The organism is Bacillus coahuilensis m4-4 (genome assembly GCF_000171615.1).
Classification (GTDB): Bacteria; Bacillota; Bacilli; order Bacillales; family Bacillaceae_K; genus Bacillus_T; species Bacillus_T coahuilensis.
Window position 1 is genome coordinate 57,672 of sequence record NZ_ABFU01000037.3, and the last position, 53,479, is coordinate 111,150.

43 protein-coding genes and 25 pseudogenes (1 of these 68 running past the window's edge) are annotated in these 53,479 nt (G+C 36.2%); 62 read left to right on the forward strand and 6 right to left on the reverse strand.

The features are described 5' to 3' along the window. A pseudogene (rpsA, locus tag M44_RS22045) lies at nucleotides 1–349 on the forward strand (30S ribosomal protein S1) (it extends 787 nt beyond the left edge of the window). A gap of 58 nt (nucleotides 350–407) precedes the next feature. Next, on the forward strand, nucleotides 408–1,466 hold the full coding sequence (gene fni / locus M44_RS09670) for a type 2 isopentenyl-diphosphate Delta-isomerase (RefSeq protein WP_010173077.1): 1,059 nt from the start codon (nucleotides 408–410) through the stop codon (nucleotides 1,464–1,466). A 48-nt stretch (nucleotides 1,467–1,514) separates the two neighbouring features. On the opposite strand, the gene M44_RS26185 is transcribed toward fni, so the two are convergent. Beyond that, the gene (locus M44_RS26185; RefSeq protein ID WP_010173079.1) at nucleotides 1,515–1,643 is read right to left on the reverse strand and encodes a YpzI family protein; all 129 of its coding nucleotides are present in this window, start codon (nucleotides 1,641–1,643) and stop codon (nucleotides 1,515–1,517) included. A 102-nt stretch (nucleotides 1,644–1,745) separates the two neighbouring features. Here M44_RS26185 and M44_RS09680 point away from each other — a divergent pair, with 102 nt between their 5' ends. The 36 genes and pseudogenes from M44_RS09680 to M44_RS22130 all read left to right on the forward strand — a co-directional run bounded on the left by M44_RS09680 (nucleotide 1,746) and on the right by M44_RS22130 (nucleotide 30,299). After that, nucleotides 1,746–2,129, forward strand: coding sequence for a YphA family membrane protein (locus M44_RS09680; protein WP_010173081.1), 384 nt, complete (start codon nucleotides 1,746–1,748; stop codon nucleotides 2,127–2,129). Continuing rightward, on the forward strand, nucleotides 2,068–2,361 hold the full coding sequence (locus M44_RS29930; protein ID WP_420167106.1) for a YphA family membrane protein: 294 nt from the start codon (nucleotides 2,068–2,070) through the stop codon (nucleotides 2,359–2,361). Before M44_RS09680 ends, M44_RS29930 begins: the two co-directional genes overlap by 62 nt. Continuing rightward, nucleotides 2,354–3,249 (forward strand): annotated as a pseudogene (locus tag M44_RS22050) (YIEGIA family protein). Before M44_RS29930 ends, M44_RS22050 begins: the two are co-directional and overlap by 8 nt. Continuing rightward, nucleotides 3,246–3,431 carry a capping complex subunit for YIEGIA gene (locus M44_RS09695; RefSeq protein WP_010173086.1) on the forward strand — a complete coding sequence of 62 codons (186 nt, stop codon included), beginning with the start codon at nucleotides 3,246–3,248 and terminating at the stop codon, nucleotides 3,429–3,431. The pseudogene M44_RS22050 and the gene M44_RS09695 overlap by 4 nt, the downstream one beginning before the upstream one ends. Nucleotides 3,432–3,619: 188 nt before the next feature. Continuing rightward, nucleotides 3,620–4,929, forward strand: a pseudogene (gene der / locus M44_RS22055) (ribosome biogenesis GTPase Der). Nucleotides 4,930–4,949: 20 nt separating this feature from the next. Further along, nucleotides 4,950–5,998 (forward strand): annotated as a pseudogene (locus M44_RS22060) (NAD(P)H-dependent glycerol-3-phosphate dehydrogenase). A 921-nt stretch (nucleotides 5,999–6,919) separates the two neighbouring features. After that, on the forward strand, nucleotides 6,920–7,120 hold the full coding sequence (locus M44_RS09710; protein WP_010173092.1) for a DUF2768 domain-containing protein: 201 nt from the start codon (nucleotides 6,920–6,922) through the stop codon (nucleotides 7,118–7,120). 27 nt (nucleotides 7,121–7,147) lie between these two features. Beyond that, nucleotides 7,148–7,852, forward strand: a pseudogene (locus M44_RS22065) (hypothetical protein). A gap of 188 nt (nucleotides 7,853–8,040) precedes the next feature. Then, nucleotides 8,041–9,519 (forward strand): stage IV sporulation protein A, encoded by a 1,479-nt coding sequence (spoIVA, locus tag M44_RS09725; RefSeq protein WP_010173094.1) that lies wholly within the window; start codon nucleotides 8,041–8,043, stop codon nucleotides 9,517–9,519. 380 nt (nucleotides 9,520–9,899) lie between these two features. Next, nucleotides 9,900–10,172 (forward strand): HU family DNA-binding protein, encoded by a 273-nt coding sequence (locus M44_RS09730; RefSeq protein ID WP_010173096.1) that lies wholly within the window; start codon nucleotides 9,900–9,902, stop codon nucleotides 10,170–10,172. A gap of 335 nt (nucleotides 10,173–10,507) precedes the next feature. After that, nucleotides 10,508–11,072, forward strand: a pseudogene (folE, locus tag M44_RS22070) (GTP cyclohydrolase I FolE). Between the two features lie 156 nt (nucleotides 11,073–11,228). Continuing rightward, entirely contained in the window at nucleotides 11,229–11,462 is a 234-nt protein-coding gene (gene mtrB / locus M44_RS09740) for a trp RNA-binding attenuation protein MtrB (RefSeq protein WP_010173099.1), read from the forward strand. Between the two features lie 157 nt (nucleotides 11,463–11,619). Further along, nucleotides 11,620–11,973 (forward strand): heptaprenyl diphosphate synthase component 1, encoded by a 354-nt coding sequence (locus M44_RS28965; protein ID WP_010173101.1) that lies wholly within the window; start codon nucleotides 11,620–11,622, stop codon nucleotides 11,971–11,973. Next, nucleotides 11,921–12,400 carry a heptaprenyl diphosphate synthase component 1 gene (locus M44_RS28970; RefSeq protein ID WP_010173103.1) on the forward strand — a complete coding sequence of 160 codons (480 nt, stop codon included), beginning with the start codon at nucleotides 11,921–11,923 and terminating at the stop codon, nucleotides 12,398–12,400. The genes M44_RS28965 and M44_RS28970 overlap by 53 nt, the downstream gene beginning before the upstream one ends. A gap of 17 nt (nucleotides 12,401–12,417) precedes the next feature. Further along, nucleotides 12,418–13,110, forward strand: a pseudogene (locus M44_RS22080) (demethylmenaquinone methyltransferase); the annotation flags it as partial. 20 nt (nucleotides 13,111–13,130) lie between these two features. Further along, nucleotides 13,131–14,093, forward strand: coding sequence for a heptaprenyl diphosphate synthase component II (hepT, locus tag M44_RS09755; RefSeq protein ID WP_010173107.1), 963 nt, complete (start codon nucleotides 13,131–13,133; stop codon nucleotides 14,091–14,093). A 97-nt stretch (nucleotides 14,094–14,190) separates the two neighbouring features. Next, a pseudogene (ndk, locus tag M44_RS22085) lies at nucleotides 14,191–14,636 on the forward strand (nucleoside-diphosphate kinase). 134 nt (nucleotides 14,637–14,770) lie between these two features. Beyond that, nucleotides 14,771–15,235, forward strand: coding sequence for a nucleoside 2-deoxyribosyltransferase (locus M44_RS09765; RefSeq protein ID WP_010173108.1), 465 nt, complete (start codon nucleotides 14,771–14,773; stop codon nucleotides 15,233–15,235). Nucleotides 15,236–15,340: 105 nt separating this feature from the next. Then, nucleotides 15,341–16,116, forward strand: a pseudogene (locus tag M44_RS22090) (CheR family methyltransferase). A gap of 130 nt (nucleotides 16,117–16,246) precedes the next feature. Next, nucleotides 16,247–17,415: pseudogene (gene aroC / locus M44_RS22095) on the forward strand (chorismate synthase). 3 nt (nucleotides 17,416–17,418) lie between these two features. After that, nucleotides 17,419–18,508: pseudogene (gene aroB, locus M44_RS29935) on the forward strand (3-dehydroquinate synthase). After that, nucleotides 18,505–18,874, forward strand: a pseudogene (gene aroH / locus M44_RS09785) (chorismate mutase). Before aroB ends, aroH begins: the two co-directional pseudogenes overlap by 4 nt. 80 nt (nucleotides 18,875–18,954) lie before the next feature. Beyond that, nucleotides 18,955–20,042: pseudogene (hisC, locus tag M44_RS22105) on the forward strand (histidinol-phosphate transaminase). 13 nt (nucleotides 20,043–20,055) lie between these two features. Then, a pseudogene (locus M44_RS22110) lies at nucleotides 20,056–21,155 on the forward strand (prephenate dehydrogenase). Between the two features lie 11 nt (nucleotides 21,156–21,166). Next, nucleotides 21,167–22,459 (forward strand): 3-phosphoshikimate 1-carboxyvinyltransferase, encoded by a 1,293-nt coding sequence (gene aroA / locus M44_RS09800; protein ID WP_010173120.1) that lies wholly within the window; start codon nucleotides 21,167–21,169, stop codon nucleotides 22,457–22,459. Nucleotides 22,460–22,584: 125 nt separating this feature from the next. Further along, nucleotides 22,585–23,478 (forward strand): hypothetical protein, encoded by an 894-nt coding sequence (locus M44_RS09805; RefSeq protein ID WP_010173122.1) that lies wholly within the window; start codon nucleotides 22,585–22,587, stop codon nucleotides 23,476–23,478. A gap of 29 nt (nucleotides 23,479–23,507) precedes the next feature. Next, the gene (locus M44_RS28175; protein WP_237705256.1) at nucleotides 23,508–24,074 is read left to right on the forward strand and encodes a tetratricopeptide repeat protein; all 567 of its coding nucleotides are present in this window, start codon (nucleotides 23,508–23,510) and stop codon (nucleotides 24,072–24,074) included. Further along, nucleotides 23,992–24,765: a tetratricopeptide repeat protein gene (locus M44_RS28180; RefSeq protein ID WP_237705257.1), complete on the forward strand. Its 774-nt coding sequence runs from the start codon at nucleotides 23,992–23,994 to the stop codon at nucleotides 24,763–24,765. The genes M44_RS28175 and M44_RS28180 overlap by 83 nt, the downstream gene beginning before the upstream one ends. Nucleotides 24,766–24,793: 28 nt before the next feature. After that, on the forward strand, nucleotides 24,794–25,333 hold the full coding sequence (locus tag M44_RS09815; protein ID WP_010173124.1) for a ReoY family proteolytic degradation factor: 540 nt from the start codon (nucleotides 24,794–24,796) through the stop codon (nucleotides 25,331–25,333). A gap of 33 nt (nucleotides 25,334–25,366) precedes the next feature. Beyond that, the gene (locus M44_RS09820; protein ID WP_010173126.1) at nucleotides 25,367–25,891 is read left to right on the forward strand and encodes a YpiF family protein; all 525 of its coding nucleotides are present in this window, start codon (nucleotides 25,367–25,369) and stop codon (nucleotides 25,889–25,891) included. 132 nt (nucleotides 25,892–26,023) lie between these two features. Continuing rightward, complete coding sequence (locus tag M44_RS09825) at nucleotides 26,024–26,533, forward strand: QcrA and Rieske domain-containing protein (protein WP_010173127.1); 510 nt, start codon at nucleotides 26,024–26,026, stop codon at nucleotides 26,531–26,533. 13 nt (nucleotides 26,534–26,546) lie between these two features. Next, nucleotides 26,547–27,221, forward strand: coding sequence for a menaquinol-cytochrome c reductase cytochrome b subunit (gene qcrB, locus M44_RS09830; RefSeq protein ID WP_010173129.1), 675 nt, complete (start codon nucleotides 26,547–26,549; stop codon nucleotides 27,219–27,221). 45 nt (nucleotides 27,222–27,266) lie between these two features. Beyond that, nucleotides 27,267–28,038: pseudogene (locus tag M44_RS22120) on the forward strand (c-type cytochrome). A 40-nt stretch (nucleotides 28,039–28,078) separates the two neighbouring features. Next, nucleotides 28,079–28,705 (forward strand): annotated as a pseudogene (gene lhaT, locus M44_RS22125) (lipoprotein heptaprenylglyceryl N-acetyltransferase LhaT). Between the two features lie 63 nt (nucleotides 28,706–28,768). Continuing rightward, nucleotides 28,769–29,560, forward strand: a complete 792-nt coding sequence (gene ypjB / locus M44_RS09845) for a sporulation protein YpjB (protein WP_010173135.1) — start codon at nucleotides 28,769–28,771, stop codon at nucleotides 29,558–29,560. 57 nt (nucleotides 29,561–29,617) lie between these two features. Continuing rightward, nucleotides 29,618–30,299: pseudogene (locus tag M44_RS22130) on the forward strand (zinc metallopeptidase). 47 nt (nucleotides 30,300–30,346) lie between these two features. Here the strand turns inward: M44_RS22130 and M44_RS09855 are convergent. After that, a complete protein-coding gene (locus M44_RS09855; protein ID WP_010173137.1) occupies nucleotides 30,347–31,216 on the reverse strand; it encodes a YitT family protein in 870 nt (289 codons plus the stop codon). Between the two features lie 142 nt (nucleotides 31,217–31,358). Between M44_RS09855 and M44_RS22135 the strand changes: the two genes are divergently transcribed. The 23 genes and pseudogenes from M44_RS22135 (at nucleotide 31,359) to M44_RS22175 (ending at nucleotide 48,860) form a co-directional block, all read left to right on the forward strand. After that, nucleotides 31,359–31,688: a nucleotide pyrophosphohydrolase gene (locus M44_RS22135; protein WP_010173138.1), complete on the forward strand. Its 330-nt coding sequence runs from the start codon at nucleotides 31,359–31,361 to the stop codon at nucleotides 31,686–31,688. Between the two features lie 2 nt (nucleotides 31,689–31,690). Next, nucleotides 31,691–32,491 (forward strand): 4-hydroxy-tetrahydrodipicolinate reductase, encoded by an 801-nt coding sequence (dapB, locus tag M44_RS09865; RefSeq protein WP_010173139.1) that lies wholly within the window; start codon nucleotides 31,691–31,693, stop codon nucleotides 32,489–32,491. 13 nt (nucleotides 32,492–32,504) lie between these two features. Next, nucleotides 32,505–32,901: pseudogene (gene mgsA, locus M44_RS22140) on the forward strand (methylglyoxal synthase). A gap of 4 nt (nucleotides 32,902–32,905) precedes the next feature. After that, nucleotides 32,906–33,607: a bacillithiol biosynthesis deacetylase BshB1 gene (gene bshB1 / locus M44_RS09875; protein ID WP_010173141.1), complete on the forward strand. Its 702-nt coding sequence runs from the start codon at nucleotides 32,906–32,908 to the stop codon at nucleotides 33,605–33,607. Further along, the gene (gene bshA, locus M44_RS09880; RefSeq protein WP_010173144.1) at nucleotides 33,604–34,764 is read left to right on the forward strand and encodes an N-acetyl-alpha-D-glucosaminyl L-malate synthase BshA; all 1,161 of its coding nucleotides are present in this window, start codon (nucleotides 33,604–33,606) and stop codon (nucleotides 34,762–34,764) included. Before bshB1 ends, bshA begins: the two co-directional genes overlap by 4 nt. A gap of 108 nt (nucleotides 34,765–34,872) precedes the next feature. Continuing rightward, a complete protein-coding gene (locus tag M44_RS22145; RefSeq protein WP_237705261.1) occupies nucleotides 34,873–35,952 on the forward strand; it encodes a CCA tRNA nucleotidyltransferase in 1,080 nt (359 codons plus the stop codon). Then, nucleotides 35,925–36,904 (forward strand): annotated as a pseudogene (locus tag M44_RS22150) (biotin--[acetyl-CoA-carboxylase] ligase). Before M44_RS22145 ends, M44_RS22150 begins: the two are co-directional and overlap by 28 nt. Nucleotides 36,905–37,298: 394 nt before the next feature. Then, nucleotides 37,299–38,138, forward strand: a complete 840-nt coding sequence (gene panB, locus M44_RS09895; RefSeq protein ID WP_010173148.1) for a 3-methyl-2-oxobutanoate hydroxymethyltransferase — start codon at nucleotides 37,299–37,301, stop codon at nucleotides 38,136–38,138. Next, the gene (panC, locus tag M44_RS09900; RefSeq protein WP_010173150.1) at nucleotides 38,135–38,986 is read left to right on the forward strand and encodes a pantoate--beta-alanine ligase; all 852 of its coding nucleotides are present in this window, start codon (nucleotides 38,135–38,137) and stop codon (nucleotides 38,984–38,986) included. The genes panB and panC overlap by 4 nt, the downstream gene beginning before the upstream one ends. Before the next feature lie 12 nt (nucleotides 38,987–38,998). After that, nucleotides 38,999–39,364, forward strand: a pseudogene (gene panD, locus M44_RS22155) (aspartate 1-decarboxylase); the annotation flags it as partial. 340 nt (nucleotides 39,365–39,704) lie between these two features. Continuing rightward, nucleotides 39,705–40,289, forward strand: coding sequence for an exonuclease domain-containing protein (locus M44_RS25195; RefSeq protein ID WP_010173154.1), 585 nt, complete (start codon nucleotides 39,705–39,707; stop codon nucleotides 40,287–40,289). Nucleotides 40,290–40,447: 158 nt separating this feature from the next. Beyond that, nucleotides 40,448–41,365 carry a DEAD/DEAH box helicase gene (locus tag M44_RS25200; protein WP_010173156.1) on the forward strand — a complete coding sequence of 306 codons (918 nt, stop codon included), beginning with the start codon at nucleotides 40,448–40,450 and terminating at the stop codon, nucleotides 41,363–41,365. 23 nt (nucleotides 41,366–41,388) lie between these two features. Further along, complete coding sequence (locus M44_RS25205; protein WP_010173157.1) at nucleotides 41,389–42,114, forward strand: bifunctional ATP-dependent DNA helicase/DNA polymerase III subunit epsilon; 726 nt, start codon at nucleotides 41,389–41,391, stop codon at nucleotides 42,112–42,114. 47 nt (nucleotides 42,115–42,161) lie between these two features. Beyond that, a pseudogene (locus tag M44_RS28185) lies at nucleotides 42,162–42,490 on the forward strand (helicase C-terminal domain-containing protein). A gap of 71 nt (nucleotides 42,491–42,561) precedes the next feature. Continuing rightward, nucleotides 42,562–42,789, forward strand: a complete 228-nt coding sequence (locus tag M44_RS09930) for a hypothetical protein (protein ID WP_010173160.1) — start codon at nucleotides 42,562–42,564, stop codon at nucleotides 42,787–42,789. Between the two features lie 188 nt (nucleotides 42,790–42,977). Then, complete coding sequence (locus M44_RS09935) at nucleotides 42,978–43,400, forward strand: hypothetical protein (protein ID WP_237705258.1); 423 nt, start codon at nucleotides 42,978–42,980, stop codon at nucleotides 43,398–43,400. Nucleotides 43,401–43,589: 189 nt separating this feature from the next. Then, complete coding sequence (locus M44_RS26195; RefSeq protein WP_010173164.1) at nucleotides 43,590–43,760, forward strand: YpmA family protein; 171 nt, start codon at nucleotides 43,590–43,592, stop codon at nucleotides 43,758–43,760. A gap of 13 nt (nucleotides 43,761–43,773) precedes the next feature. Next, nucleotides 43,774–44,247, forward strand: a complete 474-nt coding sequence (locus M44_RS09945; protein ID WP_010173166.1) for a cell wall elongation regulator TseB-like domain-containing protein — start codon at nucleotides 43,774–43,776, stop codon at nucleotides 44,245–44,247. Nucleotides 44,248–44,263: 16 nt separating this feature from the next. Continuing rightward, the gene (locus M44_RS09950) at nucleotides 44,264–45,460 is read left to right on the forward strand and encodes a pyridoxal phosphate-dependent aminotransferase (protein ID WP_010173168.1); all 1,197 of its coding nucleotides are present in this window, start codon (nucleotides 44,264–44,266) and stop codon (nucleotides 45,458–45,460) included. A gap of 115 nt (nucleotides 45,461–45,575) precedes the next feature. Further along, nucleotides 45,576–46,867, forward strand: a pseudogene (gene asnS / locus M44_RS22165) (asparagine--tRNA ligase). Between the two features lie 159 nt (nucleotides 46,868–47,026). Further along, complete coding sequence (locus M44_RS09960; protein ID WP_010173170.1) at nucleotides 47,027–47,734, forward strand: DnaD domain-containing protein; 708 nt, start codon at nucleotides 47,027–47,029, stop codon at nucleotides 47,732–47,734. A gap of 20 nt (nucleotides 47,735–47,754) precedes the next feature. Further along, nucleotides 47,755–48,424 (forward strand): annotated as a pseudogene (nth, locus tag M44_RS22170) (endonuclease III). Continuing rightward, complete coding sequence (locus M44_RS22175; protein ID WP_010173177.1) at nucleotides 48,414–48,860, forward strand: YpoC family protein; 447 nt, start codon at nucleotides 48,414–48,416, stop codon at nucleotides 48,858–48,860. The pseudogene nth and the gene M44_RS22175 overlap by 11 nt, the downstream one beginning before the upstream one ends. A gap of 108 nt (nucleotides 48,861–48,968) precedes the next feature. Here M44_RS22175 and M44_RS25215 read toward each other — a convergent pair whose 3' ends face one another. The 4 genes and pseudogenes from M44_RS25215 to recU form a co-directional block, all read right to left on the reverse strand. Continuing rightward, nucleotides 48,969–49,190 (reverse strand): hypothetical protein, encoded by a 222-nt coding sequence (locus M44_RS25215; RefSeq protein WP_010173179.1) that lies wholly within the window; start codon nucleotides 49,188–49,190, stop codon nucleotides 48,969–48,971. A gap of 274 nt (nucleotides 49,191–49,464) precedes the next feature. After that, nucleotides 49,465–50,565 (reverse strand): penicillin-binding transpeptidase domain-containing protein, encoded by a 1,101-nt coding sequence (locus M44_RS25220; RefSeq protein WP_010173181.1) that lies wholly within the window; start codon nucleotides 50,563–50,565, stop codon nucleotides 49,465–49,467. A 161-nt stretch (nucleotides 50,566–50,726) separates the two neighbouring features. Further along, on the reverse strand, nucleotides 50,727–51,584 hold the full coding sequence (locus M44_RS25225) for a transglycosylase domain-containing protein (RefSeq protein WP_010173183.1): 858 nt from the start codon (nucleotides 51,582–51,584) through the stop codon (nucleotides 50,727–50,729). A 39-nt stretch (nucleotides 51,585–51,623) separates the two neighbouring features. Continuing rightward, nucleotides 51,624–52,234: pseudogene (gene recU / locus M44_RS09985) on the reverse strand (Holliday junction resolvase RecU). Between the two features lie 200 nt (nucleotides 52,235–52,434). Here recU and M44_RS22185 point away from each other — a divergent pair. Further along, nucleotides 52,435–53,330, forward strand: a pseudogene (locus M44_RS22185) (DUF2515 family protein). The last annotated feature ends 149 nt before the right edge of the window (nucleotides 53,331–53,479 follow it).

Sequence of the window (53,479 nt, forward strand, 5' to 3'; positions counted from 1 at the left end):
GAGTGAAATTGCTAATCGTGCTTCAAAAGGCTCTGTTCTAGAAGGAGAAGTTAAACGAATTGTATCATATGGTGCATTTATTGAACTTTTCCCAGGAGTTGAAGGGTTAGTTCATATTTCTCAATTATCCCATAAGCACGTTGGTACACCTCATGAGGTGTTACAAGAAGGTCAAAGCGTTAAGGTAAAAGTTCTTGATGTAAACGAAGATGACCAACGCCTATCATTAAGTATTAAAGAATTAGAAGAAAAACCAGTTCAAGAAGTAGAAAAATATGAATTACCAGAGGAAAACAGTGGTTTTCAACTTGGTGAAATGATTGGTGACAAATTAAAAGATTTAAAATAATCACTTTGTTAATAGCTATATGTTTAACAGACTCAAAATGATAAAGATGGTGATTTAGTTGTCGAGAGCACAGAGGAAAAAAGATCATATTGAACATGCGCTAAACATAGGTCAATCTGGTTTAACAGGTTTTTCTGATATTTCCTTTGTTCACCAAAGCTTACCGAATACATCACTTGATGACATTAATATTCATACAAAAATAGGCGAACTTTTTATAAGTTCGCCTATTTACATCAATGCAATGACTGGTGGCGGAGGGGAACATACACTTCAAATTAATAGAAATCTGACAGAGGTTGCAAAACATGCTGGTATACCTATCGCTGTTGGCTCCCAGATGGCAGCAATAAAAGATGCGGAGGAAAAGAAAACCTTTGAGATTGTTAGAAAGTATAATCCTAATGGGATTGTTTTTGGTAATCTAGGCAGTGAAGCTACGGTTGATCAGGCAAAAGCCGCTGTCGATATGATTGAAGCCGATGCATTACAAATACATCTGAATGTATTACAGGAATTAACAATGCCAGAAGGGGATCGATCATTTGTCGGGGCTCTACATAGAATTGAAAACATTGTACAATCTATTGACGTACCTGTTATAGTGAAAGAAACAGGATATGGTATTAGTAAAGAAACAGCGGAATTATTGAGAGGTACAGGTATAAGCGCAATTGATGTTGGAGGTTTTGGTGGTACAAACTTTTCATCAATTGAAAATGCTAGAAGGAATAGAAGTCTTCCTTTCTTTGAGAACTGGGGGATTCCAACCGCTGCTTCGATAGTGGAAGCCGCCCAGCAAAGTATACCTGTATTATCTTCAGGTGGTATTAGAGATAGTGAAAGCATACTTAAATCATTGGTACTAGGTGCCAAAGCAGTAGGTTTATCAGGATTCTTCTTAAAAATTTTAATGGATGATGGGCAAACAGCTCTGTTAGAAGAAATTTCTTGTATGTTAGATGAACTAAAAATGATGATGTGTGCACTAGGTGCAAATCAAGTTCAAGAATTACAACAGGTACCTATCGTGATAAGTGGAAGCACGTACCACTGGCTCAAAGTAAGAGGCTTATCTCCAGAGCAATATAGTACTAGAATACCTCCAAGACATTAAAGTAAGCTGGTAATGATACCAGCTTTTTTTTGTTTGCAATGGTTCTAATTATCCTCTTTGATGATCTCTAGCCTCGTCAGGTGTATCTAACTTAGTCGCACCAGGATATTTTAATGACTGGTCCCGGTCAGATTCAACCTTCCCCTTTAACTTTTTCTCTTGTCTATCTTTACCCATCTTTCAACCACCTCCTACTAATTAATTTGCTCGTATCTTAATTTCTCATTCTTGAATGTTTTTCTTTCTTTTATCCTATAATGAGCGTAGGGAGGGAGTTTTGTGAACGGTTATTATTTTTTGTTTGTTGCTGGGCACTTTTTTATTTATTCCACGTTTCTTATGGAAAAGCAGTCATCTCACCGAGTAGGACTAGCTTTGAGTTCGCTTATTGCCATCATTGTATCTCCATTTTATATATATATTGGCAGTATCCAAATTTCATGGTCTTCTTTTATGATTCTGTTTTATTTTCTTTTTCGCTTGCAAGAAATGTACTTAAAAGAAAAACTATATATTTTAATAACATCTATTGGATTGAGTATGCTATATAGTGGGTTACATCTTATCGAGTTATACGACCCAGTTATGATCATGATTAATCGTGACTTATTTTATTATTTTTGTTTGTGTTTGTTATGGACTTATATTATTTTCCATAAGTGAATGGGCTTCTTGTTTATGTACATTATATATTGGTTCCTTTATTGGAGAAGTAGTGATTTACTACGTTTTAAACTCTTTAGGTTTTCAATATGTGGTAGCTGACATGAGCTACTTAGATATCTTCTCAGTTTGTTTAATCCTACTCGCCTCCACAGGAAAGATAGCTGAAATCATGAAAGAATTAACGCATCATATTTTAACGAACAAGGAGAATACAGCCTACTATGAATGAGTACACATATCCCATTATTTTTGGTGTTGTAGTTGGAACGTTAACAAGAATGTATATGCTGCGAACGGATTATAGACAATATCCAACGTACCTACATGGGAAAATTATCCATCTTGCGTTAGGTTTCATCGCAGCCGGGCTAGGAACCGTAGCAGTTCCATCCATTATGGAGGAGGAATTTACGGCCATTACTTTTCTAACTCTTGCTGCATCACAGTTTAGAGAGGTTAGAAATATGGAAAGAGGTACGCTTGGTGCACTCGATGAGTTTGAACTTGTTCCAAGGGGAACTACATATATTGAAGGGATTGCCATCGCTTTTGAAAGTCGAAACTATTTGGTTATCCTCACTTCCTTTTTAACAACGTTAGCGTATATATTATTTAGCGCAATCGGAGCGGTTGTGGTAGGAATTCTTTCATTAGTCATTTCAAGAAAGCTTATGAGTGGAGGAAGACTTGGTGACATCGTAGACGTAGAGTATATTGAGCCCACATTTGAAGGGGCTGGGTTATATGTAGATAATATTTATATTATGAATATAGGTTTACATGCTCGACAAGAAGAGGTATTACGATACGGAATGGGATTTATTCTTAAACCGAAGAACTTTAATTCTCGCTCGACCATCGCCAACTTAGGTCAAAGACAAGCGATCCTTCATGATGTTTCTACAGCACTTGGGGTTTACAGAGATTCGGGAACACCAGCTCTAGTACCATTAGCAAAAAGAGATTTAGATGACGGTAGAGTAGGGGTGTTTGTATTACCACAAGAAAAAACATTGAGAAAGCAATAGAGATCATTAAGAATGTACCCACACTAGAAAATGCGATTCGAATGCCAAGTGAAAGAAAGTCTATTGAGAAAGGAAGCGATCTTTCATGACGCTAGACAAATACATATTAGCTGCCATTACAACGAATAAAGAAAAAGTACCTAGTGGAACCTGTGTGTTTTATTGTGAATCCGATGAAGAACTTCAATCTATTTCAGCGAATTTAGAAGCCATTTTAGACGGTATTGCCCATCGATTAACGAAGGAGCTCTATATAATTGTCAAGCATTAATGATGAATCTCCATTGCTAGTTTTCACTTTACTTGGTAAAATAACGTAGGCAACCCTTCAGAAAGAAGGGTTTTCATATTTAAAAATGTGTAAAGTAAAAAGTTCTATTGAGTAGCGATTTATAGAAACAGTCAAACTGATCATATAAGCGTATCGTAATAGAGTAATGAAGAGAGGGTGTTTAAGGAATGGCTAAACCCGTCATTGCCATAGTAGGTCGTCCAAATGTAGGAAAGTCTACCATTTTTAATCGAATTGTAGGAGAGAGAATCTCCATTGTTGAGGATGTTCCAGGAGTAACAAGAGATCGGATTTATAGCTCAGGAGAGTGGCTAAATCATGAGTTTAATATTATCGATACGGGTGGTATCGAGATTGGTGACGAACCATTTTTAGAACAAATTCGTCAACAAGCTGAAATTGCAATTGATGAAGCAGATGTTATTATCTTTATGACGAATGGTCGTGAAGGAGTTACCGCTGCCGATGAGCAGGTAGCTAAAATACTGTATAAAACGAAAAAACCAGTCGTACTAGCTGTTAATAAAGTAGATAATCCTGAAATGAGAGAACTAACATATGACTTTTATTCTCTAGGGTTTGGAGAACCCTTTCCTATTTCAGGTTCGCACGGTATTGGGCTAGGTGATCTACTGGATGCAGCAGCTGAACACTTCCCTAAAGGTCAAGATCGTGATTACGGGGATGAAGTGATTAAATTCTCATTAATTGGGCGACCAAATGTAGGAAAATCCTCATTAGTTAATGCTATACTTGGGGAAGATCGAGTCATTGTTAGTGATATAGAAGGAACGACTAGAGATGCAATCGATTCTATATTTACATTCAATGGTTCTCCGTATGTAATTATTGATACAGCTGGTATAAGAAAAGAGGGAAAGTATACGAAACAACTGAGAAATATAGTGTGCTTCGTGCTTTACGAGCAATTGAACGTTCTGACGTTGTATTGGTAACGATTAACGGAGAAGAGGGTATCAGAGAGCAAGATAAAAAAATTGCTGGTTATGCCCATGATGCAGGGAGAGCCATAATTATTGTCGTGAACAAATGGGACGCTGTGGAAAAAGATGAAAAAACCATGAAAGATTTTGAAGAAAAAATTCGTGAAAACTTCCAATTCCTTGATTATGCTCCTATTGTGTACTTATCTGCCTTAACAAAAAAGAGAATTCATACATTGATGCCAGTGATTAACCAAGCTAGTGAAAATCATGCGCTCCGCGTCCAGTCTAGTATATTAAACGAAGTTATTACCGATGCAGTGGCAATGAATCCAGCACCAACAGATAAAGGGAAACGATTACGTATCTATTATGCAACCCAAGTTTCCGTTAAACCACCAACCTTTGTTGTATTCGTAAATGAGCCTGAATTAATGCATTTCTCTTACGAAAGATTCTTGCAAAATAGATTACGTGAAGCATTTGGTTTTGAAGGTACTCCTATTAGAATATTAACGAGAGCTAGAAAATAATTAAGTATGGGGGGACAAATATGAACTCCACGAAAGATATTACGATACTAGGTGCAGGAAGTTGGGGGACTGCTCTTGCCCTTGTACTAGGGGACAATGGTCATAGGGTGAGATTGTGGGGCCATAATGCTCAACATATGGATTCGATCCGTTCGGATAAACGCAATCAAAAATACCTTCCCGAAATTGAACTTCCTGACAGCATAGAGCCAACGTCGGATTTAAGTTGGGCAATCAGTGGTGTTGAACACATCGTCATCGCAGTTCCAACAAAGGCAATACGTGAAGTATTACAAAAAGTGCTGCCCCTTTTAAATAGAGACGTGATTGTAACTCATGTTAGCAAAGGAATTGAGCCAGATACTCATCTTAGAATCTCTGAAATTATAGAAGAAGAGTTAATAACACCGTTTTAAAAGGAGTTGTTGTCCTATCTGGACCAAGCCATGCTGAAGAGGTAGGTTTAAGACATCCAACTACTGTTACGGTTTCTTCTAAGGATCTTACAATTGCTGAGGAAGTACAAGATCTTTTTATGAACTCTTATTTTAGAGTCTATACAAATGCTGATGTCATAGGTGTAGAAATAGGTGGAGCATTAAAGAATATTATCGCACTTGCTGCAGGAATTACAGATGGATTAGGGTATGGTGATAATGCAAAGGCAGCATTAATTACCCGAGGTCTAGCTGAAATTGCTCGAATAGGTACGAAAATGGGGGCAAACCCTTTAACATTCTCAGGTCTTACAGGTATAGGCGATTTAATTGTAACTTGTACTAGCGTACATTCCCGAAATTGGAGGGCAGGGAATATGCTAGGTAAAGGTTTATCCATTGAGGAAGTTCTAGACAAGATGGGAATGGTTGTAGAAGGAATTAGGACGACTAAAGCGGCGTATCAATTATGTGAGAAATACGAGGTGGATATGCCTATTACAACTGTACTTTACCACGTTTTATTTGATGGTGTGAGTGCCAAAGAAGGCGTTGATCAACTTATGGGTCGGATGAAGAAGCATGAAATGGAAGAATTATTCAATGTTCTTGATCAGAAACTAGAAAATTAGGCAGATGAAGTAGACATCATTTGTTTTCATCACATATACTACCACGAATACAATACAGTAATGCCGTGGATGGGTAGGATTGTATCGTTGAATTGAACCAAAGGATAAGCCCCTATCCTTTGGTTCTTTTTATGGCTGTCTTCTAAAAGAGTGTTGTAGTGGAACGAGTAAACAAAAGTAATTAGGATTTTTGAAGCGAATAGTGCATGGCTTCAGCGGAATTAAAGGGACAGAGAAAAGTGTAAGCGGCTCGTTCAGACCCGATTGGCGTAGAGGGGGCATCCAGAAAGGCGTTCTTTGCCTTTTTGGAGGTCACGGCTACGACTAGAGGGTTTAGCCGCTAAAACTGGACAGGTGAGAACCTGCAGGAGCGATAGCGACGTGGACTCTGAATAAACATCTTTAAAATTACACCTCAGGCAGTAAAACCGTCAGCATTTTCAAAGAGGCTCACCGCCAGTAGGAACTCGAGTGCCATTCGCGGAGATCAACCGAATATATTGGAAATTAGCACCAAAATTTTCGAAAGTATCCTTTTATAGTCCGTGTTGAATATTTTTGTAATATAATCTTTTTTAGAGCATTTATACGCCATGTGTAAATAGCGTTTGATGGAAAAGTAGAAGCACCACCCTAGCAGGATAGCACTCCTTCCTAGGTATAAAGCTAGATAATAAAGTTTAGAGGTCATTTAGCTTGATTGACCATAGATAATCTTCCTACTATCTTCAGCACACTAGAATCATACGTAGCATTTTCAGGGAAGATGTTCGAATCACTCTTAGATTGCGAAGACATATTGCAGAAAACATCAGGGTACACAAAAAAGCCTATTAAAAAAATGTGGGAATAGGTTGAGTCCTTTCAAGTCTATTAAAATATGATATAATACTTGACGAATAATTAGGAGGAGGAAATTTTATGTCTTCAATGATGAAAATGTGGATTTCATTTGCTTCAATGGGATTCATGTTTGTTTCAATATTAATTATCTTTTTGAGTCGTTATAAACTGAATAATAAAATCCTTAAATTTACTACTGCTCTCATTGCTTATTTATTGATGATTAGCGGTGGTTTAATGATGATTTATATCGTGTTTAGTGGTCCAACAGGTGTATAGAACTAGTGACCATTTAGGAGGAAAAATATGAAGAAACTGCTTATTGCTCTTTTACTTTGTACTAGCACATTCTTAACTGGTTGCTTGTATCCAACAGGTGAACTTTCTCAAAATCAAGTAGCTTATGAAGATCAGATAATAGGGGTTCAAAACGCAGTGGATCAATTTCAAGATGCAGAAGCTGGATTGCTCCCAATTAAAACTAAAGATAATGATACGCCAATTTTTTTAAAGTACCAATTGACTTTAATAAAGTGGTTCCTCGTTTTCTCTCAGCAGCACCGGGTAATGCCTTTGAGCAAGGAGGCGTATTTCAATATGTATTAATACATGTAGAGGAGGACCCTACTGTCAAGATACTAGATGTACGTATTGCAGAAAAGATAAGAGAAATTAAAATACGTATTCAAACAACGGGTTATCCACCTTTTAAAAAAATAATTAGTGGCAATGTGTATACTCTAGACTTTAAAGAATTAGGCTATGAAGAAGATCCTTTTGTTGTAAGCCCATACACACAAAATAATCTACCTTTTGTGATTGACGGGACAGGTGAGATTTATGTTGACTATTCCTCAGACCTATATTTAAAGCTACAAGAAGAAGTGAAAGATGTTCGACAAGGTGAGGATATTCGATCTATTCTATATGAGGACTCTTATTTTTGTCCCAGCCTTCTCTCTTCCTTATACGATAAATGAAAATAATGAACCTGTGTTTTTAATCCAATAGTCATATCCCTTCTCTTACTAAATATATTGTAGGAGAAGGGATTTTTTGATTTACATACCTTCTATTTCATAAAGTTATATGATTTTTAATTTGATAGGCATAAGCAAGTAGGACAACGTCATATGTATAAAGTGTGAAGGCGATTATACGGATGAAAGTCCTGATGTATAAAGATGGGAGGGAATCTCTTGGAAAAGGTGGACTTATTTAAAGATATTGCAGAACGTACTGGAGGAGACATTTATCTAGGAGTAGTAGGAGCCGTTAGAACAGGTAAATCTACATTTATTAAAAAATTTATGGAATTAGTTGTGATTCCAAACATTGCGAATGAGTCTGAGAGAGCAAGAACACAGGATGAATTGCCACAAAGTGCTGCAGGAAAAACAATTATGACAACAGAACCTAAGTTTGTTCCAAATCAAGCTGCAACTGTTGCTGTTGATGAAGGTTTAGAAGTAAATATTCGTTTAGTGGATTGCGTTGGGTATACTGTTCCTGGAGCTAAAGGATATGAAGATGAAAATGGTCCAAGAATGATTAATACACCTTGGTATGAAGAACCGATACCATTTCATGAAGCAGCTGAAATTGGCACTCGTAAAGTAATCCAAGAACATTCAACGATTGGGGTAGTCGTAACAACGGATGGTTCAATCGGAGAGATACCTAGAGGGGATTATGTTGAGGCTGAAGAACGTGTTATTGAGGAGTTAAAAGAAGTAGGAAAGCCATTTATTATGGTCATTAACTCCACACGTCCTCATCATCCTGAAACAGACCAATTACGATTAAAGCTTCAAGATAAATACGATATTCCAGTTCTTGCTATGAGTGTAGAGTCCATGAGGGAAAGCGATGTCCTAAATGTCCTTCGTGAAGCATTATTTGAGTTTCCGGTGCTTGAAGTAAATGTGAACTTACCTAGCTGGGTAATGGTCTTAAAAGAAGAACACTGGCTTCGTGAAAGCTATCAAGAAGCTGTTAAAGAAACCGTGAAAGATATAAAAAGATTACGAGATGTTGATCGCGTGGTCCAGCATTTCACTGAATTTGAATTTATTGATCATGCAGGGCTAGCAGGAATTGAAATGGGTCAAGGAGTTGCAGAAATTGATCTTCATGCCCCGGATGAATTATACGATCAAGTCTTAAAAGAAATCGTTGGCGTTGAAATTAGAGGACGTGACCACTTGTTAGAGCTAATGCAAGATTTCTCTCATGCCAAAACGGAATATGACCAAATTTCAGATGCTTTAAAAATGGTAAAACAAACGGGTTACGGAATTGCAGCTCCGTCTTTAGCAGATATGAGCCTAGATGAGCCAGAGATCATTCGACAAGGTTCTAGGTTTGGCGTCAGATTAAAGGCAGTTGCCCCGTCCATTCACATGATTAAAGTGGATGTGGAATCTGAATTCTCACCAATTATAGGAACAGAGAAACAAAGCGAAGAACTTGTAAGGTATTTAATGCAAGACTTTGAAGATGACCCGCTTTCCATTTGGAATTCTGATATTTTCGGAAGATCTCTTAGCTCCATAGTTAGAGAGGGAATCCAGGCAAAATTATCACTAATGCCTGAAAATGCTCGATATAAACTAAAAGAAACGTTAGAAAGAATTATTAATGAGGGATCTGGTGGATTAATCGCCATAATCTTATAAATATGCTCGAAAGCCTATTTTATAGGCTTTTTTTTATGGGAAATGATGTTTAATTTTATGAGAGGGTGGAAAAACAGAGGGAGTGGAACTCGTAGAACAAAAGAGAAAAGGATTATTTTTATGAAAAAATGTTAAGGAATTCTTAATTTTTCCCCCAAAAAGCTAGATTATATGCAAAGATTCCCATAAATTCTATAAATATTCTTGCGAACCTAATTTTTATGTGATAATCTTTTAACAGAATTACTGATGAACCTTGATTCGACAGGTTTTTATTAGGATTCTTACATAACCATGTATATAATAATCATATTTTGTTTACAGTGGTAACAACAACTGATGGTTATTGAATAATTCCCTTTTGGGAGGAGGTGAATGGCATGAACAAGACAGAACTTATTAACGCAGTAGCAGAAGCAACAGAACTTTCTAAGAAAGATGCGACTAAAGCTGTTGATGCCGTATTTGAATCAATTCAAAACGCTCTAGCGAACGGTGATAAAGTACAACTTATCGGATTTGGTAACTTCGAGGTACGTGAGCGTTCTGCTCGTAAAGGGCGTAACCCACAGACTGGTGAAGAAATCGAAATCGCAGCAAGCAAAGTACCTGCATTTAAACCAGGGAAAGCTCTTAAAGACGCTGTAAAATAATCCTACATATAGTATTGAGGATGAGAACCACACATGTTGAATGTGTGGTTTTTTTGTATAATCTATGAAACGTGTAGACAAAATGAAAAGCTTCTTCCTACTACTTAATTCCTGTTTCCATCCTTCTTGAGAGTATGCTATTATTATCAATAGTCTTTATCAACGATCAAGTGAGATTGAGTTTGCTAAAATATAGAAGATATGTGGAAGACCGATACATGAATTCTAGTAAGTTTCCCTCACATAAGCTAACGATGCGTAAGGGTAATTTTTTTTACCTACTTACTAGATGATATAAAAGGTAGTTTGTCTACAGCAAGGTAGGAGTGGAGAAAGTGAAAGAAGTAAATCGTGAACAAATTGAACAGGCAGTTCGATTAATCATTGAAGCAGTTGGGGAAGATCCTAATAGAGAAGGATTAGTAGATACACCAAAACGCGTAGCTAAAATGTATGAAGAAGTTTTTTCAGGATTAAACGAAGATCCTAAAGAGCATTTTGAAACCGTTTTTTCTGAAGAACATGAAGAATTAGTTTTAGTAAAGGATATCCCTTTTTATTCTATGTGTGAACATCACCTTGTCCCTTTTTTTGGAAAAGCGCATGTAGCTTATATACCAAAGGATGGTCGTGTTACTGGATTAAGTAAGTTAGCCAGAGCGGTTGAAGTGATCGCAAAACGTCCTCAACTTCAAGAGAGAATCACTGCAACGGTAGCTGATTCTATTATGGAAAAACTCCTACCTCATGGTGCAATGGTAATGGTAGAGGCTGAGCATATGTGTATGACTATGAGAGGTGTAAAAAACCTGGTGCCTCTACAATAACCACCGCTGTAAGAGGTGTTTTGCTGACGATCCAACCAAAAGGGCAGAGATTTTTGCACTAATTAAAAACTAAAAACATCTGAAATGATAAAATGAAGAGATGGAATGTTGAAAAGCATAATCCTTCTCTTTACACTATTTTTATCTAGGTGAAGTTGAAATAGTAGGATGAATTCTAAGAAAGCGGAGCCATTTCTAGTGTATATGCTAAGAAGGAGTGATCTTTAAGATGAAACCAACCAACGATTTTGTTGTAATAAAAGCAGAAGAGGATAGCGTGAATGTTATAGGTCTTACTAGGGGTACAGATACGAGGTTTCATCATTCGGAAAAATTAGATCGTGGAGAAGTGATGATTGCTCAGTTTACAGAGCATACCTCCGCCATTAAAGTTAGAGGAAAAGCTCAAATTTTAACAAGCTTCGGAGAAGTTCAAAGCGATTCAAAACACTCATCAAGCTGATTAGAAGTAATCAGCTTTATTTATATCATCAAGGTGTATAGAAACATCTTAAAGAAGCAGTACTATTAGAAATTTTCTGTAGTAGTATGATATAATAAGTGTTGCTTTTAAAGAAGACGAATATAGTTCTACATAAAAAGAAATGGGGATTCAAGGTATGGAAGTTACAGCAATCATTGAAAAAATAAAAACCTACACAAATGAAAAGCTAGCGCATTCCTATTTGCAACAGTACTTGGATTCTCCAGAACTTGATGAAGATAAAGTGTATTTTTTAACACTTCCATTCCCTTTTCATATATCAGAGGAACAAATTAAAGCCATTTCAACCACATTGTTGATTGAAGTTGCTCTTGAAACCCATGAAAGTATTCGTAATCAAAACAGTGAACAATTTAAAGAACAACAATTAACAGTTCTTGCGGGTATTTATTTTAGTGGTTTGTACTATCAGATTCTTGCTAAGGAAAGAAAATTTAAACCTTGTAAAGTACCTAGCTTCTGGTATTAAGGAAATCAATGAGGTAAAGATATCACTTTATAAAAAAGGAACAGATTATCACGACATCTTTCAATCACTTATTAAACTAGAGACGGCATTAATTAAAAGAGTGTTTGAGTTTTATAATCACCATCCTTTTCATCCAGTTTTAGAAAATGTACTGTTCTTTAAAAGACTCATGAAAGAACAAGAGCTTTTCCATAAAGGTGAAGAATCTGTCCTATTTAGAGCACTATTAAAAAGCTCGGAGGATAAAGGGACTGATAGTAAGCGTTTGGTTATGAATATGGTTATGGATAAAATAATGGAATTAAGATCAGTGATTGTTAGGCAGATAAATTTGGATCCGAAATTTTCTACTATCTTAAAGGATCGAATTCTCACAATCATTCATGAGCCAACCTTACCTTTGAAAACACTAGCAGAGGAAGGATAATATGACAAAACAATCAAAAGAAACAAAAAGTACATGGTGTTTTCGAATCAATATCTACTGATTATGATAAGATGAACGGTATTATTAGCTTTCAATTACATAAAAAGTGGCGGAAAGATACAATGAACAAAATGAAGGTACCAAAAGGTGCTAAAACGTTAGATGTTTGCTGTGGAACCGCTGATTGGACACTTGCTCTCGGAGATGCAGTAGGTGAAACAGGCGAAGCTGTTGGTTTAGACTTTAGTCAAAATATGCTAAGTGTAGGAAAACAAAAAGTGGAAGCATCTGATATGAAACAAGTAACACTCATTCATGGAAATGCTATGGAATTACCTTTTGAAGATAACACATTTGATTATGTAACCATTGGGTTTGGCCTGCGTAATGTACCAGACTATTTACAAGTTCTAAAAGAAATGAATAGAGTACTAAAGCCTGGAGGTATGGCCGTTTGTTTAGAAACTTCCCAACCAACACTTCCTGGCTATCGACAAGCATTCTACTTCTACTTCCGTTATATCATGCCGTTTTTTGGGAAGATATTCGCGAAAAGTTTTTCTGAATATTCTTGGTTACAGGAATCTGCCAGAGATTTTCCTGGAATGAAAGAATTAGCGGGTCTATTTAAAAAGGCTGATTTTAAAGATGTTTATTATAAATCCTACAGCGGCGGGGCTGCGGCAGTACATATTGGATACAAAAAATAGGTAAAGCTAGGTGGTTTGACATGAAGTTAGCACAATATTATTCCTTCCTCCATCAAGATATCAACATAATTGAGGAAGAATTACAACAGGCTATTTCTTCATCCTCACAAACGTTAAATGAGGCATCCTTGCATTTACTTCAAGCTGGTGGGAAGAGAATACGCCCGGTTTTTGTCCTTCTTGGAGGGAAATTTGGCGAATATAATATTGATGTAGTGAAGAATGTTGCTGTGTCCTTAGAACTTATTCACATGGCTTCACTAGTTCTGGACGATGTAATTGATGATGCAGAAATAAGACGAGGAATTCCAACTGTTAAATCACAATGGGACAATAAAGTCGCTATGTATACCGGGGATTATATTTTTGCTAGATCGCTTGACTACATGTTAAACATTCCAAATCCAGAGGCACATAAAATACTTTCTGATGCAATTGTAGAAGTATGCAAGGGAGAAATAGCGCAAATAAAAGACAAATACTTATTTGAGCAGAGTTTAAGAGATTATTTGAGAAGAATTAAACGCAAGACTGCATTGTTAATTGCCGTTAGCTGCCAGTTAGGAGCCATTGTGTCTGGAGCTCCTCGGGAAGTCCATGAACGGTTATACAGGTTTGGTTATTATGTTGGTATGTCTTTTCAAATTATTGATGATATTTTAGATTTTACCGCTACGGCAGATGAGCTAGGAAAACCAGCAGGTGGAGATTTACTTCAAGGAAACATTACGCTTCCTGTATTATTTGCGATGGAAGACCCTACTTTAAGACAACAAATTACGTTGGTACATGAAAACATTTCATCAGATGAATTACAAACAATTATTGTCAATGTCAAAAATTCTGATGCCATTGAACGATCTCACCAGGTAAGTCAACAGTACCTTAAGAAAGCCATTCAAGAATTAAGGCACCTTCCTAAAAACAAAGCGAAGTCTACCTTAAGGGATATTGCAACCTATTTAGGAAAAAGAAAATATTAGAAAATTATGAATGAAAACGTTGTCAAAATAATAAAAGAGTGTTACCATTTTCTTTGGGTAGAATAATATCCTACATACATAACAAAGGGTGGAGAAAATGGAACAGACTTTTTTAATGGTTAAACCGGACGGTGTACAAAGAGGGTATGTTGGCGATATCGTTTCTCGTTTTGAGAAAAAAGGCTTTCAGCTTGTTGGGGCCAAGTTGATGACCATTTCATCTGAATTAGCTGAAGAACATTATGCAGAGCATAAAGAAAGACCATTTTTCGGTGAATTAGTAGAATTCATTACTTCTGGTCCGGTTTTGCTATGGTTTGGCAAGGAGAGAACGTCATTGCTACAGCACGCACAATGATGGGGAAAACCAATCCTCAAGAGGCAGCACCTGGAACAATTCGTGGAGATTTTGGTATTTCAATGGGGAAAAATATTATTCACGGATCTGATTCTCCGGACAGCGCAAAAAGAGAAATTGGTTTATTCTTAGAAGAAGGTAATTTAAACGAATACAGCAAAGTGACAAATGAATGGATCTATTAATCGTTTAACTGACTAGAATAACTTCTAGTCAGTTTTTTTCTTGTTTAGTTAGTCTTTTATATGTAAAGACATTCATACCTTTCTTCCGACCTTAATATGATAAAGGATAAAAGTATTGACAAGGTGGGAGTTGAATGGAAAACATTTCGTATGAAAAAAGCGTCCGTGTTTTTATTGCAAGTCCATTTTTTGATGAAGAACAAATTGACCGAGTATCAAGGCTCGAACAGGCATTACTTGAAAATCCTTATGTGGCAGATTTCTTTTCAGCAAGATATCATCAATTTGAACACTTGACCTTTGGTACAGATATCTGGAGAAAAGTGGTTTTTCAAAATGATCTTCGCTTCCTTAGAAGAGCAGATGTAGTTGTAGCCATACATGATTTTGAGGATATGAGTGTAGATAGTGGAACGGCATTTGAAATTGGCTATGCTTATGCGATGCAAAAACCAATACTATTGATAAAAGAAAAAGACGCTGCCATAAACCTCATGTTAGCAGAAAGTCTCCATGCCTATTTAACCAATGTAGAAGACGTAGCTACCTATGACTTTTTTCGTATGCCGCCTTCACGATATGAAGGACTTATAATCTAGAAAAGATTCTATCAAGATCCTAAGTGAAAAGTACTATAATACTTATTCTATTTGCCGATATATAGTATACAGAGCTTATTTACTTAGGGAAGGAAACTGTATATCATGCTTAATGACTACGAAAATTTCATCGGAAAAATTTAATAAAAAAACTAGGAATTGATTTAGGACAGTACAAAGAAGCTCAAATGAAACGACGACTTACATCACTTTACGAGAAAAAAGGGTACAACAGCTTTATGGAATTTTTTCAAGCTCTTGACCGTGACTCCCAAACATTGAATGAATTCTTAGATAGAATGACAATCAACGTGTCCGAGTTTTATCGTAATTTTCGAAGATGGGAGGTCCTTCAAACGAAGATCATTCCCGAGCTGTTAGATTCTAATAGAAAACTTAAGGTGTGGAGTGCTGCTTGCTCAACAGGAGAAGAGCCTTATACGATTGCTATGGTTCTATCTAACTTTTTACCTATTCATCAGATCTCCGTATTAGCTACCGATTTAGATGATAATGCTATACAAAAAGCTAAACGAGCTGTTTATCCTGAGAGGTCCCTAAATGAAGTCCCGATGGATAGTAAAACAAGATTCTTTACTCAAGAAGGTGGCTTTTATTCAGTAAAGGATGAAATTAAACGGACGGTTACTTTCAAAAAACAAAATTTGTTAGCTGATCCTTTTGAACAAGATTTTGATTTAATTGTCTGTCGAAATGTTATGATTTACTTTACAGAAGAAGCGAAGGATGCTCTTTATCAAAAATTTAGTCGTAGCCTTAAAACAGGAGGCGTCTTGTTTGTAGGTTCTACAGAACAAATATTTAATCCGTCTAAATATTCTTTTGAAACGGCTGACACCTTTTTTTATAGAAAAATATAACAAATCAAGCATGGAAAATTTAGAAATTCTAATTTTTCATGTCTTTTTTTTTTGTTTTAGTCTGTACAGATGATAATATTATGGTATATTGATACATAAATTCTTTAACGAGTTGAAGGGGGAAAGTGAAATGAGGTATTTAACATCAGGAGAGTCTCATGGGCCTCAACTAACAGCTATTATTGAAGGGTTACCTGCGGGTATGCCATTAATAGCGGACGATATTAATGTTGAACTTCAAAGAAGACAAAAAGGTCATGGGCGCGGAAGGCGTATGCAAATAGAAAAAGACACAGTAGCCATCCTAGGTGGTATTAGGCACGGCTACACACTTGGCTCACCGGTTGCGTTAGTAGTAGAAAATAATGATTGGAAACATTGGACTAAAATTATGGGTATTGAGCCCTATGAAGGAAATGACGAGGAAATTAAGAGAGTGATTACTAGACCTAGACCAGGACATGCAGATTTAAATGGTGGAATTAAATATGGTCATAGAGATCTAAGAAATATTTTAGAACGTTCTTCTGCTAGAGAAACTACGATAAGAGTAGCAGTGGGAGCTGTAGCGAAAAATTATTATCTGAAGTTGGGGTTGAAGTGGCAGGATACGTAAGGGAAATTGGAGGAATCGTAGCTGAAGAAAAATCGTATTCTTCTATAGAGGAACTTAGAACGATTACAGAGGCTTCACCTGTCAGAAGCTTAGATCCTATTGCTGAACAGAAGATGATGGATTTAATTGATGAGAGCAAAAAAAATGGAGATTCCATAGGGGGGGTAGTCGAAGTAGTGGTCGAAGGTATGCCACCTGGAGTTGGAAGTTATGTGCACTACGACAGAAAATTAGATGCGAAAATTGCAGCAGCTGTCATGAGTATTAATGCTTTTAAAGGTGTTGAATTTGGGCTCGGATTTGAGATGGCAAGGAAGCCTGGTAGTGAGGTACATGATGAGATCATTTGGGATCAGCATACGGGTTATTCTAGACGAACAAATCGTTTGGGAGGATTTGAAGGTGGCATGACAACAGGGCAACCAATTATTGTGAAAGGGGTCATGAAACCAATTCCTACTCTATATAAACCTTTAAAATCAGTGGATATAGATACAAAAGAAGCGTTTACTGCGAGCATCGAACGAAGTGACAGCTGTGCAGTTCCTGCAGCTAGTGTGGTAGCTGAAAATGTTGTGGCCTTTGAACTAGCGAAAGAAATGCTAGAGCAATTTTCACATGATCAATTTCAAGAATTTGTTGATGCGGTAGCCAAGTATCGTGAAAAAGTAAAGGAGTTTTAAACGATGTCTAAAATAGAGATTCAAACTTCCTCAAAACAATATCCAGTTTGGGTAGGGTTTGATATCTTGTCAACATTACCTGAGCAAATTGAATTACTTGGAACCATTTCATCGATCCTTGTTATTGTAGATGAAACGGTTCAAGGACTTCATCTTCCTACGTTGTTGAACGTTTTGCCAAAAGAAAATCATGTCTATGTTGTGCCTAATGGAGAAGGTTGCAAAACATTTTCTGTTTATGAAGAAGTCTTAACCTTTGCTTTAGAAAAAAGATTAGACCGTAAATCATTAGTGATTGCTTTTGGTGGAGGAGCTGTTGGAGACCTCGCTGGATTTGTCGCTTCTACCTATATGCGAGGGATCCCATTTATACAAGTTCCTACAACGTTACTAGCTCACGATAGTGCAGTTGGCGGAAAAGTAGCTATTAACCATAAGCTTGGAAAAAATATGATTGGACAATTCCATCAACCAGTAGCGGTGGTTTATGACTTAAACTTTTTAAAGACGTTACCAGAGGAAGAATGGTTATCTGGTTTTGGTGAAGTCATTAAACATAGCATGCTTGATGAACATCATTTTTATGAAGAACTAAAAGATGAATGCCGTTCCATTTCTGATCTGCAATCTTCTAAAATGAAAGAATTTAATAAAAAAAGGGATACATGTAAAAAATCGAATCGTTACAAAAGATGAAAGAGAAACAAGTGTTAGAGCGTTCCTTAATTTTGGCCATACATTTGGACATAGTCTTGAAAAGGAAGTAGGATACGGCAAGATAAGACACGGTGAAGCTGTAGTAACGGGTATTTTATTCGCTTTATACCTTAGTAAAAAACACTTGAATCTTTCATTTGATTTAGATGAACTGTTTCAATGGATGAAAAAACTAGGCTATTCGTTTGAAATCCCCAATTTAGAATTTGATGCATTGTATCATCATATGTTAGGAGATAAGAAGACAATTAATGGAGAAATTACGTTTGTCCTATTAAAACAAATAGGAGAACCTGTTCTATTAAAACTTTCAAAATCAAACTTATCAGAAGCATTCAATTGGTTAACAGATTTGTGTAGAGGAGGGGAAGAATGATAAGAGGTGTAAGAGGAGCGACAACTGTTGGTCAGGATAATCCTGAGGAAATTATGGATAAGACGAAAATTCTTTTTGAAACCATACTGAAAAAAAATACATATACTTGCAGAAGACATTGCGTCTGTGTTTATCTCTACTACGCCAGATATCTCATCAGCATTCCCAGCAAAAGCGTTAAGAGAATTGAATGGTTTTTCTTATGTTCCGGTTATGTGTATGAAAGAAATGGACGTACCAAACAGTTTAGAACGTTGTATTAGAATGATGGTTCACGTTAACACACAAAGAGGTCAAATGGAAATCAAGCATGTTTATTTAGAAGGGGCTACTCACTTACGGTCTGATATGACAGAGACATCATAGTATATTTTTCATTAAACGTATGGTAAAATGATTGTACTTTAGTATGCTAATTAATTAGAGTGTGAAAGTGAGTGGTAGTCATGTCATTAAAATGGAAATCTCAATTAGCTCCATTAACTCCATATAAACCTGGTAAGAGTGTGGACGAAGTTAAAAAGGAACTTGGTTTATACCATATTGTAAAACTAGCATCAAATGAAAACCCCGTTGGCTCATCTCCAAAAGTAACAGAGTTCTTATCTCAAAATGGAATAAAAGCGAATGTATACCCTGATGGTTACAGTACAGCATTAAGAAAGATAGTCTCCAAAAAAATAGGGGTAGAGCCAACACAACTTCTTTTTGGTAATGGTTCAGATGAAATCATCCAAATGATTTCAAGAGCCTTACTATCTAAAGAAGTGAACACTGTAATGGCAACTCCAACGTTCCCGCAATATCGTCATAATGCGATTATTGAAGGTGCTGAAGTTCGAGAAGTTCCATTACAAAATGGAAAACATGATTTAACAGAAATGCTAAATCAAATTGATGAAAATACAAGTGTAGTTTGGTTATGTAGTCCAAATAATCCATCAGGTCGTTATATTACGGAGCAGGAGCTTATTCTATTCTTAGACCGTATTGACCCTTCAGTGTTAGTTGTCATTGACGAAGCGTACTATGAATATGTGACCGCTCCAGATTATTACGATGCGATAGACCTGTTAAAACGATACAAAAATATATTCATAACCCGTACATTCTCTAAGATTCATGGGTTAGCAGCGTTTAGGATTGGATACGGGATAGGTTGTCCTGACATTGTTACTAAAATTGAAGCCATTAGAGAGCCTTTTAATACGAACTCATTTGCTCAAGCTGTTGCCACAGTAGCTATTTCAGATGATGAGTTTGTTCAGAGATGCCAACAGATGAATGAGGACGGAAAAAAGAGTATTACCAATTCTGTCAAACCCATCAGTTAGATTATTTTGAAACAGAAGGAAATTTCATTTTGATCAAAACAAAATTAGATAGTGACGATTTATTTGACCGTTTACTCACATATGGCTATATCGTACGCTCCGGTAATGCATTAGGGTACCCAGGCTGGGTTAGAATTACGATTGGGACAGAAGAACAAAATAAAGGGCTCATGAGTGCGTTAGAGGTTATTTTGAAGTAAGGAGAGAAAAGGGATGGATGGTACCGTATTAATCATTGGACTCGGATTAATTGGGGGGTCTCTTGCAAAAGCCATAAAAAAAGAACATCCTTCCAGTAGAATCATAGGGTTTGATGTAGACCAAAAAAACATGATTCTAGCTGAATCAACGGGAATTATTGATAGTCGATCCGATAATCTACAAATAAGTGCAGAACTAGCGGATTTAATTGTCATCTCTGTACCAGTAGTCGCGACTAAAAAAGTGATACAAGAGTTGTCTTCATTTTCTTTAAAACCAAATGTTATTATTACAGATACAGGTAGTACAAAAGAAAAAATTAATGGAGTCGGCTAGTGTTTTTTTTGTAAACTACTGTGGAATTCATCGGAGGTCATCCGATGGCAGGTTCTCATAAGAGTGGAGTTCTAGCTTCCAATGAATTAATTTTTGAGAATGCTTATTATCTTTTAATCGCGGAACAAACTTCTGAAAAAGCAAAAATATTACTGGAATGGTTAAAAGGTACACGATCAAAATTCTTATTTGTCACAGCAAAAGAGCATGATGAAGTGACTAGTGTGATTAGTCATACTCCTCATATAGTAGCAGCCCTTTTAGTCCACCAGGCAAAGGATGCAAGCAGTCTCTATGCACATATCGAACATCTTGCAGCGGGTGGTTTTAAAGACACTACCAGGATTGCATCTTCTAACCCTACTATGTGGAGAGATATACTACTGGAAAATTCAGAGATCATAATTCAACACCTTACAACTTGGGAACAATCCTTGCACAATGTGAAGAAAATGTTGTTTCATTCTGATGCAGAAGGACTTTATTCTTTCTTTGACGATGCGAGGGAATATAGAGACTCTATTCCTCAACGTGAAAAAGGAGCCATTCCTGCATTTTATGATTTATATATAACCGTCCCTGATTACCCTGGTGTTATTTCAGAGGTAACTGGTTATTTAGCAGAAGAAAAGATTAGTATAACGAATATTAGGATCATAGAAACAAGAGAAGATGTTTTTGGAGTTCTTGTAGTTAGCTTTCAAAATGATAAGGACCGACTTCAAGCTTCTCGTTGTATCAACGAACAGACGAATTACGATACTTATATAGCGTAAGGAGTAATAGAATGACACGTATACTACATAGAACCAATAATCAACCATTAAGTGGAACAATAGAAGTACCAGGTGATAAATCAATCTCCCATCGAAGTATTATGTTTGGAGCTTTAGCAGACGGGACAACGACGGTGCAAAATTTCTTAATGGGTGAAGATTGTTTAAGTACAATGGAGTGCTTTAAGAAATTAGGAGTTGATATTACCATTGATGAGGATCTTGTAACAATTAACGGTAAGGGAATTCAAGGATTAAAGGAGCCTATAGAAGTGCTCGATGTAGGAAATTCGGGTACAACTGCACGACTGATGCTTGGGATTTTAAGTGGACTCCCTTTTTATACCGTTATTCAAGGAGACCAGTCAATAGGTAGAAGGCCAATGAAACGTGTAGTGGCTCCTTTAAGAGAAATGGGAGCTATAATTCATGGAAGAAATAATGGAGAATATACTCCTCTTTCCATCATAGGTAATCCTCTCTCTGGAATTACGTATAAGCTCCCAGTTGCAAGCGCGCAAGTGAAATCTGCCATTCTATTAGCAGGCTTACATGCAGAGGGAGAAACAGTGGTCATTGAACCTGAAAAAAGTAGAAATCATACAGAGAAAATGATTGAATACTTTGGTGGTAAAATCCATAGTGAAGGACAAGTCATCCGACTTAATGGTAACCAAACCTTTACAGGTAGAGATGTATATGTACCAGGCGATATTTCTTCTGCTGCTTTCTTCTTAGTGGCCGCAGCAATTGTACCTGGTAGTAAGGTAACCATTGAGAATGTGGGGTTAAACCCGACTAGAACGGGAATTATTGAAGTCCTGGAAAAAATGGGCGCCAACATTGTTGTAGAATTGAATGATTCTACGTTTGAACCTATCGGCACTGTTACGGTTGAGTACAGTGAGTTGCAGGGGATTGAAATTGGGGGAGACCTAATTCCAAAACTCATTGATGAAATCCCAATCATTGCTCTTCTTGCTACTCAATGTAAAGGAGAGACGATCATTAAAGATGCGAGTGAACTAAAGGTAAAAGAAACAAATCGCATTGATGCTGTTGTGGATAGCTTAAAGAAACTAGGTGCAAGCATAGAAGGCACAGATGACGGGATGATGATAAAAGGTTCGTCCAATTTAATTGGGGCGGAGGTAAGTTCTTTAGGAGATCACCGTATTGGAATGATGCTCGGAGTTGCATCGTATCTTACAAATTCTCCTATAACACTTCATAATGATGAAGCGGTAGCCATTTCATATCCAACTTTTTTTGAGCATTTACAAAAATTAATAGAAAACAACTAAAACTGCCTCTAGGCAGTTTTTCTTCATCATAAGGTGTATAAATATAGGTCTGAAATGATAGGGTAACCGACATGTTTCTCCTTTTCGAAACATATGGTAGAGGTAAGGATAAAGGAGGGGGAAACATGGCGTATATCTTTGAAGAGAGTACTTGGTTTACTGATGAAAAAGAATATAAGGGATCCCTACTCGTGAAAAATGGTAAAATCCAATCCATTCGAGAACGTTTTTCGTATTATTCATACTACAGAGTAGAAACAGCCCCTTTTTATTTAAGTCCCACGCATACGGTGCTTGACAGACAACTAGTAGAGGGACAAGCTAATAAAATAAAGGAATATGTTTGTAATCAATTCTTGAAAAAGGGAATAACAACCGTAATCATTCCACTAATCATTAACTATTCAGGAGAATTAAAAGAAAAAATACAACATTATCTCTCTTTACTAGAAGGAATAGCTATAGATACAGTATTTTGTGTTCGCATAGAAGCAAAAAGATTGTCAGAGAAAATAATAAGGGAATGTTGTAAAGAGAAAATCTCTCTTATACTATTGGATGTTGAACATGATGAAGAGTTAGTAAAACCACACTGGGGTTGGATTAAGTCTCATCTATTTAGTTATCCTATATGTTTTGTTCCACAATATTTGTCAAATTTAGATAAAGATGAACGTAGAAAACGGATACAATATTGGGAGAATGTTATGATTTTCAACAAAATTCCTCATTTATTGTGGTCTATCCGTGAAAATTATCCACTATCAATACAAGTCCTTAAAAAAATTGGAGTATACCCGAAAAGAGGAAATTTTTTGGTTGGTGGAGAAGTAAGCTATAACCTTTATTTGTACTCACCTTTCAAATCTGTTGATGAACCCGGAGCAATTCATTATGATGAACTTAGTCTTTCTTTAACCGTTCATCGTGAACGAGTAGTGTTTAATCTGGGTGAAGTCACCTATATTGAAGATTTTGGAGAGCATCTTACAATCAAAACGCCTGCTTTTTTTGTATAGCTAGGTTGATATAGAAAGGAATAGAACGTATGAATTTAGGAAATGAAATGATTAAGACTCTTCATAACGGAGAGTTAGACAAAGCAAAAATACTATTTAAACGTGTTCAAAAGGAAGGTAGCGATCAGGACAAATTTGATTTAGCTGAAGATCTTTATGATTTAGGATTTGTTGAAGAAAGCTCCATCTTAATTGATGAATTGTTAGTGCTTTATCCAGGTGAAGGTGAATTGCTAGTCATGAAGGCAGAAATTTTAGTAGAAATGGATCAAGAGGAAAAGGCGATTGAATTATTATCTACAGTCCATGAACAAGACCCTAACTTCCCAAGAAGCCTATTATTACAAGCAGATCTTTATCAAATGCAGGGACTCTATGAAGTAAGTGAAAGAAAACTACTAGAAGCGAAAGAAAAGGCAAAAGATGAAGTAATTATTGATTTCGCATTAGGTGAGCTTTACCTTGAACAAGGAAAATTTCGAGAGGCGATTAAAACTTATCACTATATTCTAAATGAGAAAAAAGAAAGAAAAAATAGCAGGAGTATCTATTCATCAAAGGCTAGCAGAAACCTTAAGTACTTCTGGGGCGTTTGAAGAAGCCTTACCGCATTACAGAAAGGCCGTCAAAGAACAATTCGAAGCAAACACAATTTTCGGTTACGGTTTCACTGCACTTCAAGCTGGACAGCATCAAACGGCTATTCAGCAATTTGAGGACTTATTGTCATTGGATCCTGAATATTATTCTGTTTACTTACTACTAGGACAAGCCTATGAATTGGACGAAAGGTTAGAGGAAGCACTAGAAACGGGTATAAAAGGATGTAAGCAGGATAGCTATAATAAGGACCTATTATTCTTTACAGGTAAGATTGCACTAAAATTAAAAGATGATTCAAATGCAGAAAAATATTTACGAGAGGCATTAGCCGTCGACACGGAATTTATTGAAGCAGCATTTGTGTTAAACCGATTACTCTTATCACAAGAGGATTATAACGGAGCCTTAGAAATTCTTCATCAGTTCCAAGATATAGAAGATCCAAGATTTATATTGGATGAAGCAAAAGCGAATAATGGAATAGAAAAATATGAAGAGGCATTAAATGCATATCACCGTGCATATATTTACTTTAAAGAAGACCAAGATTTCTTAAAAGAGTATGCTTACTTTCTAATTGAAGACGGCAAAAGAACCGAAGCAATACCTATTGTAATGCGATTACGTGAGTTAGACCCAACAAACGAAGAGTGGCAAGATATGTTGGTTAGTTTAGAAGAATAAAAAATAATCTACAGAGGAGGGAATGCACATGGCCACCCCTGTTTCTGTCAATGAGAAAAAGGACTTTATCCGCTGGTTTTTAAATCATTATCAGTTAAAACGTAGAGAATGTGTATGGATTCTGAACTACTTAATGAGTCATGATCAATTAATGAAAAATGTTCACTTTGTAGAAGAAGCTCAATTTTGCCCACGGGGGCTTGTGATGTCAACTCATTGTGTAGATGAAGCACCGTTTAAATTCTATAAAGAAAATGTAATGACAACGGATGCTGAAAAATCATTCCATGACATTCGACTAAATCGGGAAGAAGATATTTATATTCAATTAAATTTCAAACGGTCAAAAGGCTCTTATCAGTATGTTGCAGTTCTTGAAGAAAATCCATTTTTACCCAAATCATTAAAAATTACGGAAAAAGACAGAATCATAGCTGAACAGTTTCTAAAAAATAGTATTCATACTTTCCAACGAGAACGACTGTTAAAAGAAATTGATAAAGCATTAGACCGAAATGATGTGGATGCTTTCCAAAATCTAACTGCACAATTAAAGCATTTCAAATAACCTCCCAAAATAGGGAGGTTATTTATTTTTTTGATGCTACTAGATGATTCAAATATTCGAGTGATAATGCTAAACTATGTAGGAGAAGGAGTGTTAAAGATGAAATGGATGAGTAAAGATATTAAGTTATTTCAACAAGAAAGAATATATATAGACACGGTAATCATTCCTTTGTTACCTCTTAGTCTTTCAGAATCGGCGTCTGACTTTGCTTCAAAAAGTGAATTGATTCAAATAGTTGCTGACCAATTAGAAAAACAATTTAAAGGTAGAGTTCTATTATTACCTGGATTCTCCTACTGGACTAACCAAAAGGAACAATCAGAATCGTTTCTATCACACTGGATAAGTTCCCTAAAACAGGAGGGAATTAAGCATATTTGCATCCTATCGAATGATCATTCGTGGAAAGAGTATGAAGAAAACAGTGATTCTTCATTCTTCTGGCTACCTACAATTCCACTAGAAGATATGGACGAAAAATACAAAGTGTCTATAATCGAAGATCAAATTCAAGCTCTATTAAAACAATTAATAAAAAATTGGCAAACTAGTTGAATATTCTACTGAAATACTGTAGTTAATATTGACCTCTTTATTAGATTAATATATCATGGATATGTCCTAGTTTTATAAAATTGTGCGAAATTTGTCCGCAGGACTGAGCTGACGATAGAGGGGGGAAGAAGTATGAGCAAACAACGTGTATCTAGACGACAATTCCTTAATTACACACTAACTGGTGTAGGTGGGTTTATGGCAGCAGGAATGCTAATGCCAATGGTACGTTTCGCTGTTGATCCGGTTTTAAAATCCGTTGGAGAAAGCGATTTCAAACCAACATCACAAAAAGTTGACGAACTTACTGCAGAACCAGTTCGCGTTGACTTCAAGTATGAACAAAAAGATGCATGGTACACTTCTGAAGTAACACAAACAGCTTGGGTTTATAAAGATGAAAAAGGTGAAGTTATAGCTTTATCACCAATTTGTAAACATTTAGGCTGTACGGTCAACTGGAATAATGAAGATCACCCAAATCAATTCTTTTGTCCATGCCATTTAGGGTTATACGAAAAGAATGGTGCTAATGTACCGGGTACTCCACCACTTGGGCCACTAGATGTGTATCCAACTGAAGTAAGTGAAGATGGTTACCTATTACTAGGTAAACCACAACCGAACAATCTCGTCAAATAAGGAGGCGTAAAAAATGCTTAATAAAATGTATGATTGGGTCGATGAGCGTTTAGATATTACGCCTTTGTGGCGAGATATCGCAGACCATGAAGTGCCAGAGCACGTTAACCCAGCTCACCACTTCTCAGCATTCGTATATTGCTTTGGTGGTCTAACGTTTTTCGTAACTGTAATTCAAATTCTTTCTGGAATGTTCTTAACAATGTACTATGTTCCAGATATTGAGAATGCTTGGCAATCTGTTTATTACCTACAAAATGAAGTTGCATTTGGACAAATCGTTCGTGGTATGCACCACTGGGGAGCAAGTCTCGTAATCGTTATGATGTTCCTACATACACTTCGCGTGTTTTTCCAAGGAGCATACAAAAAACCCCGAGAACTTAACTGGGTAGTTGGAGTCCTTATTTTCTTCGTTATGTTAGGATTAGGTTTCACAGGATATCTTTTACCATGGGATATGAAAGCTTTATTTGCAACAAAAGTTGGATTAGAGATTGCAGCTGCTACACCATTTATTGGTGAGCAAGTGAAGACTCTTCTTGCAGGTGATCCAGACATCGTAGGAGCTCAAACGTTAACTCGTTTCTTCGCGATTCACGTATTCTTCTTACCAGCTGCGTTGTTAGGTCTAATGGGGGCTCACTTCATTATGATTCGTAAACAAGGTATTTCTGGACCATTGTAAAAAGAATGAACGTACACTATCGTACCTAATGAAGGAGGGGACATTATGCATCGTGGAAAAGGGATGAAGTTTGTTGGTGACTCACGTGTACCAGTAGAACGTAAACCAAACATTCCGAAAGACTATTCGGAATTTCCAGGGAAAACGGAAGCTTTCTGGCCAAACTTCTTGTTGAAAGAATGGATGGTAGGTGCCGTTTTCTTAATTGGCTATCTTTGCCTAACCATTGCGCATCCGTCTCCATTGGAGCGTATCGCAGATCCAACAGATACAGGGTATATACCTTTACCTGACTGGTATTTCTTATTCTTGTATCAATTACTGAAGTATGAATTTGCTTCAGGTCCTTATAACGTAATTGGAGCGTTTATTATTCCTGGTTTAGTATTTGGTGGATTATTACTTGCACCGTTTATTGACCGTGGAACGGAGCGTCGCCCGTTAAAGCGTCCATTCGCGACAGGATTTATGTTACTTTCAATTGCAGGTGTTATTTTCCTAACTTGGGAATCAGTTGCTCACCATGATTGGGGAGGCAGCTAAAGCTCAAGGAGCGATTGTTGAAGAAGTAGAAATTGATACATCTGCTGAAGGATATGCCATTTATCAAGAAAATGGATGTATTAACTGTCATGGTGAAAATTTAGCAGGAGGAGCGGCTGCGCCGTCTCTTGTGGCTAACGAATTATCACCTGAAGAGATTGCAGACATTGCCGTGAATGGTAAAGCACCAGGAATGCCTGCTGGCCTATTTAAAGGTACAGATGAAGAGCTTGAAAAGCTTTCTACCTTTATCTCTGAAATGTCTAAAAAGTAAAAAACAGAAAGAGTCAGTGAAAACTGACTCTTTTTTTAGGATGGAGATCTTATTAAAAGGGAGGGAATCATCGGTGTTATCTATTTTCCACCTATTGCAAAATAAAATTGTATTATGGTGGCTCCTTATTGTAAATGTATTTGGAACAATTTACGGATACTATTGGTATGGGTATCAGCTAGAAAAAACGGAGCCTCACTTTATACCATTTGTACCGGACAGTCCAACAGCTAGCCTATTTTTCTTGTTTTGTACTGATTGGATTTTTATATAAAAAGCAGAACGGCCTAATGGAAGCCTTAGCAATAGTCACTCTATTTAAATACGGGGTATGGGCAGTAGTTATGAACTTGCTAACATTACTTTTAACAGGGTACTTAAACCCTGCAGGATATATGTTGATGGCATCACATGCTGCCATGGCAATTCAAGGTATTCTATATGCTCCATACTATAAAATAAAACCTTGGCATATAATAGCTGCAGGTTTATGGACAATACATAATGACATTATTGATTACGTGTTCCTACAATATCCTGTCTATACGATCATTCACTACTATACGAAAGAAATAGGTTATTTTACCTTCTGGTTAAGTATTTTTCCATATTTATTCTTTATTATTTTGGTTATAAGAGGAACAGAAAAGATCTGACTTCTTTCTAGAATATTGGTCTACTCTTGTCCACCTATTCATACATTTTAGTAGTAGTATGAGGGGGACCATTTATGAAGAAAGTTATACCTATTATTCTTATTCTTATGATCGGCATATATCTTACACCATTGGTTTCAGCAAAAGAGTCTACCCTGTCGGAGTTAGACTTAATGGCAAGTCGAGCATTATTATTAACTAAACAGGGAAATTATTCAGATGCATTGCAGTTATTAGACCATTTTTCTGAAGAGTTTACGAGTGTGTCAATAGGAGAATACTCTTTAACTATGGACGAGCTCAGGATTGTATCTGTCTCACATGATGAAGCCATATTAGCACTTACAAGCAGCTCCTTGCCTAGTAGTGAACGAATTAAAAAAGTCACTACTTTTCGATTAGTGGTGGACGCTTTGTTAAGTGAATATGATCCTTTATGGACAAAGATGCAAGATCAAATTATGGAAAATTACAATAGTGTTAAGGAAGCGGCTATTGCAGGCAATACCTCACACTATAATCTAATGATGAACCAATTTATTTCTTCCTACAGTATGATTCAACCGAGTATTACATTAGATGTTGCCATTGAGGATGTGCAGCGTCTTGATGCAAAGATAGAATATATAAACCACTACCGTACGGATATACTTGAAAGTGAAGTAGCTATGTATCAGTTCCAAGCGTTAGAATCAGATTTAGATTACTTATTTCAGCATATAGAAGAAGATGAAGCAGACCCTTCGCTTTGGTGGGTTATACTTACAACGGGTGGTATCATTGTAAGCACACTCTCCTATGTAGGTTTTAGAAAATATAAAGCAGACCTAAATGAAAAACGACCTAGCAAGAGACATAATAGTTGACAATACGCCTCGATTCAATATAATTATACATAAATAATTATTTTATGGAGGACGACAATGTCATTCATTATCTACTTTTTGATTATCAGTATTATTCCAATCTGGGCCCAAATGAAAGTGAAAAGCACGTACAACAAATATTCAAAAGTGGCTACTTCAGCAGGAATGAGTGGCCGAGAGGTTGCAAGAAGAATTTTAGATGCGAATGGTCTTCAAGACGTTAAAATTGTAGAAAGTCGTGGCATGTTAAGTGATCATTATAATCCTTTAACTAAAACCGTAGCTCTTTCTTCAAACAATTATCATGGACATTCTGTAGCAGGAGCTGCTGTTGCCGCACATGAAGTGGGTCATGCGATTCAAGATAAAGAAAGCTATGCTTTTCTTAGATTTAGACATTCTCTAGTACCTGTTGCAAATATTAGCTCCAATGCATCATGGATTTTTATTATGATTGGTTTATTTGCACAAGCATCAGGTATGTTACTACTAGGTATTGCTTTGTTAGCTGCAGGGGTACTTTTCCAACTAGTTACATTACCTGTAGAGTTTAACGCATCGTCTCGTGCTATGAATGAAATTGTTGGTTTAGGCTTGATTCGTAATGAAGAAGAACGGCATGCAAAAAAAGTAATTAAATGCTGCAGCCATGACATATGTAGCTGCTGCTGCGGTCGCTGTAATCGAATTACTTCGTTTAGCCTTAATCTTCGTAGGTATGCAGAATAGCGATGAGTAAATGTGAAATGATAAAGCCTCTCACAGATATCTGTGAGAGGCTTTTTATTATATGTCTATAGGGTTTTTATGTTCATCTAATGTAAATCCTTCTCCAAGAACATCATGAACAAATGTTACACTAACAAAAGCATGTGGATCAATATCGTTTATAATATTCTTAAGGCGAACAATTTCATTCTTTCCGACCACACAATAAAGAACTTCTTTGTTTTCTTTAGAAAAGTAACCTTGTCCTTTTAAAATGGTGACACCTCGGTCCATTAATTCTGTAACTTTTGCAGCAATTTCTTCATGATGCTCAGAAATAATCATTGCTCCACGTGCAGCATAAGCTCCTTCTTGCATAAAGTCTATGACTCTGGCTCCTACAAATACGGCAACTAGCGTATACATCGCTTCTTTAATATCCAGATAGGTTATAAATGATGCAGTAATGACAAATGCGTCAAACAAAAACATGGTTTTCCCCATACTCCAACCGAGATATTTGTGAGCAAGTCTTGCGATGATATCTACGCCTCCAGTGGTTCCACCATACCTAAAGATGATCCCTAAACCTACACCAATAAATAGTCCCGCAAACAGAGCTGCTAAAAATAAATCACCCTCAAGGTTGATATCCGTGGGATAACGTTGAAAGATGTATAAGTAAACAGATACAGATACCGTTCCGATAATGGTGTATAGAAATGCTTTTCTACCAAGCAGCTTCCAGCCGATAAGAAAAACAGGAATATTTAAAGCTAGATTTGAAATGGCAGGATCAAGACCTATAGTATTAAGTAATAATAGCGTAATACCTGTAAATCCTCCTTCTGCTAAATCGTTTTTAATATTAAAATTGACAATTCCAAAACTAAAAATAGCAGATCCAATTAGTATATAGAGGACATTCTTCAGTTTTAAACCAAACATAGATGTACTCCTTTCTTCTTTGTTCTTGATGGCAACAGAAACATTATAATAAAACCAAGTGTAAACAGCAATCATAGAAAGGTGAAATCATTGTCAATTTCCCCTACATTCAGTAACATATAGAAGAACAGGAGTGATACCGATGAACAAGACGATGCACGAACTTCAAAAAGAAGTGGATGACTACATTTCTCAATTCAAAGAAGGATATTTTAGCCCACTCGCTATGATGGCTAGACTAACGGAAGAGTTAGGTGAACTCGCTAGAGAAATAAATCACTCATTTGGTGAGAAACCTAAGAAATCTAATGAAAAAGAAAATACCATAGAAGAAGAGCTTGGCGACGTACTATTTGTCATTATTTGCTTAGCAAATTCATTAAACATAAGTTTAGAAGATGCTAATAATCGTGTTTTACATAAATTTAATACTAGAGATAAAGATCGCTGGACAAGGATAGAGGAGGAGTAAGGATGAGTAAGATTAAAGTAGCAATTGCTGGGCCCAGAGGAAGAATGGGGCAAGAAGCAGTAAAAATGGTGCTTGAAACGGACCAGTTTGAATTAGTAGGAGCTCTAGATCATCGACATGATGGAAAACTTTTGCAAGATATTTTGCCGGGAGTAAAAGATGAAATTCCAATATACGGAGATATCAAGAGTCTACTATCATCTTTAACAATAGATGTATTGGTAGATTTAACGACTCCAGCTGTAGGTTATCTTCATACAAAGGAAGCGATTATGCATGGTGTACGTCCTGTAGTTGGTACAACAGGTTTTACACAAGATCAATTAAGCGAACTAAGAGAATTAGCAGAAGAAAAGGGCATTGGTGTTATCATAGCTCCTAATTTCGCTATTGGTGCTATTCTCATGATGAAATTTGCTCAAATGGCAAGTAAATACTTACCTGATGTCGAAATCATTGAGATGCATCATGACCAGAAGCTAGATGCACCATCAGGCACGGCTATTAAAACGGCTGAAATGATTCAACAAGTAAGAGAGTCTAAACAACAAGGACATCCTGATGAAAAGGAAATAGTAACTGGTGCTCGTGGTGGTGACTTAGATGGGATTCATATACATAGCGTTAGGTTAAAAGGTTTAGTTGCTCATCAGCAAGTGATGCTTGGAGGAGAAGGCCAGCTATTAACTCTTAAACACGATTCCTTTAACAGAACTTCATTTATGTCTGGGGTTAAAATGTGTGTGGAAACGATTATGAATTTAGACACACTAGTATATGGGTTAGAAAATTTAATCGATTAAGGAGGAATAAATAATGAATATTGCATTGATTGCCCATGATGATAAAAAGGATGATATGATTCGCTTCACCATTGCTTACGGTAACATCTTAAAAGAACATTCTTTATTTGCTACAGGCACAACGGAAAAGGATTTCAGAGGCTACTGGATTAAATGTTCATCGGTATCAATCAGGTCCTTTAGGTGGAGATCAAGAGATTGGAGCAATGATAGCCAAAAATAATTTGGACCTTGTGATATTCTTACGTGATCCTTTAACAGCCCAACCTCATGAACCAGACGTAACAGCATTGATGAGGCTATGTGATGTTTATTCTGTTCCTTTAGCATCAAATATGGGAACAGCTGAAATTTTAATTAAAGGTCTCGAACGAGGCGACTTAAGTTGGAGAAGTGCAGTAAAGGAGTAAGAGCATGACAGTAGATATATTAGCTTTTGGAGCTCACGCTGATGACGTTGAAATCGGCATGGCAGGAACCATTGCAAAGCTTTCCGGTAAAGGGAAAAAAGTCGTAATATGTGATATAACGAAAGCAGAATTGTCTTCAAACGGAACAGTGGAAACTAGACAAATTGAAGCTAAGAATGCTGCGGATATATTAGGAGTGTATGAGAGGATTACGTTAGATTTACCTGATCGGGGAATTATGATTAATGATGAGTCTATAGGAAAGCTTGTTGAGGTAATTCGGCGATATGAGCCTACGCTTGTATTTGCGCCATATCAAAAAGATCGACACCCAGACCACGGAAGGGTAGGAGACCTTGTTAAAGAAGCAGTATTCTCAGCTAAAATACATAAATATAAACCAGATCGTTTTCATGCGCACAACGTTCAAGCACTCTATTATTATTTTATTAATGGGTTTACCCAACCCAGCTTCGTTATAGATATAGAACCGTTTATGAACACTAAATTAACAAGTTTAAAATGCTATACTAGTCAGTTCTATCAACGGGACGGAGTCAAAACACCCCTTACAGAAGGATATTTAGAAGGAATAGAAGCAAGAGAAAGGGTTATCGGTAAGATGGTGGGCAAAAAATTTGCAGAAGGATTCTTATCTGATACTCCTCTAGTATTAAAAGATGATTTGTTAGGAGATTTTAAATGAAATTGAAAATTGGTATAACATGCTATCCAACTGTAGGTGGATCTGGGGTTATTGCAACGGAGCTAGGGAAATTATTAGCTGAAAAAGGTCATGAAATACATTTTATTACCTCGTCTGTTCCATTTAGATTGAACAAAATATATCCCAATATATATTTTCATGGAGTTGAAATGAACGGGTATGCTGTTTTTCAATATCCACCTTATGACATTGCTCTTGCAAACAAGATGTCAGAAGTGATTAAAAGAGAGAAGCTAGACATTCTTCATGTTCATTATGCTATCCCACATGCAGTATGTGCTATATTAGCCAAGCAAATGTCCAAAACAAACGTGAAGATTATCACAACTCTTCATGGAACGGATATTACGGTGTTAGGACATGACGATTCATTAAAGGATAGTATTCGATTTGGAATTGAACAATCCGATTGTGTTACCGCAGTATCAAGTGCATTAGTTGATCAAACGATTGAGTATATTGCACCAGATAAACAGATTGAAACGGTATATAACTTTATCGATGAACGTGTTTACAAAAAAATGGACTCCACTAAATTAAGAATAGATTTAGGTATAAAAGATGAAGAAGAAGTTCTGATTCATGTTTCTAATTTTCGTAAAGTAAAGAGAGTGCAAGATATCATTCATATCGTTGACCGTTTAAAAAATGAGATCAATTTGAAGCTTTTACTTGTGGGTGATGGACCAGAATATAGCTCTATATGTAAATTAGTAACAGAATTAGATTTAAGAAATCGTGTTCAGTTTTTAGGAAAACAGGATAATTTAGCAGAGCTCTACTCATTGAGTGATCTATTAGTTCTCCCTTCTGAGAAAGAGAGTTTTGGACTAGTTGCTCTTGAAGCAATGGCGTGTGGAATTCCTTGTATTGGTACAAATGTTGGAGGAATTCCAGAAGTGATTGAAGACGGCGTCAGTGGATATATTACATCTTTAGGGGATATTGAAGGAATGAGTGATCGTGTTAGGACTCTACTAGAAAACAAAGAGCTCTATCACCAATTTTCCCTTGCAGGAGTAAAGCTTGCAGAAACAAAGTTTCATTCCCGAAAAATAGTAGAGCAGTATGAAAAGTTATATCATACCATGCTTGAAAGTGAGTCGGTTACGCATGACACTTCCACGATTATTTAATAAAGCCTTACCTGTCTTAAATGAGATTGAAAAGTGTGGTTTTGAAGCGGTTTTGTAGGAGGTTCCGTTCGGGACTTCTTATTAGGCCGTCCTATCAACGATGTAGATATTGCTACTTCAGCTTTTCCACATGAAGTAAAAGAATTGTTTCCTCATACCGTAGATTTAGGGATTGAACATGGAACTGTACTTGTTTTATATAACGGGGAACCTTATGAAATCACTACGTATCGTTCGGAAGAAGGGTATAATGATTACAGACACCCTAAAGAGGTCCGATTTATTCGTTCATTGGAACAGGACTTAATGAGACGAGATTTTACGATGAATGCTATTGCAATGAATAGAGAAGGTAGGTTGTTCGATCCATTTGATGGTGAGAAAGACATCACTCGAGAAATGATTAGAACCGTAGGAAATCCTTCTGAACGGCTAACGGAAGATGCCCTTCGTATTATGCGAGCAGTTAGGTTTCAGAGTCAATTAGGATTTAAATTAGAGCAGCAAACAGAACGTGCATTAAAAGAGTTTAGTCACCTATTACCTCATGTTAGCATTGAAAGACTGCTTGTAGAATTTGATAAGCTCCTTGCAGGACCTTTTATAAGTATTGCCATCAATACGCTTATAGAGCAATCTATTTATCAGCATCTATTTGATTTAGAGGATCAGAAAAGTGAGCTTGAAAAATTTAAGAACTACGTATCCTCTTCTTCAGAATTGACCTTTGATGAACGCTGGTTACTGTTTATTAAGCTTATAAATAAAGAAGATATTCACGTATTTTTAACATCACTTCGACTTCCAAATAATAGAATAAAACAGCTGATAAAGGATCTTCACTTCTTAGATTACAGCTTACAAATGAAGCTGACTCCATATGACTATTACCAAATGGGGAAAGAGAGAATGCTACGAGTAGAAAAAGTAAGGTCTGTTTTAACACAGAGCACTGTAAATATAGCTGAAATTATAGAAGTATATGATTCCTTACCGATAAAAGAGCGTGCTGAATTATGTCTGAACGGAAATGATTTAATGAACTGGACAGGGAGACAGCCAGGGCCATGGTTGAAAGGTATGATTGAAGAGATAGAGGAAGAGATTGCACATAGAAATCTAGTCAATCAAAAGGAAATGGTAAAGGAGTGGGTCACTAGATGGAATCCACCATCAAATCCACGTTAGTTCAAAGCCTAGGCGAATCAAATGGTGAATTTGTATCAGGCCAGAGGATAGCAGAAATCATGGGCTGCTCCCGAACGGCTGTATGGAAACATATAGAAGAGTTGAGACAAGAAGGTTACGTCGTTGAAGCAGTGAGAAAAAAGGGTATAGAATAATGTCTAGTCCTGATACAGTAAGCGCTATTGAAATCCAAAATGGTCTAAAAACAAAAAAGTTGGGCCAACATATTATTCATTACGATACAATCGATTCTACTCAAAAAATAGCGCATCAACTAGTACAAGAAGGAGCCCCTGAGGGTACGATGGTTATATCAGAAGAGCAAACGATTGGAAGAGGAAGATTAACCAGAAATTGGTATTCTCCTAAGTATACAGGAATATGGATGAGTATTATATTACGTCCAAATCTTCCCCCTGTAAAAGCACCTCAGTTCACTCTCATTACGGCCGTAGCAGTTGCAAAAGCTATAACAGAAGTAACTGGACTTGAAGCAGAAATTAAATGGCCCAACGATATCTTAATTCAAGGTAGAAAAGTAACCGGTATTCTAACAGAACTGGTTGCTGAATCAGACCGAATTAATGCTATTATTATTGGGATAGGCATGAATGTAAATCAAACTGTTGAAGATTTTCCTGAAGAATTAAAAACAGTAGCGACCTCTCTTTTAATTGAGGGAAATGAACCAAGCAAACGTTCCGAATTGGTGAAAGAAATTCTTATTGGGTTAGAAAAGTACTATGCATTATATATTACGGAAGGCTTTTATCCCATTAAGTTGCTATGGGAAAGCTATGCGATTTCAATTGGTAAGCAAGTTATTGCTAGAACGTTTAATGAAACAATTGAAGGGACAGCTCTCGGGATTACAGATGATGGAGTGTTAAGACTTCAGGATAAGAATAACAGGATTCATAAAATTTATTCCGCTGATATCGAAATGAAATAAACTCTTTAAAAATTGGCTTTTTTAAAGAGTTTTGTTATGGTTTGCTCATTCTCATCTATTGTTTATTGCAAAATATCGAAGACTCCTCCCATTCACTCTGCAAGGAGGAAAGGCTCTTTTATTGAAAGAGCTTATGAAATAGTAACGCAAATATTTACTTCACTAGTGAGTCGATCTTTACACAATATTTATAATGTCTGTTATAATGCAGGTGGGCAGTATCCTATGAACTGCACCTTGTATTCTTATAAATTTTGTATATTCTGCCTTGATCCATACTATGGACTGGGACAGAGGGTCGAAGCCATGCGTATGATTGAGCAGTCCTTCTGTCTAAAGAAGGACTGTTTTTTTGTGTAGTGTTTCGTCTCCTCTTATCAAAGGAGGAAAAAGAATGAAACAAACGGTTGATTTTGTCAACATGAAGAAAAACAATGAAAAAATTACTATGGTGACGGCTTATGATTATCCATCAGCTAAGCTTGTAGAACAGGCGAATATGGATATCATTTTAGTCGGTGATTCATTAGGAATGGTTGTTCTAGGGTATGAGTCTACTGTAGCTGTAACAGTAGATGATATGATTCACCATTCAAAAGCAGTAAGGAGAGGTGCGCCAAATACATTCATCGTGACAGATATGCCATTTATGAGTTATCACTTAACGCGAGAAAAAACACTATCAACAGCAGCTAAAATCATTCAAGAATCTGGTGCAAATGCAGTGAAAGTAGAAGGAGCTGACGAGGTTCTTCCAATGATTAAAGCCTTAACATCTGCAGGTGTACCCGTCATCGCTCATCTTGGACTTACTCCACAATCCGTAGGAGTTCTTGGTGGATACAAGGTTCAAGGAAAGTCAGCAGCATCGGCGAGAAAGTTAATGGAAGATGCTAAAAAATGCCAAGAGGCAGGAGCATTTGCTCTTGTATTAGAATGTATTCCTTCACAGTTGGCTGTTGAAGTAACGAAAGCTATTTCGATTCCAACAATTGGTATAGGTGCAGGTTGTGAAGTTGATGGTCAAGTACTTGTGTATCATGATATGATAACGTACGGTGTTGATAGGGTACCTAAATTTGTAAAACAGTATGCTACTATAAACGAAACCATCGTTTCTAGTTTAAAATCCTATGGGGATGAAGTGAAATCAGGACAATTTCCAACTAAACAACACTCATTTACGATGCCTGAAGAAGAATTAAATGCTTTATATGGAGGAGTCTCCTCATGATCATCGCAAGGACGATTCAAGAATTACAAGCTTCTCTTCAAGAGTTTGAGAAAGAAGGGAAAGACATTGGATTTGTTCCGACAATGGGCTTCCTCCATGAAGGACATATGGAGCTTGTTAAAGAATCTAAAATAAAGACTGATAAAACGGTTATGAGTATTTTTGTCAACCCTCTACAATTTGGTCCAAATGAGGATTTCGACCGTTATCCTAGAGATGAAGAAAAAGATATTCAATTGGCTAGAAATGAAGGGGTAGACCTTCTATTTCTCCCAACTGTCGAAGAAATGTATCCAAACGGGAACTTGACTATTAATATGGTCGTTACGAAACGCACGGATGTGTTATGTGGGAAGTCAAGACCTGGACATTTTGATGGTGTTGCTACGGTTGTCTCAAAGCTTTTTCAACTAATTCGCCCTCAATTGGCGTTTTTTGGACTGAAAGATGCTCAACAAGTTGCAGTGATTCATGCTTTAGTCGAGGATTACCACTTTCCGATTGAAATCGTTCCTGTTCCTACTGTTAGAGAACATGATGGTTTAGCAAAAAGTTCCCGGAACGTTTATTTATCCGATCAAGAGCGACTAGAAGCGCCATACTTGTATAAAGCACTACAAAAGGGAAGAGAAGCTATATTAAAAGGTGATTCTATCTCAGGTATAAGAGACTATTTAACAGCGTATATAGAAAATCACACATCAGGTGAAGTAGATTACCTAGAAATCTATTCATATCCTGATTTAGAAATGGTGATAGAAGACCAACAGCCTGTTATTATTGCGGTTGCGGTGAAATTTAGTCAAGCAAGATTAATTGATAATATTATTATTACTCAGAAGTCATAAGGAGGAAACATCATGTTTAGAACAATGATGAACGGTAAGATTCACCGTGCGACAGTAACGGAGGCTAATCTTAATTATGTAGGTAGTATTACAATTGATGAAGATATATTAGATGCTGTCGGGATGCTACCTAATGAGAAAGTGCAAATTGTAAACAATCATAATGGAGCAAGATTAGAAACGTATACGATTCCGGGTGAAAGAGGAAGTGGGGTCATATGTTTAAATGGTGCAGCAGCAAGATTAGTACAACCAGGTGATACAGTAATTATCATTTCTTATGTTATGTTATCTGATGAAGAAGCAAAGAATCATCAACCTAAAGTTGCCATCATGAATGAGAAAAATCAAATTAAAAGAAATGATCCATGCAGAACCACCTCATACGGTTTTAGTATAAGTAGAAAAAAAGGAAGCCCTATTCTAAAAGGTGCTTCCTTTTTTCTTGGCTCTGTTAAACACCGCTGTTAATTTCCCAAAATGACTTAACTTTCCACTGGGCATTGCCACCGACTGCTCAGAAAATGTTGTGCATTTCCTGACGAGTCTTCGCCATTTTGCTCCAATCAACAGCTGAAATTCAACAAAAATCAACATTCCTCTTTAACAGAGCCTTTCTATTTAATCTAAGTGAATATTATTGTATGCAGTAAAAATGGGGGATAATATGGTACACTAACTATCATATATATTAGTTTGATTTAAAGGTTGTGACAGTATGAAAACACATCGATACGTAGTAGTCGACCTTGAAACTACAGGTAATTCACCTAAGAGAGGCGACCGTATCATTCAATTATCTGCTTGTTTAATTGAACATGGAGAAATAGTAGAGCAATTTACATCATTTTTGAATCCCAATAAAACAATTCCTATATTTATTGAAGAATTAACGGGTATTACTCAACCAATGGTGGACGATGCACCAAATTTTGAACAGATTGCTCCTAAATTAATTTCTATGTTAAATGATTCTGTATTTGTTGCCCATAATGTAACCTTTGACCTTAGTTTTTTACAATGGGAACTTCACGCAGCTGGATATAAAACATTTCAAGGACCAATACTTGATACGGTTGAATTAGCAAAAATTTGTTTTCCAACGTCTAATTCTTATAAATTAGGAGATTTATCTGAAAAATTTAATCTTCTTCATGAACGCCCTCATCAAGCCGATAGTGATGCTTTAGCTACCGCTAAGTTATTATTGTTATTTAAGGAGAAACTCATTTCGTTAAGAAAAACCACATTATCTAAAATGTATGATTTATCCTTTGGGCTAAAAGTAATGTTTCCCTATTAATTGATGAGGTAATAGAGCGTAAGGGTGAATTAGAATCTCCTTTAGAATCTCATTTAGAAGAATTTAAAGGACTTATTCTAAAGAAAAAGAGGGGTATTCAACAAGTTGCTCTTTCAATTCCTGACTATCCAATAAACGAACAAGAAAAGATAGCTTTATTGAAAAAAGCCTATTCTTCATACGATAATCGAATAGATCAACTAAAAATGATGGATCATGTGTATGAACAATTTAGTCAAAAAGAGTCAATGGTTATTGAAGCTGGCACGGGTATGGGGAAGACTATGGGTTATTTATTACCATCTGCTTACTATGCGCTAGAGCATAACAAAAGAGTCATTATAAGTACATATACAAACCAACTGCAGGCTCAGATACTATATAATGAAATCCCAAAATTAAATAACATGTTGTCATTTCCTATTCATGTTTCTATTTTAAAAGGTAGAACACACTATTTAGATTTATTTAGATTTGAACAGTCATTATACGAGAATGAAAAGCAATTTGATGTTGTATTGACAAAACTGCAAATACTAGTGTGGTTAACGGAAACGGAAACGGGAGATGTTGAAGAATTAAATCTAACGAGCGGAGGATACTTGTTTTGGAATAGAGTAAAATCCTCAAGCTATATGATTGACGAAAAGTCTAATCCTTGGTACTCATATGATTATTATGAACATGCAAAAAAACAAGCGACAAAAGCCAATATAGTCATTACTAACCACCATATGCTTATACAAAGCTTATCCCAAGAAGATTCATTTTTTGCTGACTGTAGCCATTATGTCATAGATGAAGCCCATCATTTAGAGGAGGTTACTCAAAGGTTTTTGGGTGCCAACTTATCCTATATTGGGTTTAAAAGTAGCATGAACACTCTTGGCACACTTGATTCTCCAGGACTTTATTCAAAGTTAGTTCATTTACTTGAAAAATTAGGTCTTCATAGTATTAGAGAAAGCTATGAATTGGATATGGCTCTTTCAAGCTGTTACGGCGTAATAGAAGACTGGTTTGGCTTTATAGGGAATAATGCATTATATACATCAGGAAAAAAACAAACGAATTAAAAAAAGAATTAAAAGAAGAGCTTATGAAAAAAGACAGGCTGGAAGATTTTTATGCCATTTCAAGTGAAGTGTTGAAAGAAATGAAATACGTGCATGCTGAACTGAATCAATTAATTGAGACGGTTCAACGAGATGACGTACGATTAATTGAAAAAGAGATTGCATTCTTAGAAGAGGTGTATAATTTCTTACACAAGTGGACGTTAGATGTGCAACTATTCCAGCGTTTATTTCGTAATAATGACCAATACATTGAAACAGTTGAAGGAGATACTCGCTCAATTCCTACTAGTATAGAGCTACATGAAATACCTATGGGTACTGAGAATGTAGTAAATCAAACTCTTCTATCAAAAGGGGCCGTCATTTTTACATCTGCGACTTTAACGATTAAGGGATCTTTTGACTTTTTCTTGAAAAATCTTGGGATTGGGAACAATATAAAGACGGAGGTTTTCCAATCACCCTATAATTATAAAGAAAATTCTCGATTGATCATTGCGAAAGATATGCCAGATGTAGGTAAGGTTAAGCTATCAACTTATGTGGAGTCTTTGGTTAACCACCTAATCCCACTTGCTGAAACCACAAAGGGTAGAATGTTAATTTTATTCACCTCATATGAAATGTTACGCTTATCGTATGACTTGATGAAAGAAAGTGGCACCTTAGATGATTATGTACTTATGGCACAAGGGATTACAGGTGGTAGTAAAGAACGGTTAACGAAAAACTTACCAAAAATTTAGAAAAAGCGATTTTATTTGGTACGAATACATTCTGGGAAGGTATCGATATTCCTGGTGAAGATTTATCATGCCTAGTCATGGTCCGTCTTCCGTTTAGTCCACCTGATGATCCATATATTAGGGCTAAAAGTATGGAGTTGAAGAAAGAGGGTAAAACTCTTTTATGGAGTTATCATTACCAGAAGCAGTCATTCGTTTCAAGCAAGGTATTGGTCGATTAATTCGCTCTCAGCATGATAGAGGATTAATTATTATTTTTGACCGAAGAATTATAGAAGCAAGGTATGGTCAAGAGTTCTTACAGTCAATTCCTGAAATTCCAATGGTAGAAGCAGATGTGAATGAAATGATTTCTTTGTCTCAACAATTTTTATAAGAAGCTAATAATTTTCGTTGAAAAACAAAAGCTAACCGTTAGAAATAGTCAGCATGAAGGAATGACATAGGATGAGAATTAAAATAGTACTTCTATTTTCTATAGTTTATTTTTTGATTACAAACCAAGCGATAGGTTCGGCACTTCCAGAAAAATCCGAAATTGATATGAATGTGGATAGTAACGAATTTGCTGTTACGTTCTTTCCAATTGGAACATTAGAAAGTGGGATTATTCAACTTGAAAATAATCAAACGATTTTGATTAATGGTGTCACAGTAGAGAAAGAAAAGAATTAAATAAATATTTAAGTCAGTATGGTATTACTTCTATTCAAACATTGTTAATCACAAAGCCACTGGATTTAAAAGAAAGTGCTCTAGTAAACGTTTGTGAAACGTATGACATTGAATCCATTTTGATCTCCCAAAAGAACTATTCTTACGTGAAGGACCTTTTATCCTCACTTTCTGTAGAATATTTAGACATGAATATGTCATTATCTTTAGCAAATGGAATCTCCATTAAAAATTTATATGAAAATGATAAGGGAATGAACTTTTTAATTGGTAGTAGGGAACATCAGCTTTTGTGGCTAACATCACTAAATAAAGTTGGAGAAAAAGTTCATTTAACTCAACCTTTATCAGGCGTTGATGTGGTTAAATTTCCTAGAGATCGACAATCGCATATTACAAATCAATTTTTTACACATTTAGATCCTCAAACAGCTGTTTTGATACAAAATAACGATAAAAAGTTGGATGAGGAATTATTGGAGAATATTCATGAGTATTGGGTCGACGTTTACTACACTGGTCAACATGGTCTCATCTCCATAAAATTTGCTGAATCTCAATATGAAGTATTGACATTTCCTGTGAAATCTCAAACAACAAAAAAAGACTAACCCATACTGTGGTTAGTCAAAATTTGTGTGTGTGGATTAGAATTAGTTAATTTGATGTATGATTGACAAACATTTTTGGTGAAATCATTGATATAATGAACGATAGAGATTCGTTGTACTATATAGTGTGTCTCGTTATAATGAGCTTATGAGTAACAAATATTGTGAGGCATGAGGAGGAAATTTTGGTTGGAGAGTAAAATAAATATTTTATCAAGTGTAACAATAGAAAATTCTAAAGATTTATACAAAGTAGTGGATGTATTAAATCGCACCTTAAAACGAGAAAACTTAATGTTTGGACTAGCTTTAGATCAAGAAGAGCAAGACAAGGCTGTCTTTACTATATATCGTACATAAAAGAGTGAAGCTAATGAAAAAATCGGTCCTAATCATAAGCGTACTAATTATTGTTGTCTTTAGCGTAATGGCAATCATTTATTCAAATGCCAGAAAACCATATGTTTCTACAGAAGAAAAAGCAAGAGAATTTGTAGTAACACAATTGAATTATCAATCCACACAGGATATTTATATTTACCACGGAACAGAAACGATTCTAAGTGTTGTAGGAATAAATGAAAATGGTGAAAAAGAAGTGGCTTGGTTTTCAGAAGATGGTCAATCGGTTGAAACAAGAAATTGGGCAGATGGTATATCAAAAGATGAAGCGAAACGTATGCTACTTAATGAAAAACCAGATGCTGAACTCCTTTCGGTGACTTTAGGGATGGAAAAGGTGGGTCCTATTTGGGAACTTTCTTACTTGGATGAGGATAATCATTTAAATTACTATTACATCGTATGGGAAACCGGTGATTGGTGGAGAAAAATTGAAAACTTATAGAGAGAGGGAAGTCTAAATGAAAAAACAAATGTTAGCAAACCGTGTTCAATCTTTAACACCTTCGTCAACATTAGCTATAACAGCCAAAGCAAAAGAACTAAAAGCACAAGGTAAAGACGTAATAGGACTTGGAGCAGGTGAGCCTGACTATAATACTCCACAACATATTATTGATGCAGCATATGATTCCATGACAGCAGGTCATACAAAATATACTCCTGCTGCAGGTCTTGTGACATTAAAACAAGCCATTATTGATAAATTAAAAAATGATCAAGGTTTAGACTATGGATTGAAAAATATCATCGTAACAAGTGGAGCTAAACATGCGTTATATACCCTTTTTCAAGTGATATTGAATGATGGGGATGAAGTTATTATTCCAACACCATATTGGGTAAGTTATCCTGAACAGGTGAAGCTAGCTGGTGGAACACCGGTTTACGTTGAAGGAAAAGAAACTAATTCTTATAAAATTACTCCTAAACAACTAGCCGACAGCATTTCAGAAAAAACAAAAGCAGTGATCATTAATTCCCCGTCTAATCCAACAGGAATGTTATATTCTCGTGATGAATTAGCAGAACTAGGTAAAGTATGTTTAGAACATGATGTACTGATTGTATCTGACGAAATTTATGAGAAATTAGTGTATTTTGGGGAAACACATACTTCTATCGCTGAACTATCACATGACTTAAAGGAACAAACCATTATTATAAACGGGGTTTCTAAGTCTCATTCCATGACAGGCTGGAGAATTGGCTATGCAGTAGGGAACAAAGATATTATTAGTGCGATGAGTGACTTAGCTAGTCATTCTACTTCGAACCCAACAACCACATCTCAATATGGTGCGATTGCAGCTTATTCAGGTACGCAAGAGCCTGTAGAAGTCATGAGAAATGCATTTGAAGAAAGATTAGACATCATCCTACCGAAGCTACAAAACATTCCTGGTTTTAGCTGCTTAAAACCACAAGGAGCATTTTATCTGTTTCCAAATGTTAAGGAAGCAGCTATTAGGACTGGTTACACTAATGTGGATGAATTTGCGACTGCTTTACTAGAAGATGGCAATGTAGCTGTGATTGCTGGCTCAGGATTTGGTGCTCCTGACAATATACGCTTATCTTATGCTACTTCATTAGATGTGTTAGAGGAAGCTGTTTCTAGAATTCATCAATTTGTAGAAACAAAACTAGCTAAATAATAGCTAGTTTTGTTTTTAGCATTGTATAGATTTCTGTCGAATTGTATAATGAAAAAATCAGTTGTATAATATTTTATAATACATATGAGTTTTAGCTTTATTTGGAGGTTTTAGTGTGAAAACAACAATTTCAGAAGTAAAACAATTTGTTGGTAAAGAAGTGACGATTGGCGCTTGGATTGCTAACAAACGTTCAAGTGGAAAGATTGCGTTCCTACAATTACGTGATGGTACTGGATTTATTCAAGGGGTTGTCGTAAAAGCAGATGTAAGTGAAGAAGTATTTCAGTCAGCAAAGTCTATCACTCAAGAATCTTCTCTATATGTAACGGGTGAGGTTCAAGAAGATGCAAGATCCCCATTTGGTTTTGAACTATTAGTTAAGGATATTAAAATCATTCATGATTCTGTCGACTTCCCAATCACACCAAAAGAACATGGTATTGAGTTCTTGATGGATAACCGTCATTTATGGTTACGTTCTCGTCGTCAGCATGCCATCATGAAAATCAGAAATGAAATTATTCGTGCAACGTACCAGTTTTTCAATGAAAATGGATTTGTAAAAGTCGACCCACCTATTTTAACAGGTAGTGCACCAGAAGGTACATCCGAGCTATTCCATACTAAATATTTTGATGAAGATGCTTATCTTTCTCAAAGCGGTCAATTATATATGGAAGCAGCTGCAATGGCTCTTGGAAAGTGTTCTCATTTGGTCCAACGTTCCGTGCAGAAAAATCTAAAACTAGACGTCATTTAATCGAGTTTTGGATGATTGAACCAGAGATGGCGTTTTATGAATTTGAGGATAACTTAAAAGTACAAGAAGATTATGTGTCATTTATTGTACAAGCTGTCCTTGAAAACTGTAAGTTAGAGCTTGAGCGACTTGGACGAGATACAAGCAAGCTTGAAAAAATTAAAGCACCTTTCCCACGAATTTCTTATGACGAAGCGATCAAGTTTCTTCATAAGAAAGGATTTGACGATATTGAGTGGGGAGACGATTTTGGAGCACCTCATGAAACAGCTATCGCAGAAAGCTATGATATGCCTGTTTTCATTACACATTATCCAACAAGTTTAAAACCATTCTATATGCAACCAGATCCAAATAGAGAAGATGTTGTGTTATGTGCTGATTTAATCGCACCAGAAGGATACGGAGAAATAATTGGTGGTTCTGAACGTATTCATAATTTGGAACTATTAAAACAACGTATTGATGAGCATGGATTAGATACTGAAGCTTATAAGTGGTATGCTGAGTTAAGACAATTTGGGTCAGTACCACATTCTGGATTTGGTCTTGGATTAGAAAGAACGGTCGCATGGATAAGTGGTGCAGAACATGTTCGTGAATCTATTCCATTCCCTCGTTTATTAAATCGTTTATATCCTTAATGCATAAGTATCTTTAAACCGTTCTATTGTGCGAACCATCCGGTTTTAGAGAAATAGCCATATTGATTAACAGGCCACCTACAATTGTTGTAAGTGGCCTGTCTAATTTGAGTTTCTAGTCTATACATCATGATATACTCATAAGAGAGGTGTCTAATAATGAATGAAAATAAATTACTAATGACGTGGATAGATGAAGGGAATTTACAGGTTCCACAATTGCTCTTCAGTAAATACAAGAAGTTGCAGCTTAATGAGGTCGAACTTATGGTCATTTTGCAAATCTTATCCTTCCAACAGAAAGGGATTAGATTTCCGACTCCTGAACAGTTATCCTCTAACATGACGATTTCAAGTAGTGAATGTGCATCTATACTTCGAAAATTATTTCAACAAAATATTATTCAAATCGAAGAAGGAACTTCTATTGAAGGTATACGATTTGAACAATATTCACTTCAATCCCTTTGGGAACGGATCGTGGAATTGTTACGTACTGAAAAAAAAGCGGAGGAAAAGGATAAGTCAGTACAATTGGAATCCAATCTCTACTCTATTTTTGAACAAGAATTCGGTAGACCTCTTTCACCAATCGAGGGAGAGACTTTAACCATGTGGATTGACCAAGATGAACAAGACCCAATGATCATCAAAGCCGCTTTAAGGGAAGCAGTCATTTCAAATAAATTAAATTTCAGATATATTGATCGAATACTATTTGAATGGAAGAAAAATGGAATTACTACCGTTGACCAAGCAAGAAATCAAAGTGAACAGTTTAGACAGCAAACTAGAAAGGATCAACCAAACACAACTAGTCAGCCATCTAAAAAAACCGTTCCATTTTATAATTGGCTTGAGCAGTAGTGAAAGTAGGGTGAAGTAGATTGTTAACCTTAAAACAAATAGAATACGTTGTAAACACGATGGGAGACATGTATCCTGATGCTCATTGTGAGTTGATTCATGATAACCCATTTGAATTAGTTATAGCTGTTGCTCTATCTGCTCAGTGTACGGATGCTTTAGTAAATAAAGTAACAAAAAACCTTTTTACAAAAATATAAAACACCTGAAGATTATCTCAAGGTTTCGTTAGAAGAATTACAGCAAGACATACGTTCAATAGGTTTATATCGTAATAAGGCAAAAAATATTCAAAAACTATGTAGGCAGATCTTAGATCATTTTAATGGAGAAGTTCCTAGAACGCGTGAAGAGCTAGAAGAATTAGCAGGGGTTGGAAGAAAGACGGCTAATGTAGTTCTATCTGTTGCCTATGACGTACCTGCTATTGCAGTAGATACGCATGTTGAAAGAGTGAGTAAGAGACTAGGTATATGTAAGTGGAAGGATAGTGTCCTAGAAGTTGAAAAGACGTTGATGAGAAAAATTCCAAGTGAGAAATGGTCTGTGACACACCATCGTTTAATTTTCTTTGGAAGGTATCACTGCAAAGCACAAAACCCGCAGTGTGAATCTTGTCCACTATTAGAGCTATGTAGAGAAGGAAAGAAACGGATGAAGAAAAAGGGTGTGTCCATCAGTGAAGGTTGATTTCTCTAAAGGAAAAAAGCTCATTTTAGAAACTCAAAACAACAGTGTAGGAGAACATACCAAATTCAACTATCCTTTTTACACATCAGAAATAAAAGGTCTACAAGGCAGTTATTATTCAAACATTCAACGAAATTATAGAGTGTGGAACGAGTTGAAAGATGAGATTTCACAAACGATACAAGACAAGAGTCATTCAAAAGGAATGATCATTGGAATGACATTATTTATTGAAATGATGTATTGGACTAATAATAAAGTGGTTCATGCAGATTGGGCCGAACGATTACAAACCCTTATTTTTGTTCCTTTGAATGTTTCGGAGCGTCTTTCATTTATCCAAGAACGCCCTTATTCCTATCAGTCCTTTAAACAACTTCATGAGTTAATTCAAGAGCAAATGAAAAAGGCAGCTAAACAACATATAAACAATTAGACCTAACTACTGAGCTTAGTTAGGTCTAATTGTTTAAGTATACCCTTTAAGAAAAAGGAAAGAAGGTGCAAAAACATGTGGTTTTTTGCACCTTCTTTTACCTTCTTATCAATCATCTTCACGAACGGCATCTGAGGATGCTGGTTGATCTTCTCCATCTTCAGGTTCTTCATTATCCTCTGACTCTTCGTCGTCGTTATTCTCGTCACCATTGTCGTTCTCATCATCGTTGTCGTTTTCATTACCTTCATCGTCGCCATTCTCATTTTCCGGCTCCTCTTCAACTGGAGGTAATATTTCATCTACTAATGAATCTTCGGGTTCTTCCAATTCGGGTATGTCAATGGAGACAGTGACGGCTTCACTTTCTTCATCATCGCGTATAGCTTTTAGTGTAAACTGATAGGTTTGCCCAGGAATTGCATTTTCAATTGTAGCCTGTAGCTTGTCAGTTGTAGCTAATTCAGTAGGAGTATTATTACCACTCGCTCCAGATAATACAAATTGAACTCCATCAACATCATCAGGGTAACTCCAATTTAATTGAATGGCTAAATTATCAGGAACATATTCAGCACTAAATCCAGCGGGTGCTTCAAGTTTATCAAATTGCTCTGTAAACTTTTTTTGGTTCTGTTCCTTTTACAAACAATTCGTACGTAATTTGATTTTCCGGTGTGAAGTCACTTGGAAGTGCAGCAGGGTTGCTTCCTATTTCAACAGGTGATTCAACAACAGATCCTGGTTTTTCAAAGTCACTTGTAGCAGTTCGTTCAGATAGATAGGTCATAATGTATTTGAACATTTGTTTTGAAATACCTTGGTCGTCCTTTGTTAAATAGTTCTTTCGTTCATCAAATCCTACCCAAATGGATGCTGTGTAATTGGTAGAATAACCAACAAACCAAGAATCTGGTGCGGCTCCGCTTGGAATGCCGTAATTTGATTTTTCATCACTAGAGTAATTAGTTGTTCCAGATTTACCAGCTAAAGGTACGCCAGAAACAGCAGCAGATGTGCCTGTTCCATAGTTGATTACATCCTTTAACATATCCGTTATCATATAGGCTGTATAATCTTTCATGGCAATTACTGGTTCTGGACGCAGATCAATAGAAGTACCATCAGCTAGTTCAACACGAACTACTGTATACGGTTCATTATATATTCCACCATTTCCAAATGCAGCATAGGCTCCTGCCATGGACATCGGATCTTCACCTTTGACCCCACCAATGGCAGCAGCTGAAGGTAAGTCTTCCCCAAAATCAAGGCCTAATTTCTTTACAAATTCTTTAGCTGTGCCTTTTCCGACGGTTTCAAGTGTCTTTACAGCTGGTACATTTCGAGAATCTTGAAGAGCATATCGGATGCTCATTTGACCTTTAAAACGACCATCGTAATTATTGACAGGAATATCTGTACCTTCGTAATTATATGGTTCATCGACAATTTGCTCATAGGTTGACCATTTTAATTCTTCAATAGCAGGAGCATAGTCAAGAAGAGGTTTAATGGCTGAACCATTTTGACGTTCTATTTCTGTTGCGCGGTTTAATAGTCGCTCTCCTTCTTGATTCCTGCCACCACCAATGGCTCTAACAGCACCACTTGTTGTATCTAGTACTGTAATTCCTGCTTGTAGCTTATCAGGAACGATTGTTGCATTGTCGCCACTTCGTAGATAATTTTCATAATTTATCACTTCGTTTGTATCCAATACTTTATTAACGTAATTTTGCGCGTTTGTATCTAACGTGGTATAGATGGTTAACCCATCTGTTGCAACATCTAAATCCGTTTTCCGCTCGATTTCATCAATGACAGCATCAATAAAGGCGTTATAATTAGGTTTATCGCTCTCAACTATCTCTGGATTTTAGAAAGAGTTTCATCAATTGGTATTTCTTTTGCCTGATTAAATGTTTCTTCCGTTACCATGCCTTGTTCTTTCATTAAACTAAGAACAATGTTTCTGCGATCCATAGCTTTTTCAGGGTTCTTAAAAGGTTCGTAATTATTTGGACTTTGAGGCATCCCTGCTAACTGTGCTGCTTCATGTAATTCTAGTTCACTAATATCTTTACCGTAATAATATTCTGCAGCAGTACCTAATCCGTATATGCTACCACCCATATAAATCTTATTTGCGTACATCTCAAAAATTTGTTCTTTTGAGTATTTTTGTTCTAATTGAATCGAAATCCACGCTTCTTGAGCTTTACGCTCTAGTGTTTTATCGCTAGATAAGAAAAAGTTCTTAACTACTTGCTGAGTTATAGTTGAAGCCCCCTGAGAACCGAAGCCATCTGTAAAGTTTGCAATAACCGCTCCGCCTAATCGAATAGGATCAATTCCATTATGTTCAAAAAATCGAGCATCCTCGGTTGCAATAATAGCATCAATCATGACTTGTGGGATTTCATTATATTCAACGTAAATTCTATTTTCGGCACCCCAACGTTGAATTTCTTGCCCTTCCATGTCTAGGAAAGTAGTAGAACTAATAATATTCAATGATTCTTCATCAAGAGAAGGAGCTTTACTTACATAATAAGCAAATAATCCAACTCCAGTAGTAAAACCTATTAGCCCTAAAATAAATACAACTAAGATCACTTTTTTAAAGAGTGATCCTTTTGCTTTTTTGGGCGCTTTTTTACTTTTTGATTGTTGTTGGATAGCTTTACGTCTTTCTTCACGTGTTTGATATTTATCAGCCATAACAAGATGACCTCACTTTCTTACAAAAAATAGAAGTATTTATACTAGATGTTTTTCCACGATATCTAAATAGTCTAACCTTGGAAAGTATTGAAGTGGAATGGTAAATGCATGATCGTCTAACTCTTTTTTTGAAATAGATTTTCTTCCGCCTTGTTCCATACGCGTCCAAAAGGAATATAAAACAGTAAAAGGTAATAAGAAGACTTCCTCGGTTGAAGAGAATCGAATGATGACAAACGCAATCCCATGTTGATCGACAACTCTTTTCATATGGTCGATTTGGTGTGTATGAAAATTAGATAGAGGAAACGATGTAGAGCTTTTCGTTTCTTTTGCTTCAAAGTCTAGGTACTTCCCATTATATACCCCATTATAATCAGTAGTAGATGCTTGTTTAAAATAAGCTTCTTTAATAACTGCTGCACTTCTTTTTGGGTAGTCAACCTTTACAATTTGTACAGGGGTTGGTTTCTTATGTATGACCGCTCTACCTGTTTCTAAGTAAAATGTATTGGTTTCGTTTAAATCCTCTTCTAGCGTCATGCCTCGGTTGCTATAAGAGATGGAGGATTTTGAATCTACCTTTTTAGAGACTTTATTATCTTTATTGTTTGTAAATTTTTCCCATTAGGGTAATGGAATGTCAAACTATCACCTCTCAAACTACACATTATTCTAACAGAATGTACTTGAAAATGTTCGAATAAATTTTATCATTTCACGACAACATAAAGGAATAATGACTAAAGAAGGCGATTTGATGAATGAATTTGCACGTTTTCATGGTTTTTTACATAATATCTCTTCTTTAGAAGAAGAGATGATACCTCAAATTGAGTATTTAACAATGAAGTGGAATCTTGATAATATATCAAGAACCAAAGCTTATCAACTATTCTTTTCTGCTTTTCCAGAGGTACATTGGTCTTTCTTAGCTAGTATGGTTTCAAGGAACGCAGGGTGGAACATGACAGATCTTGAGGGTTCTGTATTTTCTAAGCTTCTTTCAAGTAAACATCGACAAGAGCTTTTTAGCACGTACGAAAGGGCGAACTGGCATATCTTTCATGATGCGTTCCCACAATTATTACTATATGAGTATTCGACGAAACTACAATGTGAAAAGTTTCATTTATTAAAAAAATTTAATGTTTCCAGCTATATGGAGGATGAGTGGAACTATTTTTATAAACATAAGGATAAAGAACGATTAGTCAATAGTCTCATTATTAATGAACAAAATTTAATACAACACCCACTTATACAACATCCTTACTATAAAAAAATATTTTTGGAAGCTTTTTGTTCTTATTTCAAGATTGGTTTCACTTTAGTACGGTGATTTTTCCAACGCTGCATGGTAAATTATATGGCTATACGGTCCGAGATTTTACCAATCTTTCAAAACGAATAGAATTAGGGAAGAAATTGTATAGCATTTTGTTTCACAAGGATTTGCATGAGCATTTTTTACAATTTAGTAGAAGAGAGGAGCATTCAGGGTCAAGATGGGACTACGAAAAATATATCGGATGTAAAACATCTGTATCCCCCATTTTACGCTTAACATTTCCTATTGTAAGTCATCATATCCATACCCAACCTGACTGGTCTAAAAACTCTAAGATTAAGAAAGCCTGGGTTCAACCTGTCAACCCTGTAGAACACCCTGAATTAACCGATTGGTTCATTCGTAAAAGAAAGGAGTTATTGATTGCTTCATTATTGTTTTCAACTAAATAGTAAAGGTATAAGAGTAAGTACTAGAAAGAAGAGGCTGACTCAAAAGATCGTTTAAAGACGATTTTTTTGAGTCACCTCTTTTTTTATTTTAGAAATTTTACATCTATTCATTTTGACAGGTTGATTCTCGCTGTAGGTGCGAAAATCCC

Coding starts and splice junctions, on each gene's coding strand:
- M44_RS26185 (WP_010173079.1), bottom strand. CDS start 1,643: ATGGGTAAAGATAGACAAGAGAAAAAGTTAAAGGGGAAGGTTGAATCT.
- M44_RS09695 (WP_010173086.1), top strand. CDS start 3,246: ATGACGCTAGACAAATACATATTAGCTGCCATTACAACGAATAAAGAA.
- M44_RS09710 (WP_010173092.1), top strand. CDS start 6,920: ATGTCTTCAATGATGAAAATGTGGATTTCATTTGCTTCAATGGGATTC.
- M44_RS09730 (WP_010173096.1), top strand. CDS start 9,900: ATGAACAAGACAGAACTTATTAACGCAGTAGCAGAAGCAACAGAACTT.
- mtrB (WP_010173099.1), top strand. CDS start 11,229: ATGAAACCAACCAACGATTTTGTTGTAATAAAAGCAGAAGAGGATAGC.
- M44_RS28965 (WP_010173101.1), top strand. CDS start 11,620: ATGGAAGTTACAGCAATCATTGAAAAAATAAAAACCTACACAAATGAA.
- hepT (WP_010173107.1), top strand. CDS start 13,131: ATGAAGTTAGCACAATATTATTCCTTCCTCCATCAAGATATCAACATA.
- M44_RS09765 (WP_010173108.1), top strand. CDS start 14,771: ATGGAAAACATTTCGTATGAAAAAAGCGTCCGTGTTTTTATTGCAAGT.
- aroA (WP_010173120.1), top strand. CDS start 21,167: ATGACACGTATACTACATAGAACCAATAATCAACCATTAAGTGGAACA.
- M44_RS09805 (WP_010173122.1), top strand. CDS start 22,585: ATGGCGTATATCTTTGAAGAGAGTACTTGGTTTACTGATGAAAAAGAA.
- M44_RS28175 (WP_237705256.1), top strand. CDS start 23,508: ATGAATTTAGGAAATGAAATGATTAAGACTCTTCATAACGGAGAGTTA.
- M44_RS28180 (WP_237705257.1), top strand. CDS start 23,992: ATGAGAAAAAAGAAAGAAAAAATAGCAGGAGTATCTATTCATCAAAGG.
- M44_RS09815 (WP_010173124.1), top strand. CDS start 24,794: ATGGCCACCCCTGTTTCTGTCAATGAGAAAAAGGACTTTATCCGCTGG.
- M44_RS09820 (WP_010173126.1), top strand. CDS start 25,367: ATGCTACTAGATGATTCAAATATTCGAGTGATAATGCTAAACTATGTA.
- M44_RS09825 (WP_010173127.1), top strand. CDS start 26,024: ATGAGCAAACAACGTGTATCTAGACGACAATTCCTTAATTACACACTA.
- qcrB (WP_010173129.1), top strand. CDS start 26,547: ATGCTTAATAAAATGTATGATTGGGTCGATGAGCGTTTAGATATTACG.
- ypjB (WP_010173135.1), top strand. CDS start 28,769: ATGAAGAAAGTTATACCTATTATTCTTATTCTTATGATCGGCATATAT.
- M44_RS09855 (WP_010173137.1), bottom strand. CDS start 31,216: ATGTTTGGTTTAAAACTGAAGAATGTCCTCTATATACTAATTGGATCT.
- M44_RS22135 (WP_010173138.1), top strand. CDS start 31,359: ATGAACAAGACGATGCACGAACTTCAAAAAGAAGTGGATGACTACATT.
- dapB (WP_010173139.1), top strand. CDS start 31,691: ATGAGTAAGATTAAAGTAGCAATTGCTGGGCCCAGAGGAAGAATGGGG.
- bshB1 (WP_010173141.1), top strand. CDS start 32,906: ATGACAGTAGATATATTAGCTTTTGGAGCTCACGCTGATGACGTTGAA.
- bshA (WP_010173144.1), top strand. CDS start 33,604: ATGAAATTGAAAATTGGTATAACATGCTATCCAACTGTAGGTGGATCT.
- panB (WP_010173148.1), top strand. CDS start 37,299: ATGAAACAAACGGTTGATTTTGTCAACATGAAGAAAAACAATGAAAAA.
- panC (WP_010173150.1), top strand. CDS start 38,135: ATGATCATCGCAAGGACGATTCAAGAATTACAAGCTTCTCTTCAAGAG.
- M44_RS25195 (WP_010173154.1), top strand. CDS start 39,705: ATGAAAACACATCGATACGTAGTAGTCGACCTTGAAACTACAGGTAAT.
- M44_RS25205 (WP_010173157.1), top strand. CDS start 41,389: ATGAAAAAAGACAGGCTGGAAGATTTTTATGCCATTTCAAGTGAAGTG.
- M44_RS09930 (WP_010173160.1), top strand. CDS start 42,562: ATGAGAATTAAAATAGTACTTCTATTTTCTATAGTTTATTTTTTGATT.
- M44_RS09935 (WP_237705258.1), top strand. CDS start 42,978: ATGAATATGTCATTATCTTTAGCAAATGGAATCTCCATTAAAAATTTA.
- M44_RS09945 (WP_010173166.1), top strand. CDS start 43,774: ATGAAAAAATCGGTCCTAATCATAAGCGTACTAATTATTGTTGTCTTT.
- M44_RS09950 (WP_010173168.1), top strand. CDS start 44,264: ATGAAAAAACAAATGTTAGCAAACCGTGTTCAATCTTTAACACCTTCG.
- M44_RS09960 (WP_010173170.1), top strand. CDS start 47,027: ATGAATGAAAATAAATTACTAATGACGTGGATAGATGAAGGGAATTTA.
- M44_RS25225 (WP_010173183.1), bottom strand. CDS start 51,584: ATGGCTGATAAATATCAAACACGTGAAGAAAGACGTAAAGCTATCCAA.